At 57.8% G+C, this 57,671-nt stretch carries 53 protein-coding genes and 1 riboswitch (1 of these 54 running past the window's edge); of the genes, 22 read left to right on the top strand and 31 right to left on the bottom strand.

Annotation, left to right across the window (positions count from 1 at the left end; translation table 11 throughout):
• Positions 1-47 precede the first annotated feature (47 nt).
• A complete protein-coding gene (dusA, locus tag ACN28Q_RS13905) occupies positions 48-1,097 on the bottom strand; it encodes a tRNA dihydrouridine(20/20a) synthase DusA (RefSeq protein WP_095846873.1) in 1,050 nt (349 codons plus the stop codon).
• 365 nt (positions 1,098-1,462) lie between these two features.
• On the opposite strand from dusA, the gene ACN28Q_RS13900 reads away from it, so the two are divergent.
• The 3 genes from ACN28Q_RS13900 to zur all read left to right on the top strand — a co-directional run bounded on the left by ACN28Q_RS13900 (position 1,463) and on the right by zur (position 2,894).
• Positions 1,463-1,807: a type II toxin-antitoxin system RelE/ParE family toxin gene (locus ACN28Q_RS13900; RefSeq protein ID WP_095846872.1), complete on the top strand. Its 345-nt coding sequence runs from the start codon at positions 1,463-1,465 to the stop codon at positions 1,805-1,807.
• A gap of 1 nt (position 1,808) precedes the next feature.
• Positions 1,809-2,126: a helix-turn-helix domain-containing protein gene (locus tag ACN28Q_RS13895; protein WP_095846871.1), complete on the top strand. Its 318-nt coding sequence runs from the start codon at positions 1,809-1,811 to the stop codon at positions 2,124-2,126.
• 258 nt (positions 2,127-2,384) lie between these two features.
• Complete coding sequence (gene zur / locus ACN28Q_RS13890) at positions 2,385-2,894, top strand: zinc uptake transcriptional repressor Zur (protein ID WP_095846870.1); 510 nt, start codon at positions 2,385-2,387, stop codon at positions 2,892-2,894.
• A gap of 82 nt (positions 2,895-2,976) precedes the next feature.
• On the opposite strand, the gene ACN28Q_RS13885 is transcribed toward zur, so the two are convergent.
• The 4 genes from ACN28Q_RS13885 to ACN28Q_RS13870 all read right to left on the bottom strand — a co-directional run bounded on the left by ACN28Q_RS13885 (position 2,977) and on the right by ACN28Q_RS13870 (position 6,032).
• Positions 2,977-3,186 carry a CsbD family protein gene (locus ACN28Q_RS13885; RefSeq protein ID WP_095846869.1) on the bottom strand — a complete coding sequence of 70 codons (210 nt, stop codon included), beginning with the start codon at positions 3,184-3,186 and terminating at the stop codon, positions 2,977-2,979.
• 291 nt (positions 3,187-3,477) lie between these two features.
• Positions 3,478-4,827, bottom strand: coding sequence for an MATE family efflux transporter DinF (gene dinF / locus ACN28Q_RS13880; RefSeq protein ID WP_095846868.1), 1,350 nt, complete (start codon positions 4,825-4,827; stop codon positions 3,478-3,480).
• A gap of 93 nt (positions 4,828-4,920) precedes the next feature.
• Entirely contained in the window at positions 4,921-5,529 is a 609-nt protein-coding gene (gene lexA, locus ACN28Q_RS13875) for a transcriptional repressor LexA (protein WP_095846867.1), read from the bottom strand.
• A gap of 134 nt (positions 5,530-5,663) precedes the next feature.
• Complete coding sequence (locus ACN28Q_RS13870) at positions 5,664-6,032, bottom strand: diacylglycerol kinase (RefSeq protein ID WP_095846866.1); 369 nt, start codon at positions 6,030-6,032, stop codon at positions 5,664-5,666.
• Positions 6,033-6,157: 125 nt separating this feature from the next.
• On the opposite strand from ACN28Q_RS13870, the gene plsB reads away from it, so the two are divergent.
• Complete coding sequence (gene plsB, locus ACN28Q_RS13865; protein WP_095846865.1) at positions 6,158-8,590, top strand: glycerol-3-phosphate 1-O-acyltransferase PlsB; 2,433 nt, start codon at positions 6,158-6,160, stop codon at positions 8,588-8,590.
• Positions 8,591-8,739: 149 nt separating this feature from the next.
• Here plsB and ubiA read toward each other — a convergent pair whose 3' ends face one another.
• Complete coding sequence (gene ubiA, locus ACN28Q_RS13860; RefSeq protein ID WP_095846864.1) at positions 8,740-9,612, bottom strand: 4-hydroxybenzoate octaprenyltransferase; 873 nt, start codon at positions 9,610-9,612, stop codon at positions 8,740-8,742.
• A gap of 16 nt (positions 9,613-9,628) precedes the next feature.
• Positions 9,629-10,153, bottom strand: coding sequence for a chorismate lyase (ubiC, locus tag ACN28Q_RS13855; protein WP_095846863.1), 525 nt, complete (start codon positions 10,151-10,153; stop codon positions 9,629-9,631).
• Positions 10,154-10,299: 146 nt separating this feature from the next.
• On the opposite strand from ubiC, the gene ACN28Q_RS13850 reads away from it, so the two are divergent.
• Complete coding sequence (locus tag ACN28Q_RS13850; RefSeq protein WP_413541194.1) at positions 10,300-10,431, top strand: hypothetical protein; 132 nt, start codon at positions 10,300-10,302, stop codon at positions 10,429-10,431.
• 121 nt (positions 10,432-10,552) lie between these two features.
• On the opposite strand, the gene malM is transcribed toward ACN28Q_RS13850, so the two are convergent.
• From malM to ACN28Q_RS13830, 4 genes are all read right to left on the bottom strand, one after another.
• A complete protein-coding gene (malM, locus tag ACN28Q_RS13845; RefSeq protein ID WP_095846862.1) occupies positions 10,553-11,458 on the bottom strand; it encodes a maltose operon protein MalM in 906 nt (301 codons plus the stop codon).
• Between the two features lie 109 nt (positions 11,459-11,567).
• Positions 11,568-12,860 carry a maltoporin gene (locus tag ACN28Q_RS13840; protein WP_131928982.1) on the bottom strand — a complete coding sequence of 431 codons (1,293 nt, stop codon included), beginning with the start codon at positions 12,858-12,860 and terminating at the stop codon, positions 11,568-11,570.
• 30 nt (positions 12,861-12,890) lie between these two features.
• On the bottom strand, positions 12,891-14,000 hold the full coding sequence (gene malK, locus ACN28Q_RS13835; protein ID WP_095846860.1) for a maltose/maltodextrin ABC transporter ATP-binding protein MalK: 1,110 nt from the start codon (positions 13,998-14,000) through the stop codon (positions 12,891-12,893).
• Entirely contained in the window at positions 13,993-14,961 is a 969-nt protein-coding gene (locus tag ACN28Q_RS13830) for an alpha-amylase family glycosyl hydrolase (RefSeq protein WP_095846859.1), read from the bottom strand. Before ACN28Q_RS13830 ends, malK begins: the two co-directional genes overlap by 8 nt.
• A gap of 359 nt (positions 14,962-15,320) precedes the next feature.
• Between ACN28Q_RS13830 and malE the strand changes: the two genes are divergently transcribed.
• From malE to malG, 3 genes are read left to right on the top strand one after another with little or no spacing between them, the layout of a single operon-like run.
• The gene (malE, locus tag ACN28Q_RS13825; protein WP_095846858.1) at positions 15,321-16,505 is read left to right on the top strand and encodes a maltose/maltodextrin ABC transporter substrate-binding protein MalE; all 1,185 of its coding nucleotides are present in this window, start codon (positions 15,321-15,323) and stop codon (positions 16,503-16,505) included.
• Between the two features lie 60 nt (positions 16,506-16,565).
• Positions 16,566-18,143 (top strand): maltose ABC transporter permease MalF, encoded by a 1,578-nt coding sequence (gene malF, locus ACN28Q_RS13820; protein ID WP_095846857.1) that lies wholly within the window; start codon positions 16,566-16,568, stop codon positions 18,141-18,143.
• A gap of 43 nt (positions 18,144-18,186) precedes the next feature.
• Positions 18,187-19,077, top strand: a complete 891-nt coding sequence (gene malG / locus ACN28Q_RS13815; RefSeq protein WP_095846856.1) for a maltose ABC transporter permease MalG — start codon at positions 18,187-18,189, stop codon at positions 19,075-19,077.
• 100 nt (positions 19,078-19,177) lie between these two features.
• Here the strand turns inward: malG and psiE are convergent, their stop codons facing one another.
• The 6 genes from psiE to pgi all read right to left on the bottom strand — a co-directional run bounded on the left by psiE (position 19,178) and on the right by pgi (position 25,820).
• A complete protein-coding gene (gene psiE / locus ACN28Q_RS13810; protein ID WP_095849032.1) occupies positions 19,178-19,585 on the bottom strand; it encodes a phosphate-starvation-inducible protein PsiE in 408 nt (135 codons plus the stop codon).
• Between the two features lie 275 nt (positions 19,586-19,860).
• A complete protein-coding gene (locus ACN28Q_RS13805) occupies positions 19,861-21,948 on the bottom strand; it encodes a YjbH domain-containing protein (protein WP_095846855.1) in 2,088 nt (695 codons plus the stop codon).
• Positions 21,948-22,703: a capsule biosynthesis GfcC D2 domain-containing protein gene (locus tag ACN28Q_RS13800; protein ID WP_095846854.1), complete on the bottom strand. Its 756-nt coding sequence runs from the start codon at positions 22,701-22,703 to the stop codon at positions 21,948-21,950. The genes ACN28Q_RS13805 and ACN28Q_RS13800 overlap by 1 nt, the downstream gene beginning before the upstream one ends.
• Positions 22,690-23,394 carry a YjbF family lipoprotein gene (locus tag ACN28Q_RS13795; RefSeq protein WP_095846853.1) on the bottom strand — a complete coding sequence of 235 codons (705 nt, stop codon included), beginning with the start codon at positions 23,392-23,394 and terminating at the stop codon, positions 22,690-22,692. The genes ACN28Q_RS13800 and ACN28Q_RS13795 overlap by 14 nt, the downstream gene beginning before the upstream one ends.
• A 22-nt stretch (positions 23,395-23,416) precedes the next feature.
• On the bottom strand, positions 23,417-23,638 hold the full coding sequence (locus tag ACN28Q_RS13790; RefSeq protein ID WP_121525898.1) for an exopolysaccharide production protein YjbE: 222 nt from the start codon (positions 23,636-23,638) through the stop codon (positions 23,417-23,419).
• Between the two features lie 535 nt (positions 23,639-24,173).
• Complete coding sequence (gene pgi / locus ACN28Q_RS13785; protein WP_095846852.1) at positions 24,174-25,820, bottom strand: glucose-6-phosphate isomerase; 1,647 nt, start codon at positions 25,818-25,820, stop codon at positions 24,174-24,176.
• 303 nt (positions 25,821-26,123) lie between these two features.
• Positions 26,124-26,314: riboswitch (Lysine riboswitch) on the top strand.
• 112 nt (positions 26,315-26,426) lie between these two features.
• Here pgi and lysC point away from each other — a divergent pair.
• Both lysC and panS read left to right on the top strand, forming a co-directional pair.
• Complete coding sequence (gene lysC, locus ACN28Q_RS13780; RefSeq protein ID WP_095846851.1) at positions 26,427-27,794, top strand: lysine-sensitive aspartokinase 3; 1,368 nt, start codon at positions 26,427-26,429, stop codon at positions 27,792-27,794.
• Positions 27,795-27,927: 133 nt separating this feature from the next.
• Positions 27,928-28,848 (top strand): ketopantoate/pantoate/pantothenate transporter PanS, encoded by a 921-nt coding sequence (panS, locus tag ACN28Q_RS13775; RefSeq protein ID WP_095846850.1) that lies wholly within the window; start codon positions 27,928-27,930, stop codon positions 28,846-28,848.
• A gap of 49 nt (positions 28,849-28,897) precedes the next feature.
• On the opposite strand, the gene ACN28Q_RS13770 is transcribed toward panS, so the two are convergent.
• The 6 genes from ACN28Q_RS13770 to ACN28Q_RS13745 form a co-directional block, all read right to left on the bottom strand.
• Positions 28,898-30,547, bottom strand: coding sequence for a Na/Pi cotransporter family protein (locus ACN28Q_RS13770; protein WP_095846849.1), 1,650 nt, complete (start codon positions 30,545-30,547; stop codon positions 28,898-28,900).
• A gap of 198 nt (positions 30,548-30,745) precedes the next feature.
• On the bottom strand, positions 30,746-31,738 hold the full coding sequence (locus ACN28Q_RS13765) for an ABC transporter ATP-binding protein (RefSeq protein WP_095846848.1): 993 nt from the start codon (positions 31,736-31,738) through the stop codon (positions 30,746-30,748).
• A 4-nt stretch (positions 31,739-31,742) separates the two neighbouring features.
• Positions 31,743-32,528, bottom strand: coding sequence for an ABC transporter permease (locus ACN28Q_RS13760; RefSeq protein WP_095846847.1), 786 nt, complete (start codon positions 32,526-32,528; stop codon positions 31,743-31,745).
• Between the two features lie 79 nt (positions 32,529-32,607).
• Entirely contained in the window at positions 32,608-33,444 is an 837-nt protein-coding gene (locus tag ACN28Q_RS13755; protein ID WP_095846846.1) for an ABC transporter permease, read from the bottom strand.
• Between the two features lie 9 nt (positions 33,445-33,453).
• On the bottom strand, positions 33,454-34,251 hold the full coding sequence (locus ACN28Q_RS13750) for an alkaline phosphatase family protein (RefSeq protein WP_095846845.1): 798 nt from the start codon (positions 34,249-34,251) through the stop codon (positions 33,454-33,456).
• A gap of 11 nt (positions 34,252-34,262) precedes the next feature.
• Positions 34,263-35,327, bottom strand: coding sequence for an ABC transporter substrate-binding protein (locus ACN28Q_RS13745; protein WP_095846844.1), 1,065 nt, complete (start codon positions 35,325-35,327; stop codon positions 34,263-34,265).
• Positions 35,328-35,586: 259 nt separating this feature from the next.
• Between ACN28Q_RS13745 and ACN28Q_RS13740 the strand changes: the two genes are divergently transcribed.
• Positions 35,587-36,309, top strand: a complete 723-nt coding sequence (locus ACN28Q_RS13740; RefSeq protein ID WP_095846843.1) for a UTRA domain-containing protein — start codon at positions 35,587-35,589, stop codon at positions 36,307-36,309.
• 26 nt (positions 36,310-36,335) lie between these two features.
• On the opposite strand, the gene metH is transcribed toward ACN28Q_RS13740, so the two are convergent.
• Entirely contained in the window at positions 36,336-40,016 is a 3,681-nt protein-coding gene (gene metH, locus ACN28Q_RS13735) for a methionine synthase (RefSeq protein ID WP_095846842.1), read from the bottom strand.
• A gap of 231 nt (positions 40,017-40,247) precedes the next feature.
• Here metH and iclR point away from each other — a divergent pair, with 231 nt between their 5' ends.
• From iclR to ACN28Q_RS13710, 5 genes are all read left to right on the top strand, one after another.
• A complete protein-coding gene (gene iclR, locus ACN28Q_RS13730) occupies positions 40,248-41,063 on the top strand; it encodes a glyoxylate bypass operon transcriptional repressor IclR (RefSeq protein ID WP_095846841.1) in 816 nt (271 codons plus the stop codon).
• Positions 41,064-41,430: 367 nt separating this feature from the next.
• Positions 41,431-41,970: a gluconokinase gene (gene gntK / locus ACN28Q_RS13725; RefSeq protein WP_095846840.1), complete on the top strand. Its 540-nt coding sequence runs from the start codon at positions 41,431-41,433 to the stop codon at positions 41,968-41,970.
• The gene (locus ACN28Q_RS13720) at positions 41,967-42,254 is read left to right on the top strand and encodes a hypothetical protein (RefSeq protein WP_095846839.1); all 288 of its coding nucleotides are present in this window, start codon (positions 41,967-41,969) and stop codon (positions 42,252-42,254) included. The genes gntK and ACN28Q_RS13720 overlap by 4 nt, the downstream gene beginning before the upstream one ends.
• Before the next feature lie 81 nt (positions 42,255-42,335).
• Positions 42,336-44,150, top strand: a complete 1,815-nt coding sequence (gene edd, locus ACN28Q_RS13715) for a phosphogluconate dehydratase (RefSeq protein ID WP_095849031.1) — start codon at positions 42,336-42,338, stop codon at positions 44,148-44,150.
• Between the two features lie 35 nt (positions 44,151-44,185).
• Positions 44,186-44,827, top strand: coding sequence for a bifunctional 4-hydroxy-2-oxoglutarate aldolase/2-dehydro-3-deoxy-phosphogluconate aldolase (locus tag ACN28Q_RS13710; RefSeq protein WP_095846838.1), 642 nt, complete (start codon positions 44,186-44,188; stop codon positions 44,825-44,827).
• Between the two features lie 26 nt (positions 44,828-44,853).
• Here ACN28Q_RS13710 and aceK read toward each other — a convergent pair whose 3' ends face one another.
• From aceK to epmA, 5 genes are all read right to left on the bottom strand, one after another.
• On the bottom strand, positions 44,854-46,608 hold the full coding sequence (gene aceK / locus ACN28Q_RS13705) for a bifunctional isocitrate dehydrogenase kinase/phosphatase (protein ID WP_095846837.1): 1,755 nt from the start codon (positions 46,606-46,608) through the stop codon (positions 44,854-44,856).
• Positions 46,609-46,649: 41 nt separating this feature from the next.
• The gene (gene aceA / locus ACN28Q_RS13700) at positions 46,650-47,957 is read right to left on the bottom strand and encodes an isocitrate lyase (protein WP_095846836.1); all 1,308 of its coding nucleotides are present in this window, start codon (positions 47,955-47,957) and stop codon (positions 46,650-46,652) included.
• 90 nt (positions 47,958-48,047) lie between these two features.
• A complete protein-coding gene (aceB, locus tag ACN28Q_RS13695) occupies positions 48,048-49,646 on the bottom strand; it encodes a malate synthase A (RefSeq protein WP_095846835.1) in 1,599 nt (532 codons plus the stop codon).
• Between the two features lie 385 nt (positions 49,647-50,031).
• Positions 50,032-50,961 carry a homoserine O-acetyltransferase MetA gene (metA, locus tag ACN28Q_RS13690; RefSeq protein ID WP_095846834.1) on the bottom strand — a complete coding sequence of 310 codons (930 nt, stop codon included), beginning with the start codon at positions 50,959-50,961 and terminating at the stop codon, positions 50,032-50,034.
• Between the two features lie 264 nt (positions 50,962-51,225).
• A complete protein-coding gene (gene epmA, locus ACN28Q_RS13685; RefSeq protein WP_095846833.1) occupies positions 51,226-52,203 on the bottom strand; it encodes an elongation factor P--(R)-beta-lysine ligase in 978 nt (325 codons plus the stop codon).
• 376 nt (positions 52,204-52,579) lie between these two features.
• Between epmA and frdA the strand changes: the two genes are divergently transcribed.
• From frdA to blc, 5 genes are all read left to right on the top strand, one after another.
• On the top strand, positions 52,580-54,376 hold the full coding sequence (gene frdA / locus ACN28Q_RS13680; RefSeq protein ID WP_095846832.1) for a fumarate reductase (quinol) flavoprotein subunit: 1,797 nt from the start codon (positions 52,580-52,582) through the stop codon (positions 54,374-54,376).
• On the top strand, positions 54,369-55,103 hold the full coding sequence (locus ACN28Q_RS13675; protein ID WP_095846831.1) for a succinate dehydrogenase/fumarate reductase iron-sulfur subunit: 735 nt from the start codon (positions 54,369-54,371) through the stop codon (positions 55,101-55,103). The genes frdA and ACN28Q_RS13675 overlap by 8 nt, the downstream gene beginning before the upstream one ends.
• 13 nt (positions 55,104-55,116) lie before the next feature.
• Entirely contained in the window at positions 55,117-55,509 is a 393-nt protein-coding gene (gene frdC, locus ACN28Q_RS13670) for a fumarate reductase subunit FrdC (protein WP_095846830.1), read from the top strand.
• Between the two features lie 12 nt (positions 55,510-55,521).
• Entirely contained in the window at positions 55,522-55,881 is a 360-nt protein-coding gene (gene frdD, locus ACN28Q_RS13665) for a fumarate reductase subunit FrdD (RefSeq protein WP_095846829.1), read from the top strand.
• Positions 55,882-55,968: 87 nt separating this feature from the next.
• Positions 55,969-56,508, top strand: a complete 540-nt coding sequence (gene blc / locus ACN28Q_RS13660; protein ID WP_095846828.1) for an outer membrane lipoprotein Blc — start codon at positions 55,969-55,971, stop codon at positions 56,506-56,508.
• A 160-nt stretch (positions 56,509-56,668) separates the two neighbouring features.
• On the opposite strand, the gene ACN28Q_RS13655 is transcribed toward blc, so the two are convergent.
• Both ACN28Q_RS13655 and efp read right to left on the bottom strand, forming a co-directional pair.
• A complete protein-coding gene (locus tag ACN28Q_RS13655; protein ID WP_095846827.1) occupies positions 56,669-56,800 on the bottom strand; it encodes an entericidin A/B family lipoprotein in 132 nt (43 codons plus the stop codon).
• 216 nt (positions 56,801-57,016) lie between these two features.
• Positions 57,017-57,583, bottom strand: coding sequence for an elongation factor P (gene efp, locus ACN28Q_RS13650; protein WP_095846826.1), 567 nt, complete (start codon positions 57,581-57,583; stop codon positions 57,017-57,019).
• Positions 57,584-57,626: 43 nt separating this feature from the next.
• Between efp and epmB the strand changes: the two genes are divergently transcribed.
• A protein-coding gene (epmB, locus tag ACN28Q_RS13645) for an EF-P beta-lysylation protein EpmB (protein ID WP_095846825.1) crosses the window boundary here: on the top strand, positions 57,627-57,671 show its 5' portion. The gene runs 987 nt beyond the window's last position; 45 of the gene's 1,032 nt are visible here — the first part of the coding sequence; its start codon is at positions 57,627-57,629; its stop codon lies beyond the right edge, outside the window.

The raw sequence follows: 57,671 nt of genomic DNA, 5'->3' as shown, positions 1-57,671 counted from the left end.
CGCCAGCCGGGTGAAAATCGCCAACTGTTAGTCAGAACAATAGTGAATTACGCCACATCAGCCCGCGGTTGCCGTACCAGGCTCAGCGCCTGCTCGACCACTCGCGCATCCGCCCCCGGCTTATGGGCATTTTCGCTCAGGTGGCGGCGCCACTGCCGCGCGCCCGGCACGCCCTGGAACAGGCCCAGAATGTGACGGGTGATATGGCCGAGATAGGTACCGTTGGCCAGCTCACGCTCAATATAGGGATAAAGCGCCTCGACCACCGCCACGCTGTCGATTGCCGGCGTTTCGGCACCAAACAACTCGCGGTCCACCTGCGCCAGCACGCCTGGGTTTTGATAGGCTTCACGCCCCATCATCACGCCATCAACATGTTGCAGATGCTGCTGCGCTTCGGCCAGCGTTTTCACGCCGCCGTTAATGGCGATGGTCAGCGCCGGGAAGTCACGCTTGAGCTGATAGACCCGCGGGTAATCCAGCGGCGGCACTTCGCGGTTCTCTTTCGGGCTTAGCCCGGAAAGCCAGGCTTTCCGGGCATGAATAATAAACATCTCGCATTCGCCGCGCCCGGCCACCGTCGAAATAAAATCGCACAGGAAAGCGTAGCTGTCCTGATCGTCAATGCCGATGCGCGTCTTTACCGTCACCGGGATGGATACCGCATCACGCATCGCTTTCACGCAGTCCGCCACCAACGCCGCCTGGCCCATCAGGCAGGCGCCGAACATACCGTTCTGCACCCGATCGGACGGGCAACCCACGTTGAGGTTGATTTCATCATAGCCCCGCTGTTCAGCAAGCCTGGCGCAGTGCGCCAACGCCGCCGGATCGCTGCCGCCCAGTTGTAGCGCCAGCGGGTGTTCTTCCTGGTTGTACGCCAGATAGTCGCCTTTGCCATGGATAATGGCGCCGGTGGTGACCATTTCGGTGTACAGCAGCGCCTGCCTGGACAGCAGACGGTGGAAGTAACGGCAATGGCGATCGGTCCAGTCGAGCATCGGCGCGATGGAAAAACGGTGCGGCGGAAATTTAGCCGATTCTTCAGGCAGCACACGAGTTTGCACCGCGTTTTGCGATTCTTTATTTTGATGCATTTTTAAATTTTTCAGGGTGTTTTGGCATTCTTAGCCCCCAGTTCAAAGATGGGGTGCTGTGGAAAAGAATGGAATTTGACTTACTATAGCATAGGCAAGCGCCAGCGCGCAGAGGGTACATTGCGCTGCCGCCGCACCGTAGGCGCCAAGGGAAAAATCACCGCTATCGGGAAAACCGTTCACCCTGGAGGCAAAGCCGATGGTACTAAAAGTGACGGACTGAATATGCCGGTTGACTGCGACATCGCCAGTATCATCTCCACAAACGAATCAAATATATGCCTCTCCGTTCTTGACTACACATTGACCGTTAGCCATGTTAGATTATACCCAAATGGATATAATTCAACGCATGGATAACGCGGATGAAGCCACTATATTGGGTTGGCAGCAGCAAGAAAGACCTCCAGTCATTGCCCGAGGATGTACAGGATGTTTTCGGCTATGCCCTGCATCTGGCGCAGGCAGGCGGTAAACATGCCCAGGCCAAGCCACTGAAAGGGTTTGGCGGCGCTGGCGCGCTTGAGGTGGTTGAAGACTTTTTCAGTGATACTTATCGTGCGGTGTATACCGTTAAGTTCGGTGATGCCGTCTATGTTTTGCACGTATTCCAGAAAAAGTCTTCATCAGGGGTTGCCACACCGAAACCCGATATGGACAAAATCCGTGAACGGCTGAAAGCCGCAGAAAGCCATGCCAGAGGAGCATAATATGAGCCATGATATTGAAATCAGCAGCGGCAACGTTTATGCCGATATTGGCAGAGAAGACGCAGAGGAAATGCGGGTAAAAGCCCAGCTTGCCACCACCATTGGCAACATCATTAAAAGCCGTCGCCTGACACAGGAACAAGCTGCAAAACTGCTGGGAATGACGCAACCCAAGGTATCTAATATGCTGCGTGGGCAGTTCCGGGGCATCAGTGAAGCCAAAATGCTGGAATGCCTGACCCGCTTAGGGCGCGATGTGCAAATCGTGGTAGGAAAGCCGCGCCGGACACCGGGCAGCTTGACCGTAGTGTTTGCCTGATTCCCCAAATAGCCCGAAGATCGGGCTATGTGTTATGACAAGCAAAAACGGCGCATCGCCAACTACCCGTTCTGGATTGGCATTCTCCATTTTTTGAATCTGCAACAGCCAGATAAATCCGTTTTTTACTCGTCATCGTGTCGTAAATTACCCGCGCCCAGTGCAGTGCGAAACCTCACCCCGTGCAAACGCGCGCACCTCTCGGCTATTGCCCCTAAACATGGTAAAGTCGCCTTTTTACGTACCGGGATATTTGCCATGAACCCAACCAACCAGGAAAAGCTGCTCGCGCAGGCTGAGCACCTTTGCCAGCAACGCAATGTGCGCCTGACGCCGCAACGGCTGGAAGTGTTACGCCTGATGGCACAACAGCCCGGTGCCATCAGCGCCTATGATCTGTTGGATCTGCTACGGGTGGCCGAGCCGCAGGCCAAGCCGCCGACGGTGTACCGCGCACTGGATTTCCTGTTGGAGCAAGGCTTTATCCACCGGGTGGAGTCCACCAATAGCTATGTGCTGTGTCACCACTTTGAACAGCCGATGCATACTTCAGCGCTGTTTATCTGCGATCGCTGCGGGCAAGTGACCGAGCGCACGACCGACGGCATCGAAGAAACGCTGCAAAAGCTGGCGAAAGAGTCCGGCTTTGCCCTGCGCCACAGCGTGGTTGAAGCGCACGGCCTGTGCGTTGACTGCGTAGAGGTAGAAGCCTGTAAGCATCCGCATGATTGCGATCACGATCACAGCATTGTAGTGAAGAAGAAATAACCGGCGGGACGTACAGCGGGGAAATAACCAGGTACGTCCCTGTACCGTTTTAGATTGCCGTAAAGGTAAAACCTGGTGCCTGTTACCAGTGGAATTTGTTGCTGTCTTCCCAGGATTTGACTTCCTTTTCGGCCTGCTCTTTCTGGTAGCCGTAGCGTTCCTGAATTTTGCCGACCAGCTGTTCGCGCTTCCCTTCGATGACCGTCATATCGTCATCGGTCAGCTTGCCCCACTGTTCTTTGACCTTACCTCTAAACTGCTTCCAGTTACCGCCAGCTTGATCTTTGTTCATCATTTCTCTCCGTAACTAAAGTGAGTCAGTTTCAGATAATCCGGCTGGCCTAACTGACCAAAGTGAGTAACAGATTTTCCTCATCTGCACTGGATTAAGCCGTTGCCTAATCAGCCAGCCACATTACTAATATTAGCTATAGATTCTGGATTAAAAATAAAAGCCAGCAATAAACACCATAAATAAGCGATTTTTTAGTTAAAAACAACAACAAAACAACCCGATAACCAGGGTTTTCTTTACCCAGCAAGATGTAACATGATATTAACAAAAACCACAATGAATGGGAGGCTACTCCCTGGCCCGCTCGTGCGCAAACCAGGTGCCCTGCCGGTTATGGCGCAGCCAAAGCCACCCCAGCGTAATGCCACGCAGCATCTGGAACACGCACAGCGCCAGCCACAACGCATGGTTGCCGAGCAGCGGCAGAGTAAGCAACGCCAGCGCGTAGCCGGCGGCGGCAACCGCCATGCTATTACGCATTTCCGCGCCGCGGGTCGCGCCGATAAACATGCCATCCATCAGGTAGCACCACACGCTGACCAGCGGCAGCACCACCTGCCAGCCCAGGTAGTGGTTTGCCAGTTCACGCAGCGCCGGTAAGGAGGTCAGTGCGCCAACAATCTGTTGGCCAGCAACGGCGTAAATTGCCGCAAATCCCAGCGCGACCAGGCCCGCCTGCCGGCAGGCGGCGTGCCATACCTGATGCAGCTTGCGATCGTCGCGCGCGCCATAGGCATGGCCGGAGTGCACTTCCACCGCATAGGCAAAACCATCGAGCGCATAGGCAGTAAAGGTCAGCAGGTTCATCAGCACTGCGTTAACCGCCACCACTTCGCTGCCCAGCCGGGCGCCAAGAATGGTCAACGAGGCGAAGCACAACTGCAGCAGCAGGGAACGCAGCATGATATCCCGGTTCAGCGCCAGCAAACGGCCCAGGTTTCCCCGCCAGGCCTGGCGCAAGATCGGCAGTGAAATGCCCCGCCGCCTCATCACCCGCCAGGCGAGCCATAGCCCAAACAGCAGCATGGCATACTCGGACACCACCGTCGCCAGCGCAGCCCCTTGCACATTCCAGCCAAGCCCCATCACCAGCCACACATCCAGCACAATATTCAGCAGGTTGCCGGCGATCAGCAACAGCACCGGCGCACGCACGTACTGCACGCCGAGCAGCCACCCCAGCAGCACCATGTTGGCCAGCGCCGCCGGCGCACTTAACCAGCGGATATCCAAAAAGAGCCGCGCCTGCTGCAAGACTTCGCCATCGCCGCCGACAACCTGCAACGCCAGTCCGATCAGCGGCCGGCGCAGCAACAGTATCGCCAGGCCGACAATCCCGGCCAGCAGCAACGGCTGCACAAAGGCCTGGGCCAGCCGCTGCGCATCGCCGGCGCCCTGCGCCTGAGCCGCCAGCCCGGTAGTGCTCATGCGCAGGAATAAGAACAGCATGAACAGGAAGCTGGTGACCATCGCACCCACGGCGACGCCGCCAAGATAGCTGGGGCTGTCGAGGTGGCCGATCACCGCCGTATCGACCAAACCGAGCAACGGCACGGTAATGTTGGAAAAGATCATCGGCAACGCCAAACGCCACAGCGCTTTGTCGTTGTCACTAAAGAAGGCGGTAATCAAGCGCATAGCAACCTATTCCTGTGGCAGTGCGTATTGAAAAAGCAAGAAAGGCATCGCCCCTGGACAGGGGCGATTTACATCAGGGGGAAACGCAGGGGGTTAAATCCAGTCACCGTTGCGAATAACGCCGACGGCCAGCCCTTCAATGGTGAGGTTTTGCTCACGCAGATCGACGACGATCGGTTTGAATTCACTGTTTTCCGGCAGCAATTCAACCACGTTGCCGTGTTTTTTCAGGCGTTTGACGGTCACTTCATCTTCGATACGGGCCACCACGACCTGGCCGTTACGCACGTCCTGCGTTTTATGCACCGCCAGCAGATCGCCATCAAGGATACCGATGTCGCGCATCGACATCCCTTTTACCCGCAGCAGGAAATCGGCGTTGGGTTTGAACAGGGAAGGATCAACCTTGTAGTGCCCTTCGATATGCTGCTGCGCCAGCAGCGGCTCACCGGCGGCCACGCGGCCAATCAGCGGCAGGCCGTCTTCATCTTCCATCAGCAGGCGGATACCGCGCGAGGCGCCGGAGATGATCTCGATCACCCCTTTGCGCGCCAGCGCCTTCAGGTGCTCTTCAGCCGCATTCGGCGAGCGGAACCCCAGACGCAATGCGATCTCGGCACGCGTGGGCGGCATGCCCGTCTGCGAAATATGATCGCGAATCAGGTCATAGACCTCTTGCTGCCTGGTAGTTAGTGCTTTCATCCCGCCCCCTGTTTGTTTATACAGTTTTGCTGTGAGTATATACAGGTGCGGGGGGATTGGGAACCGCAGAATAAATAAAAATCAGGGAGTAGGCGCGCAAAACCGGCGAAAAACAGCCTAATGGCGGCGGCTATTCAGGCAAAGTGCTGCCACAGCACGCTGCCCCAAACAAACAGCGCCAGTATGATCGCCAGCGTCACCGCCGCCGAACCGATATCCTTTGCCCGGCCGGAAAGCACGTGGTGCTCGGTGCCCACGCGATCGACCAGCGCTTCGATTGCGCTGTTAAGCAGCTCGACGATCATCACCAGGATCACGGAACCCACCAGTAAAATACGGGCGATCGCCCCAACGTCCAGCCAGGCGGCCAAAATAATGGCGAGCACGGCGGCGAGGGTTTCCTGGCGGAACGCCGCTTCATTTTGCCAGGCGGCAATAAACCCCTGCCGGGAATAACCTGCCGCCTTAATAATACGCGTTAGACCGGTTGCTTGATTTGCCATTTACGGGCGCCTTTTTCAGGGGTAAAACATCATTTTAACGGCATCGGCTTTTTTAACACCACAGATCTGCAAAGCGGTTTCTGGTATGCTTGCGGCGCGTTGCTAACAAGAGGCTTCACGTTGTTATGTCAAGTTGGCGTAAAATTTATTATAACTTATTGAGTTCTTTACTAAAACTGCTGGTAAGAAGTAAGGTTATCCCGTCAGATCCGGTCGCGGAGTTAGGGTTGGATCCCACTCGGCCGATTTTGTACGTTTTACCTTATAACTCGAAGGCGGATTTACTCACGCTGCGGGCCCAATGTCTGGCGCAGGATCTGCCCGATCCGCTCACTCCGCTGGAAATCGACGGCACCGTACTGCCCGGCTATGTGTTTATTCACGACGGCCCGCGTGTGTTCCGGTACTACACGCCGAAAGAAGAGTCGGTCAAGCTGTTTCATGACTATCTGGATCTGCACCGCAACAATCCGGATCTCGATATCCAGATGCTGCCGGTTTCCGTCATGTTCGGCCGCTCCCCCGGCCGGGAAGGCCACGGCACCCCGCACCTGCGTCTGCTGAACGGCATACAGAAGTTCTTCGCCGTGCTGTGGCTGGGGCGCGACAGCTTCGTCCGCTTCTCCAATACCGTTTCGCTGCGCCATATGGCGAACGAACACGGCACCGATCAAACCATTGCGCAGAAACTGGCACGCGTGGCGCGCATGCATTTCGCCCGCCAGCGCCTGGCCGCGGTCGGCCCGAGCCTGCCGGCGCGCCAGGACTTGTTCAACAAGCTGCTGGCTTCCAAGGCGATTGAAAAAGCCGTTGAGGACGAAGCGCGCAGCAAAAAAATCTCTCACGAAAAAGCGCAGCAGAACGCCATTGCGCTGATGGAAGAGATCGCCGCCGATTTCTCCTACGAAACCGTGCGCCTGTCAGACCGCGTGCTGGGCTGGACCTGGAACCGCCTGTATCAAGGGATCAACGTTACCAACGCCGAACGCGTGCGCCAACTGGCGCAGGACGGCCACGAAATCGTCTATGTTCCCTGCCACCGCAGCCACATGGACTACTTGCTGCTGTCCTACGTGCTGTATCACCAGGGGCTGGTGCCCCCGCACATCGCCGCCGGCATTAACCTGAATTTCTGGCCGGCCGGGCCGATTTTCCGCCGCCTGGGCGCCTTTTTCATTCGCCGTACCTTCAAAGGCAACAAGCTGTATTCCACGGTGTTCCGTGAATACCTGGGCGAACTGTTTACCCGCGGCTACTCGGTGGAATACTTTGTCGAAGGCGGCCGCTCCCGCACCGGGCGCCTGCTGGAGCCGAAAACCGGCACGCTGGCGATGACCATCCAGGCGATGCTGCGCGGCGGCACACGCCCAATCACGCTGGTGCCGATCTACATCGGCTACGAGCACGTGATGGAAGTGGGCACCTACGCCAAAGAGCTGCGCGGCGCCACCAAAGAAAAAGAAAACCTGCTGCAAATGCTGCGTGGCCTGCGCAAACTGCGCAATCTTGGCCTGGGCTACGTCAACTTCGGCGAACCGCTGCCGTTGACCACCTATCTCAACCAGCATGTGCCTCAGTGGCGTGACGCTATCGATCCGATCGAAGCCCAGCGCCCAAGCTGGCTGACGCCAACGGTGAACGATCTTGCCGGCAAAATCATGGTGCGCATCAACAATGCCGCCGCCGCCAACGCCATGAACCTGTGCGCCACCGCCCTGCTGGCTTCGCGCCAACGTTCGCTGACCCGTGAGCAGTTGATCGAACAGTTGGATTGCTACCTGCAGTTGATGCGTAACGTGCCTTACGCCGCCGACGCCACCGTACCGGCTCAAACTGCGAAAGAATTGCTGGATCACGCGCTGGGCATGGATAAGTTCGGGGTGGAAAAGGATAACATCGGCGACATCATCATCCTGCCGCGCGAGCAGGCGGTGCTGATGACCTATTACCGTAACAATATCCACCATATGTTGGTGCTGCCTTCGCTGATCGCCACCATCGTAATGCATCACCGCCGCGTGTCGCGCAGCGAACTACTGCGCCAGATCGGCCTGATTTATCCAATGCTGAAAGCGGAACTGTTCCTGCATTACGGTAAGGAACAGCTGCCGGAGGTGCTGCAGCCGATGATCGACGAGTTGGCGCGCCAACAGTTAATCAGCTATAGCGATGACGAGCTGCAACTGAACCCGGCGCGCATTCGCCCGCTGCAGTTGCTGGCCGCCGGAGTGCGTGAAACGCTGCAACGCTATGCGATTACCATGTCGATTCTCAGCGCCAACCCAAGCATCAACCGCGGTGCGCTGGAAAAAGAAAGCCGCATCATGGCCCAGCGCCTGTCGGTGCTGCACGGCATCAACGCACCGGAGTTCTTCGATAAAGCGGTATTTGCCACCCTGGTGGGAACGCTGCGCGAAGAGGGGTATATCAGCGACAGCGGCGACGCGATCCGTGAGCACACCATGGAGGTTTACACCATGTTGAGCGATCTGATCACCCCGGAAATCAAGCTGACGATTGAAAGCGTGAGTATGCTGGCTGAGGCGAAGGGCGAGTAATCCCCTCACCCCAACCCTCTCCCGTCGGGAGAGGGAGCAGCCCTGAGTCGTAATCAAATTAAGCGATTAACTCTCGAACTCTGTGAGTGCGTAGATTGTTGGGAAAAACTCTCGCCGACACCGATGCGATGCCGGCTTTGAGCTTCTATTCAGGCTTGCCAGTAGCTTAGGGCGATGCCGATAAACAGCACCAGGCCGACATAGTTGTTATTGAGAAACGCCTGGAAGCAGGCGTCGCGCTCGCGGGTGGCGATCAGGCGCTGTTGATGAATAAACAGCGCGCCGCCAAGCAGCAGTGACCAGTAATAGGCGCCGCTCAGTTGCGACAGGTAGCCCACCCACAGCAGCAACAGCAACGTGGCAAATTGCAGCAGGCCGATGATCAGCTTGTCATGGCGGCCAAACAGAATCGCCGTGGATTTGATGCCAATCCGCACATCGTCATCGCGATCGACCATGGCGTACAGCGTGTCGTAAGCCACCGTCCAGCAAATATTAGCCAGCAACAACAGCCAGCAGCTCAGCGGCAACGCCTCGCTGACCGCCGCGTAGGCCATCGGGATCGACCAGCCAAACGCAGCCCCCAGTACCACCTGCGGCAAATGGGTGACGCGCTTCATAAACGGGTACATCCATGCCAGCGCCAGCGCCGCCAGCGATAGCCAGATGGTCATGGCGTTCAACGTCAGCACCAGCAGAAACGACAGCAGCACCAGCGTCACAAACAGGATCTTGGCTTCTTTCTCGCTGACCCGGCCGCTCGGCAGCGGGCGGTTAGCGGTTCTTTTCACATGGCCGTCAAAGGCGCGATCGGCGTAATCATTCACCACGCAGCCTGCGGCGCGCATCAGGAAGACCCCCAGCACAAATACCGCCAGCACCGGCCATGAAGGCACCCCTTGCCCTGCTAGCCACAAGGCCCATAGCGTCGGCCACAGCAACAGCAAGCTGCCGATAGGTTTATCGATGCGCATCAAATGGCTATAAGCCTGCCATTTGCTTTGAGTCACGCTACTCTCCAACGTTTTTCCTCCCTCATCATGCCGGTGCGCTATTGCCCGCGTTATACACAGGCGCCGCCGGTAAAAACAGCTCGGTCAATAGCAGCGGCTTGCCCGCCAGGCGCAAACGGGAACGCCGCGCCCACTGCGCGCCGTGCCGGCCAATATGAATGTAATCCCGCGTCAGGGCGCCGTTGTTGAACAGGTAACGGCCGAGCGGCACGGTACCCAGATCCACCAATGCCTGATCCTCACCCGTCAGGGTTTCCTGCGGGATCACCGTGCGGCCGATCAGCCAGGGCTCATTGTCCCCCAACAGAATGATTTCACGCAGCCAGTAACGCGGACTCGCGGGCAGATGTTGCGCCTCTTCCCCCAGTTCGGCACGCGTGACGAAACACTCACGCTGCGGCTCAACGTGCACGCACGCACAGTGGCGTTCAAAGCGGCGGGTCATCGATCCCAACTCCATCAGCCAGTCGCTGATGCCAGCAGGCACCGGAGGATGTTGTTCAGACAACCACGTGATGGGTGGCAGGATGGAACCCCTATTGCCAGACATTACCTTTACTCCATGCTAAAGAGACGCGCCAGGCAACTCCTCGGCACCACAAACTGTTAACAGGAAGCCATTGTAACGCAGAAATCTAAAAGCGGCAGGCGGATTCATCATCATCTCCCCCAGGCCAATAACGAGGGCATAACACGATGAACGAGACAACGCTGGCCAGGCCGGAAGCGGTAAAAGCCATCGTGATCATGGGCGGGGTGCCCGCGGTGGAAGGGTATATCAAGACACCCACTTCGGCCTGGATCCCAAGGCCGTGCAGTTGGTGTTGAACAGCCGCGCCAATATCACGCTCGCGCCTGCTGGCGCTGATCGCCAGCCAACTCGCCCGCGCATGAAAAAAGGTGCGCCACGGCGCACCAACCCTCCAGCCAGCATCGGCAGCGCGGGGTATTAGCCCTTGCCTTTCACGCTGCTGATAAACGTTTCACGCGCAGTGGTGGAACCCAGTTTTTCCGCTTCATTCATCAGTTTCAGCGCTTTATCGATATCTCCGGCCTTAACCGCCTGTTTGATACCGTTATTGAAGTAGGCCTCAGTGTCATTCAACATCGGCTCGGCGGGTTTCGCCGCGGCCGGTCGCGGCGCAGGCGCTGCCGTTGGCGCATTGGCCCCCACCACCACCGGCGTGGTGGCCGGCGCTGGTTGCAACATGCCGATCATCACGTTGCCGCTGCCCTGTTCCGCCGTCACTTTCAGCTTCAGCAGCCCGCTATTGCTGTGGCTGGCGATCGGATCGGGAATGTCCGGCACCGCGTTGCCCACCCCTTGCGCATAGGCTTTCGCCGGGTTGGTCAGGCGGGTACTTTTGCCCACATCCTGGCGGGTGGTGTAAACCAGCAGGTAAATCTGCCGTTGCCCCAGCGCCGGCGTCAGCTTGAGCGTGCCCTCCAAACGATCGGAAGACATCACGCCCGGCGGCTGGTAGCTAAAGTAGCTGGACGGATAGTAGGCCGCCGGCCGCTGGTGTTCATCCAGCACCAGCACGCTCGGCGAGTACACCCGGCTATCCCTGGCGATACTGCTTAGCGTAATTTCCAGCGAACCGCGATCCGCCGGCAGCGTATAGGCGGCAACCGCGCCCTGAATATCGCCCTGATTGATCTGCGGGCTGCTGCCATCCAGTTTGACATCCTGATTGGCCGGCGGCACCAGCGGCTGCCACGGCAGGTTTTGCAACGTGGCCGGGTTAATGGCGGGTGCGACGGAAACATTGGTTGGCGTAGCGGCATCGGCGGCTAACGGCGCACCGGCGGCCAGCGCCACGGACAGGCAAAGTGCCAGTAGATTCTTTTTCATTGTTATACCCTCTTGCATCAAGCATGCAGGCCGGCAGCCGGCAGGCAAGCGCCCGCTGCCGGTTAATCAGGCGAGGGAAAGCGCATGGCGCTCTCCCGTGGTCCCGCTATTACCACCAGATCTCCATCTGGGCGCCGAAGGTGACTTCGTCATCTTTACCGCGGCTGAAGGTGTTCAGGCTGGTGTCGCTGTAGGCCGTGCCGGTGCTGTAGCCGGTATCGCTGCTGGTGGCGTAGCCCCACTTCTCATCCCATTTGGCATAGGTAGCGAACAGGCGGATTGCCGGGCGCGACCAAATGCTGTCGCCAGCCTGCCACTGTTGCGCCACGGTGACTTTGTACTGGCCGTTGCGCTCGCCGGTGCGCTGGGACTTGACGTTGTCATAGCCGGCTTCCAGCAAGGTGCTCATGATCGGCGTCCATTTGTACATTGGCCGCACGCCCACGGTGTACCAGGTGGTGCCGTTATTGTTGTCGCGGTCGATATCCTGATACATGCCGACGTACATCAGCGCCCATTTGTCGTTGAAGTCGATGGCGCCGTGATCCAGGATGCGCAGCATCGAACCGTCGTTATCAATGGTGGCACCCTGGTTGCGGCCGTTGTTGGTCGAGGTCATGGCATCGGTGCCGTACTGCACCACAAACTTGTTGTAGCCGTTGAGGATACTTTGCGTATGTTCGGCGGTGAACAACCAGCCGTCCTTGGAAGCGCCGTCGGCCAGGCTGTAGTGATCCTGAACGTTGGCCCGGCCATAGTCGACGCCGAATTCCAGCGTGCCGCCCGGGTTGGTTTCCAGCCCCGCCAAGCGTACGTCGAAGGTATCGTTGATGGTCGGCCGCTGATCCCATTCGTTGTCCAGGTAGCCGTAAGAGCCGCCGGATTCAGAGTTACGGGTCACCGCGAGAGACAGTTTACCAAAGCCCAGATCGATGTTTTCCAGGCCGGCGCCCGGGCCGGAAATATCCCAGTAGTAGAAGTCGATCATGTGGACGTCATGGCGCTGGTAGAAGCGCTTACCGGCCCAGATGGTGGAGCCCGGCAGCCATTCGATCAGGTTTTTACCCTGAACGTTCACTTCACGAAAGCCCGGGGTAACATCTTCCCAGTCTGAACGTTGGGAAACGGAATACGCCAGGTTGGTATCAAAGTAGAAGCTTTTATCGCCGTCCTTCCACACTTCCTGGCCCAGCTTTAATTCAGCGTAGGTTTCGCATTCGTTGCCAAGACGGTATTTGCTTGAGGCCCCGGTAGCCTGGAAGCACTGTTGCTCACCGCCGCTACCGCTCCAGCCGATACCGGAACGCGCATAGCCTTTAAAATCCAACGCCATGGCTTGTGAAGAGAGCACACTAGCGGCGACAGCCAGTGCCAGAGGGAGTTTGCGCAGAGTAGTCATCATTATTCTCCTGTTCTACAGACCTTGATGCTGTTAAACGCCCGGCTCCTGATGCAGCCGCCGGCATGCCGTACCGTCCTCACGGAACAGATGGCAACGGTGCGGCGGCAGGCCGATGGCGAATGTGGCACCTTCATCTACCAGCACCACGTCGTTCTGGCGGTACACCAGGTTCTGACGTATTGCCGGTATTTGGATGTGGATTTGCGTCTCGTTGCCGAGCTGCTCTACCACCTGTACATCACCTGACAGCCGTACTTCAGAGGCATCGCTTGGCAGCAGGTGTTCCGGGCGGATCCCCAGAGACATGTTGGCGCCGGTCTGAACGCCCGAGCCCTCCACCGGGAGCCATACCCGTTGGCGGTTGGGCAGTTCGATCTGCACCTGTTGCGGTTCTGCGGCGGTCACTTTGACCGGCAGGAAATTCATTTTCGGCGAGCCGATAAACCCGGCGACGAAGCGGTTGGCCGGGTAGTGATACAGCTCCAGCGGCTTGCCGATTTGCGCGACGCGCCCGGCGTCGAGCACTACGATCTTGTCGGCCAGCGTCATCGCTTCGACCTGATCGTGGGTGACGTAAATCATGGTGCGCTGCAGGCGCTTATGCAGACGGGAGATCTCAATGCGCATCTGCACGCGCAGCGCGGCGTCCAGGTTGGACAGCGGTTCGTCCAGCAGGAATACCGCCGGCTCCGCCACCAGCGTGCGGCCAATCGCCACGCGCTGGCGCTGCCCGCCGGACAGTGCCTTCGGCCGGCGATCGAGCAGGTGCGCCAGTTGCAGCACTTCGGCCACCTGGTTCACCCGTTGGGTGATTTCCGCCTTTTTGGCGCCGGCCAGCTTCAGGCCGAACGACATGTTGTCGGCCACCGACAGGTGCGGATAGAGCGCATAGGACTGGAACACCATGCCAATGCCGCGTTCGGCGGGCGGCACATCGTTCATCCGGGTTTCGCCGATGAACAGATCGCCGGCGGTGATATCCTCCAGCCCGGCGATCATGCGCAACAGCGTGGATTTGCCGCAGCCGGACGGCCCGACGAACACCACAAACTCACCGTCATCGATCGTTAAATTGACGTCTCTGGAAATCACCGTCTCGCCAAATGCTTTATAAACGCCGCGCAGTGTGACGCTAGCCATGCGTTACTCCCCTGCTTTCGCAGTTAACATTTTTCGTGAAAATGGCAGAGGCAAACCCTGCCAAAACCCATTGATGACCCTCTTGGCTGCGCACCGCCTGTCCTGCCAGAGGCAGGGTCGCCTCAGACGGCGCCGCCGGCTGAGTATAAGGCTGTAGATTAATCAGCGCTTCAAGGCATTGTTCCTGATGGGTTATAAGTAAACGAACCACCCCATTGTTCTGGCTAACTGCGCTCAATTCCCCCTGCTGGATCACCGCCAAGCGGCGCAGCGCCAACAGTGACTGGCAATAACGCAATGTCGAATGGCGATCGTGCTGCTGGCGGCTGATGGCCAGCGCCCGGTGCTCAATGGCGACCCGCTGGTACCAGTGGCTCTCACCGGCGGTCACCTGTTCCGGTGCTTCGTGCCAGGGCATCGGCGTTTGGGCGCCCTGCAGCTCATGCAGCCCAGCAGCGTGGGGCAAGCCCAGCTCTTCCCCCTGATATAGGCAGATCGGCGCCGGCAGCAGCGCCAACAGCGTCAGGAAGGCGGCGGCGGAGCGCAGATCCCCTTGCCCCCAGTGGCTGACCACCCGCGGCTGATCGGCGCTGCCCGTGCTCCATACGCTGTCCGCCAGACACCGGCGGTGGGCATGGAGCACCGTGACCAGTTTTTCAATGCTGAACGGCATCACCGCCTGCGCCAGCGGGCTGCTGACATAGGGCTGGCGCCCCGGCCCATGTATCCGCCCTTGGCCATCGCAGGCCCACAGCGCCAATCCGCGTGCGGCCGCCACGCTGCCGGCCTCATCGCGCCACGTTTGCGGCAGCACCAGGCCATCGACAGAGAGCGCGTTCAGGTAAGGCAGTGCGCCGAGCATGCCGTACAGATCCCCAACGCCATCTCCGTTGCCGTCACGGAAACTCACCGGATGGATCCGGTACAACGTAGGTTGGCTGGCGATGGGTGTTGACGACATAAGACCGGCTCCCGCAGCGACTGATAACGAAAATCAATGCTGGCGATAGTGCGGTAATCGGCGCGCGGGGGAATCATCCGTTAGGTTCTTTTTCATGGGGGAGGAGATGGGAGGATGAGGGAACGATGAAGTGGATGAGAAGTTCCCTGCCGAATTCAATTCTGTGATCTGCCTGACAAAAATAGCCCCCCTTTTTTGTGCCTAAGGCCACAGAATAGAGCGCAATGTTATCTGGATCACACTACCGGGCCGCGGGGCGTAGAGGGGGGGAGGATGAGAAAAGGGCGCGTTGTGACCCACTATGCTCAGGAAACCACTTTCCTTACACGAAGTGCCCACAATAATAGAAGGACTGGCTTATGAATCGCACTGCCCGTACGCTGATGCTTTCCGCGCTGACCACGTTAGTGCTCTCTGCCCCGGCTTTCGCCAAGATTGAAGAAGGCAAGCTGGTTATTTGGATCAACGGCGATAAAGGTTACAACGGCCTGGCCGAGGTCGGCAAAAAATTTGAGCAGGATACCGGCATTAAAGTAACCGTCGAACATCCGGACAAGCTGGAAGAAAAATACCCGCAGGTGGCCGCCACCGGCGACGGCCCGGACATTATCTTCTGGGCCCACGATCGCTTCGGCGGTTATGCTCAGTCCGGCCTGCTGGCAGAGATCCACCCCTCCCAGGCATTCCAGGATAAAGTCTATCCCTTTACCTGGGACGCCGTGCGCTACGACGGCAAGCTGATCGGCTACCCGATCGCCGTGGAAGCGCTGTCGCTGATTTACAACAAGGACCTGATCAAGGAAGCGCCAAAGACCTGGGAAGAAATTCCGGCGCTGGATAAGGAACTGCGCGCCAAAGGCAAGAGCGCCATCATGTGGAACCTGCAGGAACCCTACTTCACCTGGCCGATCATTGCCGCCGCCGGTGGATATGCCTACAAGTATGAAAACGGCAAATACAACATCAAAGACGTTGGCGTCGCGAACGCCGGCTCCCAGGCCGGGCTGCAGTTCATCGTCGATCTGGTGAACAACAAACACATCAATGCCGATACCGACTATTCCATCGCCGAAGCCGCCTTTAACAAGGGCCAAACCGCGCTGACTATCAACGGCCCGTGGGCATGGTCGAATATCGAACAGAGCAAGATCAACTACGGCGTAACGCTGCTGCCGACCTTCAAAGGCCAACCGTCCAAGCCGTTCGTTGGCGTGCTGACCGCCGGCATCAACGCCGCCAGCCCGAACAAGGAACTGGCCACCGAGTTTCTGGAAAACTACCTGCTGACCGATCAGGGGCTGGCGCAGGTCAATAACGACAAACCGCTGGGCGCCGTGGCGCTGAAATCGTTCCAGGAGCAGTTGGCGAAGGATCCGAAGATCGCCGCCACCATGCAGAACTCACAGAATGGCGAAATCATGCCTAACATTCCGCAGATGAGCGCCTTCTGGTATGCCGAACGCAGCGCCGTGCTTAATGCCATCCATGGCCGCCAGACGGTAAAAGCCGCGCTGGACGATGTGCAAACCCGGATTACCAAGTAAGCCAAGCCGTGCGGGGCGCCTGGCGGCGCTCCGCCGTTGTCGCCAAGAAAGGAACACCCCATGCAATTAGCTCACGCCGGTTCATCCGCGCGCAAAAAATCGAAGTGGTGGCAAAAAGAGAGTCTGAAATGGCTGGTAGTCGGCCTGCTCAGCCTGTTTACCTGCTATCTGATTGTGTTGATGTATGCACAGGGTGAATATCTATTCGCCATCATCACGCTGCTCCTGATTAGCGCCGGTATATACGTTTTCGCCAACCGCCGCGCTTACGCCTGGCGCTATGTCTACCCCGGCGTTGCCGGCATGGGATTGTTCGTTCTGTTCCCGCTGATTTGCACCATTGCCATCGCCTTTACCAATTACAGCAGCACTAACCAACTGACCTTTGAACGGGCGCAATCGGTGCTGATGCAGCGCCAGTTCCAAAGCGGCCAAACCTTCACCTTCGCCCTTTTCCCGGCGCCGGCCCAGCAATGGCGCCTGCAACTGACCGATCCGGGCAGCGGCCAGCAGATGCTGTCCGAGCCGTTCAGCTTTAACGCCGGCCAGCCGCAAACGCTGGCCATGGCCGCGGTCAGCGCCGCGCCCAGCGAAGAGCGCGCCACGCTGCGGGTGATCACGCAAAACCGCCAGGCGCTGAGCCAGATTGTCGCTAGAATGCCCGACGGCGGCGAACTGCGCATGAGCTCACTGCGCCAGTTCTCCGGCACCAGCCCGCTGTATAGCCTGGCAGCCGACGGAACGACCCTAACCAACAACCAGACGCAGGTGCAGTATCGCCCGAACGACGACATCGGCTTTTACCAGGCGGTGAACGCAGACGGCAACTGGGCGCAGGAAACCCTCAGCCCCGGCTATACCGTCACCATCGGCTGGCAGAATTTCCTGCGCGTGTTGCATGACGAAGGCATCCAGAAACCCTTTGTCTCGATCTTTATCTGGACCATCGTCTTTTCGGTGATGACGGTGATCCTGACCGTGGCGGTAGGCATGGTTCTGGCCTGCGTGGTGCAGTGGGAAGCGCTGAAAGGCAAGGCGATGTACCGGGTGCTGTTGATACTGCCCTACGCGGTGCCGTCGTTTATCTCGATCCTGATCTTCAAGGGGTTGTTCAACCAGAGCTTTGGCGAGATCAACATGATGCTCAGCCACCTGTTCGGCATCAAACCGGCCTGGTTTAGCGATCCGCTCACCGCCAAGAGCATGATCCTGATCGTCAACACCTGGCTGGGTTACCCCTATATGATGATCCTGTGCATGGGCCTGCTGAAAGCGATCCCGGACGATCTGTACGAAGCTTCGGCAATGGACGGCGCCGGGCCGCTGCAGAACTTCTTTCGCATCACCCTGCCGCTGCTGATTAAACCGCTGACGCCGCTGATGATCGCCAGCTTCGCCTTCAACTTTAACAACTTCGTGCTGATTCAACTGCTGACCAACGGCGGCCCGGATATGATCGGCACCACCACGCCGGCCGGCTATACCGATCTGTTGGTCAGCTATACCTACCGCATCGCCTTTGAAGGCGGCGGCGGCCAGGACTTTGGCCTTGCGGCGGCAATCGCCACGTTGATCTTCCTGCTGGTGGGGGCGCTGGCCATTCTCAACCTGAAAGCCAGCAAGATGAACTTTGATTAATCCATTGCCGGCGGCAGCCACGCCAACATGAGGAGTAAGCAAGATGGCCATGGTTCAACCCAAATCCCAGCGCGTGCGCCTGTGGATCACCCATATACTGATGCTGTGCTTTATCGCTTTGATTATGTTCCCGCTGCTGATGGTGATCACCATTTCGCTGCGCTCCGGCAACTTCGCCACCGGCAGCCTGATCCCGGAACAGATTTCCTGGGATCACTGGCGGCTGGCGCTCGGCATGAGCGTGACGCACGCCGACGGCAGCGTTACCCCGCCGCCGTTCCCGGTGCTGCTGTGGCTATGGAACTCGGTGAAGGTGGCGGCGATTACCGCCATCGGCATCGTGGCGCTTTCCACCACCTGCGCCTACGCTTTTGCCCGCATGCGCTTTCGCGGTAAAAGCAGCCTGCTGAAAGGCATGCTGATTTTTCAGATGTTCCCGGCGGTGCTGTCGTTGGTGGCGCTGTATGCCCTGTTCGATCGCCTGGGCCAGTACGTGCCGTTTCTCGGCCTGAATACCCATGGCGGCGTGATTTTCGCCTATATGGGCGGCATCGCGCTGCACGTCTGGACCATCAAGGGCTATTTTGAAACCATCGATAATTCGCTGGAGGAGGCCGCCGCGTTGGACGGCGCCAGCCCGTGGCAGGCGTTCCGCCTGGTGCTGCTGCCGCTGTCGGTGCCGATCCTGGCGGTGGTGTTCATTCTGTCCTTTATCGCGGCGGTTACCGAAGTGCCGGTCGCCTCGCTACTGCTGCGCGACGTTAACAGCTATACGCTGGCGGTGGGCATGCAACAATATCTGAACCCGCAGAACTACCTGTGGGGCGACTTCGCCGCCGCGGCGGTGCTCTCGGCCATCCCTATTACCGTGGTATTCCTGCTGGCCCAGCGTTGGCTGGTCGGTGGCCTCACGTCCGGTGGGGTGAAGGGGTAATTCATTTTAGCCACTGCAATCTTTGCTGTACTTTCTTACCACGCATTCTCTGTGTCTCGGCGGCCTTAACGGCCGCCTTTTTTTATCATTGACGCGTGCATTATTCACGCTTAAGGCGCTCGGTATTGGCCAGGTACAGGGTAATAACCAAAAATAATATGGCGGCGGAATAAATCAGCGTATCCACCGGGCTTTTATGATCAACAATAATCAGGCGGATAATCGCGGTAATGCCGATATAAATAAAATAGCGCAGCGGGAAGTGATAACCCGATTCGAAATACTTCACGATCAACGCAATAAATTCAAAATACAGGAAGTAAATAACGATGCCTTCAATCAACAGATACGAGGATGAAGCTTCGTTATTCATAAACAACACCTGTGCCAGGTGAATGGTTTCCTTGCCCAGAAACACCACCAGTATGGCGGCCAACAGCAGCAACCCCACGTTAAGTACGCGCTGTAGGGTTTTCGCCACCAGGATAGAGCGTGATGTTTTTGCCATAAAATAGTCCACCTTATACAACATGGTTAAAAGTGATATTGCCCGGTATCCCATCCGGATATTATTCATTCGGCCTGCGCCAGGCCACGGTATTGCCGCCGGCGGCAAGCCCAGCCCAGCCCAAACGCATTGTATACTGTTAATCTGGCAAGGTGCAGATGGGATGCAGCGCCAAACACCCGAACAGGGCGCATTCAACGGCAAGAGAGGGATGTCGTGTTGGGAAATAAATGAGGGGGAGTCATCTCCCCCTCATGCGCAGGTTGGCGACCGGCTTAACGGAAGCTATCGTTGCGATCGGAAGTCATGCTATACAGCTGATACTTGCGGCCCAGCATCTGGCCGCCGTCGCGGGTCAGCGGCGTCCAGCTTACGGAAGCACGGCTGCGTGAAGGCGATACCGTCATCAGATCCAGCGGGATAGAGACATAGAAGCCTTTGGTGAATGAACCCTCACCGTATTCTTCTTTCGATACGTTGGTGACCGTCGCATAGGCGCCCACCACAACCCCGCTGTCAAAGCGTTTAGACAGATCCAACGTCGCGCCCTTATCTTTGGCCAGATATTGGCCCACGCTCAGTTTGACCAGCACGCCATCGACGAACGGCGGCATCCAGTAGCCGGTAATGTGGCCGGTTCCGGTGCTGTAGTCGGTGAAGCGCATCATGTCGTCCCAGTCACGCTGTTTCACCCAGTTGGCGTTGGCGCCCACCGCCCAATTGCTGTCGAGCGGCCGATACAGCACTTCACCGCCGACGCCGCCGAACATGCTTTCCAGATAACCGCCGTAAACCTGGCCATAGAACCCTTGGCCGAAGTCCTGGAAGTAAGAGGTTTGCAAATCGTTAATGTACGCATCGTTCTGCACATACTGACGAATGTGCGTACGCACGCGCGGCAGATGGCTGTCCGAAGGCGGCGCCGTATAGTTGAACTTGTCGTAGTTATTGAACAGGTTGACGAATACGCTACCGCTGTTCAACCAATGATCGGTCACCCACCAGTTGGCGCTGCCCAGCAGGCCCACCTGGTACATGTAGAAGGTTTCCGCCCCGCCCAGCGATTGGGTTAAGGTCGGCGACAGGCTGAAGGACAGCGCCTCATCATCGATGTAATAGCCCTGTTCGGTGGTTTTCGGCAGATCGGGATCGATGCGTTTTTGCTGCAACGTCTGCTCATGCCCCAGCGGGTAGCCTTCCAACTGCTGGCGCAGGCTGTTCACGTCCGTACGCGTGGTCACCTGCGGCATGTGGTAGCGCGTTTCGGTCACATCCAGCGTATCCACGCCTTCCGGCAAGTGGTTCATCAGGATAACGTTCGCGCGCTCAACACCGTCTTCGGAATAACGATATTTGCTTTGCTCGCCGGTCATGTACAGCGTGTTGTCTTTCACCTGAATCTTCGGCGCGTTGAAGCCCGCATTGTATTTGAGATCGGTCAGTTGGTTCGCCGCGACGTCATGCTGCAGGTATCTATCCTGCGGCTGCGGCCGATAGGCTGGCTTAGGCTGATCGACATTTGACGGCTTCAGATCGTTAAAGTTGGTGCGCAGGGTAAAGCCGGCCATAAAGGTATTGCCGCGCTCATAGCTGACGTTCACATCCGCCCAATCCGTGATGCGGTAAACGGCGCCGAAGTTGAATTTGCTGTCCTGACGCAGCGTACCGGCAAAATCATCCTGGTAATTATTCCCTTCATACTCCACTTTCAGGCGCAGCGGCTGCCAGGGCGTTTGGTATTCAATACCGCCGAACAGCGATGCCGGCCCCTTGAAGGAGTTGTTGAGATCGACGGAGCCGGCGGTTCGGCCGCCGTTGCCGCGCTGGCAATAGCTGTCGCTGGCTTCACAGAACGGGTTTTTCACATTGCCGCTGTTGCCCAGATAGCCCCAGCCCATGCCCAGTGTGAAGTCAAACGGGCCCCATGCCTTGCTGGCGGCCAGGTATTCACCGTCAAATAACCCCGTCCCGCCAATATCCCGTATCCCGGCAGACACTTCCGGCAACCAATAGCCTTCTTCCCACAGGCGCAGCTTCACATCAAAGGATTTGTCTTTATAGGTTTGATCGCCGCTGAATGACGTATTGCTGCTGTATTGGCGCGTCCGCACGTCGGTATAACGGATAGTGGTTTCCAGCCAGGGCAACGGCTGAATAGAGACCGAATAAAACCGGTATTGGTCATTATCACGGTAGTTAAAGCTGAATTCGCCCTCTTTCGCCATACGGGCGCTCGGCATTTGCAACAGCCCCGCACCGCCGAAATCAGACTGAGAAGGCCCCAGAGGTTCAGGATATGACGCCGCCTGACACGCACTCGCGACAGACAGCGCAACCAAGCTAAGTAAGTAACGTGTTTTCATCAGTCAGGGATCCGGTGCGTCAATAACGAAATGATTTGCTCATTGATGTCTTTATAGCTCCGGGGCAGAGCGGATGAGGCAAACCCGAGGAACAGCAGACTCCCTGGCGTCATTTCATGATGCCGCCGGTTCCAGTAAGCAATTGGAACACTCTGGGCCTCACCTTCAGGCGTGATTAGCCAGGCGGTGCTGCGTTCAGCGCCATCCAGGCGTTGAAGCCCGCTTAAATAATCACTGACGTCTTTGCCAGGCAGAAAATCATGTTTACCCGCGGGTGCCAATGCCCCCAGCAGGCTGACGTCTTTCGGCTCCGGCGCCACGAAGACCTGATATTCCCCCGCCAGACGGCGATCCAAATCCGGGCGCAGCTGCAGCCAATCCGGATCCAGCGACACAAACTGACGGCCGACGATATTCAGCCCGGCGATCTGCGTACGCACACTGTCTACCGTGGCCGCGATCGTGGTATCCCCATCCTGGCGCAGTTCGGCGCTCAATGCGCCGAGCCGTGCCAACAATTGCTGTTGCTTCTGTTTTTGCAACTGGGTGGCGCTGCGCTCTGCAATCGCCGCCCCCGGCCACCAGATATTGCCTTGCAACGCCGGGTTACCCACCACCAGGCTTTGCAACGTCGCCGCATCCTTGATCGTGACCTCTGCCCTGTTCGGATAAAAAACGGTTACCCGGCTATCTGCATAGGCAGTATTCAGCAAGAGGCACAGTGATGCACTTAAGAGCAGATTAATTTTTCTCATTGTCCCTCTGCTTCAATAGTGTAATTTCAACCGGGAAATAGTCCGCACCCAGATATTGCTCGGACTTGATAACCACACCCGTTTGCGGATCAACCCAGAAACGGTTTTCCCAGTTCTTATTCAAGCTGCTAACCGCAACTTGTTCTTCAATCACGCGATAGGTCTTACGTTGGCCGCCGATGGTCAGGGCTTCATCTTCCTGACGTTGGAAGGTGGATTCGGCCAGCCCATAGCGTGTCTGGTTGTTTTCCGTCCAGGCGATTTGGCGCAGCCAGCGGTTACCGTCGATAATCCGCAAAGGCGCCGCCAGAGGATCTTGTTCAAGGTTGGAGACGCTGGTTAAATTGTCATGCCAGCCCAGGGTTTTCACCAGGCGCCCATGGCGCAACGTCATTAACGTGCGGTCCTGGCTCACCCATTTTTCTTCGCCATTTTCAAGCGCCCCAAGCACCATCATGATCTGTGGCTGATGATTAATGCTGACATAGACGCTGGGCCTGGATAAATCCTGGATCTCTTGATCTGTCAGCTCAACGCCCGATGATTCAAACAATACGTGATAAACAGTGTCATTGACGCTGTTTTGGGCTGAGGTACAGGCCTGAAGGGATAAACATATGAATAATAATAATAGATGGCGCAACTGAGCAATCCCGGCACATTGAGAAAAAGAAAAAAAAAGAATAACCACTAAGTGGTTATTCTTTTACGGTTTAGCCCGCTGTACTTGTCGTCGTGCTGGTGCTGGTGCTGGTTGAGCTGCCATCATCGCTATTGCTCTGAGCAACCAATGCAGCCGCTGCTACAGCAGCAACCGCGCCAGTGCCAACAATCACTGCATCACCTTTTGACCCAGCTGGATCAAAGGCTGCCCAGGAATTGGAGGCACCCAGCAGCGCCATTGCGGCTAATGCTGAATATAATACCTTTTTCATACACAACCCTCTTTCAGTAATGAACCTACGGCCTAAAGATCACTTTTTAGGCCCTACTAGTATAAGGTATCATGTTAAAAAAACATCGCTATTATCTAAAAATAAGTCATATCCTTTTGGCAGGACAAATAACCATTAGCGATGGTTTTAATTTGTATAACACAATAAATAATAAAACAAAAATGAAAAAAACCGATGTGTGGAAATTCAGAAAAAGCCCATTCACAGAATAAATTATTATTTTTCAAATAGATAGAACATCACCTCACCCCTTCACCAGGCCAGCCGCCCTTTTCTCCGGCATCAACCCCACACATTGAGATGATTCTTAGCATCCCCCTATTTTACCGGTAGCCTATCCCCGGCCGGCATAGGTAGACGGTAAACAACGTGTCATATTCGGGAGGCGGGACGCAGCATCTGCCGCTCGGCATGGGGCACGGGTATCGCGTTCTCACCGGTGGGCGTTGCCGATAAACGCAAATGCCGGCCTCGCGGCCGGCATTTGTCACAGCATCGCCTTAACGGCGATAAATCAACGCCACGCTTTAAAGCGGTTAATCAGGGCGTTGGTTGAACTGTCATGGCTGCTGACGGCGTCGGCGCCTGCCAGTTCCGGCAGAATACGGTTCGCCAACTGTTTGCCCAGTTCCACACCCCATTGGTCGAAGGTGAAGATATTGAGGATCGCCCCTTGGGTGAAGATTTTATGCTCATACAGGGCAATCAGGCTACCCAGGCTGAACGGGGTGATTTCCCGCAGCAGGATAGAGTTGGTTGGGCGGTTGCCTTCGAATACCTTGAACGGCGCCACGTGCTTCACGTCTTCCGGTTTCTTGCCCTGCGCGGCGAATTCTTCTTCCACCACCTGCAACGATTTACCAAAGGCCAGCGCCTCGGTCTGGGCAAAGAAGTTAGACAACAGCTTGGCGTGGTGATCGCTCAGTGGGTTGTGGCTGATCGCCGGTGCGATGAAATCGCAAGGAACCAGCTTGGTGCCCTGGTGGATCAACTGATAAAACGCGTGTTGGCCGTTAGTACCCGGTTCGCCCCAGATGATCGGGCCGGTTTGGTAGTCCACCGGTTTGCCGTTGCGATCGACATATTTGCCGTTGGATTCCATATTGCCCTGCTGGAAATACGCGGCAAAGCGGTGCATGTATTGGTCGTACGGCAGAATCGCTTCGGTTTCGGCGCCGAAGAAATTGTTGTACCAGATACCGATCAGCGCCAGCAACACCGGCAGGTTTTTCTCCGCCGGCGTGGTGGAGAAATGTTTGTCCATTTCATGCGCACCGCTCAGCAGTTGTTCGAAGTTGTCAAAACCGATGGACAGCGCGATCGACAGGCCGATGGCGGACCACAGGGAGTAACGGCCGCCCACCCAATCCCAGAATTCGAACATGTTGGCGGTGTCGATACCGAACTCCGCCACCGCTTTGCCGTTGGTGGACAACGCGGCGAAGTGTTTCGCGACGTGCTGTTGATCGCCAGCGGTTTTCAGGAACCAATCACGCGCACTGTGGGCGTTGGTCATGGTTTCCTGCGTCGTGAAGGTTTTGGAGGCCACCAGGAACAGCGTGGTTTCCGGATTCAACGTTTTGAGGGTTTCCGCAATATGGGTGCCGTCAACGTTGGAAACAAAATGCATGTTCAGGTGGTTCTTATAGGGGCGCAGCGCTTCGGTCGCCATATAAGGGCCAAGATCGGAACCACCGATGCCGATGTTTACCACGTCGGTGATCGGTTTGCCGGTGTAGCCTTTCCATTCACCGCCAATCACACGCTCGCAGAACTGCTTCATTTTCGCCAGCACGGCGTTAACTTCCGGCATCACATCTTTGCCGTCGACCACAATCGGGGTATTGCTGCGGTTACGCAACGCAACGTGCAGCACGGCGCGATCTTCAGTGCGGTTGATTTTCTCACCGGCGAACATGGATTTGATTGCGCCCTGCAGATCGGTTTCTTCAGCCAGCGCCAGCAGTTTTTCCAGGGTTTCCGACGTGATGCGGTTTTTGGAGAAATCCACCAGCATCTGATCGTTGAAGGTAGCGGAAAACTTGGCGAAGCGATCGCCATCCTGGGCAAACAGATCGCAGATCTGTACGTCTTTCATTTGTTCAAAGTGTTGCTGCAGGGCTTGCCAAGCAGCGGTTTGACTAGGATTAATATTTTTCATAGCAACGCTCTTATGCTTGAGATGAAGGTGACGTAATCGTCCGATTGTAGCCTGAACGCCGATGATTATGATCTCTTTTCTTGCAATAGGCGCACGCTGCCCACGTCATGCACATCGCATTTACCTTTATTCAACAAACAGTCCGCACTTCGGTTAACTCTGTGCGACAAACACCGGCGGGATTTAACGCCGGGCGCACAACGCCCGCCGCAAGCGACAAAAATGAAAATCCCTCACCCTTCGGCCGTTGACAGTTGGGCCCAAACCCGTTATTCCTAACAGCCTACTTGCGCACCCCGTGCGCAAGCCAGAAGAGGCGCGTCGCCCAGGTAAAGTGTCAGAGGAGCCGTACTCCCATGACGGCACCGGAGGGGGAGCGACGCCGAGGTACAGCGGCCAGCGGCGGCCAACGTATCGGCTACAGGGGCTGAATCCCCTGGGTTGTCACCCTAGGCCACCGCAGGTGGCCTGCAAGGTGGGGCGCTTCTGGGTGTACCGTAGCCTTCATCTCTACGCCTGCTCCCTGTTTACCGCTCTTCCCTTGTGCCAAGGCTCTGGAAATAAAATGCCGTCAAAACGGCACTCCCTGACACGAGGTTTTTTTACATGACTCAAGCAGCATCCCAACATGCCACCATCGTGGCCAAATTCGGCGGTACCAGCGTCGCCAACTTTGACGCTATGAACCACAGCGCGGACGTCGTCCTGGCCAACCCCAATGTGCGCCTGGTGGTGCTTTCCGCTTCCGCCGGCATTACCAACCTGCTGGTGGCGCTGGCCGAAGGCAACGAAACCGAAAAACGCAGCTATCACCTCGATGAAATTCGCCGCATTCAGTACGCCATCCTCGATCGCCTGGATAACCCCCAGGTCGTGCGCGACGAAATCGACCGCATGTTGGAAAACATCGCCATGCTGTCGGAAGCCGCCGCACTGGCCACCTCGGCGGCGCTGACCGATGAGCTGGTCAGCCACGGCGAACTGATGTCTACCCTGCTGTTTGTGGAAGTGCTGCGCCAGCGCCAGGTTCAGGCCGAGTGGTTCGACGTGCGCAAGGTGATGCGCACCACCGATAGCTTTGGCCGCGCCACGCCAGATACCGCCGCGTTGAAAGAGCTGGCGCAAACGCTGCTGCAACCGCGTGTTGAAGAAGCCCTGGTGATCACCCAGGGCTTTATCGGCTGCGAACCGAAAGGCCGCACGACCACGCTGGGCCGCGGCGGCAGCGACTACACCGCGGCGCTGCTGGGCGAAGCGCTGAATGTCAGCCGGGTGGATATCTGGACCGACGTGCCGGGCATTTACACCACCGACCCTCGCGTGGCGCCTTCAGCCAAGCGTATCGACCGCATTGCGTTCGAAGAAGCCGCGGAAATGGCGACCTTTGGCGCCAAAGTGCTGCACCCGGCCACGCTGCTGCCGGCGGTGCGCTGCGATATCCCGGTGTTCGTCGGCTCCAGTAAGGATCCTGCCGCCGGCGGTACGCTGGTGTGCAACGGCACGGAAAACCCACCGCTGTTCCGCGCGCTGGCCCTGCGCCGCAAACAAACGTTGCTGACCCTGCACAGCCTGAACATGCTGCACGCACGCGGCTTCCTGGCAGAGGTGTTCAGCATTCTGGCGCGCCATAACATTTCGGTGGATCTGATCACCACCTCTGAGGTTAACGTGGCGCTCACCATGGACACCACCGGCTCCACCTCGACCGGCGGCAGCCTGCTGACCACCGCGCTATTGACCGAGCTTTCCTCGCTGTGCCGGGTCGAAGTTGAAGAAAACCTGGCGCTGGTGGCGCTAATCGGCAACAATCTTTCGCAGGCCTGCGGCGTGGGCAAAGAAGTCTTTGGCGTACTCGAACCATTCAACATCCGCATGATTTGCTACGGCGCAAGCACCCATAACCTGTGCTTCCTGGTGCCCGGCGACGATGCCGAGCAAGTGGTTCGTACCCTGCACCGCAACCTGTTCGAATAAGCGCTGTTCTGCGGGCACCCATGGCGTGCCCGCACTGCAATCACATACTTATATAAAAAATAATGTTCCACACCTCCAACATAACGACCAACCACCATTCCCCTTGTTCCCGCTTGGCTAAGGAAATTCATTCATGCTGGCAAAAGTAACTCGTCTGTTCCCACTGTGGGCAATCCTGCTCTCGCTCGCCGCCTATTACACACCGTCGTCGTTCAGCGGCGTCGGCCCCTACGTCAGCCCGCTGCTGATGCTGATTATGTTCGCTATGGGCGTCACGCTGCGGCTGGATGACTTCAAGCGCGTGCTCTCGCGCCCTGCGCCGGTGGCCGCCGGGATTTTTCTGCATTATCTGGTGATGCCGCTGGCTGCCTGGCTGCTGGCGATGTTGTTCCATATGCCGCCGGATTTATCCGCCGGCATGGTGCTGGTCGGCAGCGTCGCCAGTGGGACCGCATCCAACGTGATGATCTATCTTTCCAAGGGCGATGTGGCGTTGTCGGTCACCATTTCGGCCGTGTCAACGCTGGTCGGGGTATTCGCCACGCCGCTGCTGACGCGCCTGTATGTCGATGCCAAAATCAGCGTCGATATCATGGGCATGCTGCTGAGCATTTTGCAGATCGTGGTGGTGCCGATTGGTCTGGGGCTGATTGTGCACCATACCTTCACCAAAACCGTCAAGCGCATTGAGCCCTTCCTGCCGGCGCTGTCGATGGTGTGCATCCTGGCGATCATCAGCGCCGTGGTGGCCGGCAGCCAGAGCCACATTGCCTCCGTTGGCCTGGTGGTGATTGTCGCGGTGATTCTGCATAACGGCATCGGCCTGCTGAGCGGCTATTGGGGGGGCAAACTGTTCGGCTTTGATGAATCCACCTGCCGCACGCTGGCGATTGAAGTGGGTATGCAAAACTCCGGGCTGGCGGCCACGCTCGGCAAGCTCTACTTCTCGCCGCTGGCGGCCCTGCCGGGCGCATTGTTCTCGGTTTGGCACAACCTTTCCGGCTCGCTGCTGGCGGGCTACTGGTCCGGCCGGCCAATCAAGAAACAAAAATAAACGCACGCGGGGCGCCGATCGGCGCCCCGCAACGAGATAGACCGGGCGTTTACAACGCGCTGGTTTTTTCCTCCCAGTCACGCTCATCTTCCCGCTCATCCTGCTCCAGCACGTTATACGCCACCGAACAGAACAGCGAATTCAAACGCTTCATATCCCCCAACAGCCCCAGATGCAGCGAACTGGTTTCGATGCTCTGCACGTTCTGTTGGTGCAGCCGGTTAACGTGGGCGTGGGCATAGCGACGATCGAGAATACGGAAGCGGTGTTTGGAACGGCGCAGCCGCCTGGCACTGGTGAGATCGCCGGATAAAAACACCGACAGGCTCAGGCGCAGGTTGCCGACCAGGCGTTCATGCAGGGCATCCAGCTCTGCCAGCCCTTCGGCCGAAAAGGCGCGCCGCGCGGCATGGGACTTGGCCGCCACGTCGTCGGTCATCCGCTCGATGATGTCCCCGGCCTGCTCCAGGTTGAGCGCCATCTCAATGATTTCCGCCCAGCGGCGTGAATCCTGCTCGCCCAGATCCTCTTTCTGAATTTGCGCCAGATACAGTTTGATGGCGGTGTACAACACGTCCACATCGTCATCAAGGCGGCGCACTTCCTTTTCCCGCGCCAGTTTGCCATGCAGCACTTCGTGGTGCAGGATCATCATATGCTCCACCACATCGCCCATACGCAGCGTTTCCCGCGCCGCGTTGGCCAGCGCCAGCGTCGGCGTATCCAGCGCGCTGCTGTCCAGATGGCGCGGCCGCAGCCGGGGATCGTCCTCCGGCGTATCGGCAATCAGCATGCCGCACAACCGCGCCATCGGGGCGGCCAACGGGATCAGCACCAGGCAACGGATCAGGTTGTAGAACATGTGGAAGTAAATCACCAGATCTTCATTCTTACCCGGCAAACGGCTCATCATATCGGCCAGATAGGAAATAAACGGCAGCACCAGCGCACAGCCGGCGATTTTGAACAACAGGCTGCCGAGCGACACCCGCCGCCCGGCGGCGTTTTCACCGCTGGTGTTGATGGTTGCCAACAGCCCGCTGCCTAGGTTGGCGCCGATCACCAGGCACAGCGCCACCTTCAGCGAGATCACGCCGGAAGCGGTCAGGGTGGCCGACAGCAGCACGGCGGCCAGGCTGGAATAGCTGACAATGGCGAACAGCGCCCCGGTCAGCGCATCCAGCATCACGTCGCCCGTCAGCGAAGAGAACAGCACTTTCACCCCGGCGGCCTGGGTAATCGGCGTAGCGGCGGCCACAATCAGTTCCAGGGCCAGGACGATCAGCCCCAGGCCAATCGCCACCCGGCCAATCTGCCCGATGCGGGTCTGCTTGCGGCTAAGGAAAAAGATCACGCCGATGAAAATCAGCAACGGAGAAAGCCAGGAAAGATCGAAGGTCAGCACACGCGCCATCAGCGCGGTGCCCACGTCGGCGCCGAGCATGATCACCAGCGCCGGCGTCAGCCCTACCAGGTTTTGCGCCACAAAGGAACTGACCAGCATCGCGGTGGCGTTGCTGCTTTGTACCAACGCAGTAACGCCAATGCCGGCGGCGAACGCCAACGGTTTCTTTTCAACGCTGCTGCTTAGCACCCGGCGCAAATTGGCGCCATAGACCCGCATAATACCGGTGCGCACAATGTGGGTGCCCCACACCAGCAGCGCCACGGCAGAAAGCAGGTGAAGAAGGGTCAACACGGAAAGAACGCTCCATTAAACGCCCGGCAAGGTAAGGCGGCTATCCTGCCTGCCGGGCGCCAATTTAGCAGGACAGCGGCAACGGGCTGCGGGCGCCTGGCGGGGTTCCCTGTTGTTATACCCTCCACCTTTCAAATCGCCGCCGCGTCGGCAGCAAGTTGAAATCTCTCGGCTATAACGGCAAATGCCGCAGCACGGTCATGCAACTTCCCGTAATGTAACGGGTTCTAAGTGTAGCCCAATTTCGCCGCCGTCGGGGTGTAAATCGCCCGCCGAGCGGTTGAGCACATCCACCAACAGCTCCACCCCCTGCGCCTGAATGCGGTAACGCACCACGTTGCCGAGCAGGCTGTGGTTCATCACCCGGGCGGCAATCCCCTGGCCGGCGGGCAACAGGGTGATGGATTCCGGCCGAATAGCCACCTTACCGCGGTACAGATTCCCGGTCAAAGCAGTGGCCTGTTCCGCCTCGAGCAAATTGTAACTGCCGATGAAGCCAGCGGCGAAGGCGTTGGCCGGCTGCGTATACAGGGTGACGGCATCGCCGCTTTGAACAATTTCCCCTTTATTCATCAGTACGATACGGTCAGAGAGTGTTAGCGCTTCCTCCTGATCGTGGGTGACGAAGATCGCCGTAAGGTTCAGCTCACGCTGGATACGGCGGATCTGCTCGCGCAGGTGTTTGCGGATGCGCGCATCCAGCGCCGAAAGCGGCTCGTCGAGCAGCAGCAAACGCGGGCGCGTCACCAGCGAGCGCGCCAGCGCCACCCGCTGGCATTGGCCGCCGGAAAGCTGATGCGGGTAGCGCTTGGCCAGCTCGGTCAACTCTACCAGCGCCAGCGCTTCCTCCACCCGTTGCTGGATCTCGCCGCTCGCCAGCCGCTGCATTTTCAGGCCGAACGCCACGTTGCCCGCCACCGTCATATTGGGGAACAGTGCATAGCTTTGGAACACCATGCCGATGCCGCGCTTTTGCGGCGCCAGCGGCACCAGATCGACACCCTGCAGCAAGATCTGCCCGCTGTCGACCGGGGTCAGCCCCGCCAGGCAGCGCAACAGCGTGGATTTACCGCAGCCGCTGGGGCCAAGCAGCGTAACAAACTCGCCCTCTTCGGCGCTGAAATCGATGTCGTGAAACACCTGGGTCGGCCCATAGTGTTTATTCAGGCGTGTGATGTTGAGATATGCCATAGGGTTAGCCCTTTGTTTTGTTCAGTAGGTTTGCCAGCCAGGTGACTACCAGCACCACCGCGAAATAGGAAATCACCAGCGCGCTGGTGAAATGGCCGCTGCCATTGCGCATGTTGTAGAGATAAACCTGCAGCGTTTCATACTGGCTGCCCACCAGCAGGTTAGCGAACACAAACTCACCGATCAGAAAAGAGAACGACAGCAGTACCGCGATCATGCCGCCCTTGCGCAGATTAGGCAGCACCACCAACAGCGCCGCCTGCCAGGTGCTGGCGCCCAATAGGTGGGCGGCATCCATCAGATCGCGCAGGTTAATCGCCTGCATGTTGTTGCTGATGGCGCGGTAGATAAACGGCAACGCGATGGTGAAGTAACAGCCGATCAGGATCCACGGCGTGCCGAGTAGCGGCAGCGGATCCGCGGCAAACAGTTGCATCAACCCGACCGACGACACCACCGGCGGCACGGCGAAAGGCAGCAGGATCAGGATATTCATCACCGCATCCAGCTTCGGGAAGTAGTAAGCAATAACAAACATCAGCGGCAGAATCACCACCACGGCCAGCACTAGCGAGCCAAAGCAAATCAGCAGCGAGTGCCACAGCGCCTGCAGGAAGCGTGGATCGGCCCACAGCGCCGTCATCCATTTCAGCGTGAAGCCGTCCGGCAAAATGGTGGCCCCCCACTGTGTGGCCAGCGCATACACCAGCGTCGCCGCCAGCGGCAACAGCAGGATCAACAGCAATACGCCGGTCACCACCCGGTGATAAAAAAATTCAAAACGCGGCATCGGCAACCTCCGTTAAACCCCATAGATTTCGCGTTGCGGCTTACGCCGCGGCAACCTGAAAGACGCAGCGCATAGGCCGCTAACGTGCACGGGTATAGCTCCTGCGTAACAGCCATTGGTGAATCAGGGTGATCAACGCCATCATCACCACCAGCAACATCGCCAACGCGCTGGCCAGGTTAGGATCGAGCGAAATATCCCCCGCCACCAAGCCCGAAATACGGATAGGGATCACGTTGAAGTTACCGGTGGTCAGGGCATATACCGTGGCATAAGCGCCGAGCGCATTGGCCAGCAGAATCACGAAGGTGCCCATCAACGCCGGCGCCAACACCGGCAGGCCGATATAGCGCCAAAAACGCCACGGGCTGGCGCCGAGCAGCGCGGCCGATTCGCGCCAGTCGCTGCGCAACGCATCAAACGCCGGGTACAACAGCAAAACCCCCAGCGGGATCTGAAAATAGGTGTACAGCACGATCAGCCCGCTTTTCGAATACAGATTGAAGCTTTCCATCAGGCCGTATTTACGCAGCAGCAGCGTCAGGCAGCCGTTCAACCCCAGCAGAATCACGAAAGCGAACGCTAACGGCACGCCGGCAAAGTTACTGGTCATGTTGGTAAACGACATCACGAAATCATGCAGCCGGGTTGGGCCTAACTGGCGTAGGGAATAGCTACCGATCAAGGCGATCAACAGGCCATAGACGCTCGACCACACGGAGATTTCCAGCGAGAACTGGAAGGCTTGCAGATAAAACGGCGAGGTCAGCACGTCGATATAGTTGCCTAACCCCCAGCCGCTGCTTTCGCTGAAAAAACTGTTGATGGCGATCCAGATCAGCGGCGCAACCTGAAACGCGCCAAACAACACGATAAACGGCACCAGGCACAGCGCAGCAATCCATTTAGCTTTCATCTTGCTCCTTCATGCCAGCAGTGCGCGGCAGCTCGGTTTGTCATGGGCAACGGCCAGCAGTTCGCACAGCGTGCCGCACAGTTCAGTCTGCAACGGGCTGGCTTCCTGTTGGCTGAAGGCGCTGCCGAACACGAACAGCGGCACTTCGCGCTCTTCCGGCAGCACACCGCCGTGGCTACGATCGTCATTCATGCCGTGATCGGCGGTCACCAGCACCTGGTAGCCGGCCTCCAGCCAGCCCGGCAAATAACGCGACAGCACGCCGTCGGCATTACGCGCCGCGTTGCGGTACTGCGGGGAAGAAAGCCCACAGCGGTGCCCGGCATCATCAATGTTCATCGGGTGAATCAACAGGAAATCCGGCTGGTGCCGGCAACGCAGGCTCTCCGCGTCATCAAACAGATGCGAGTCCGGATAGCGGTCATCGTAATAAAAATGACCATGTTGAATCGGCAGCGCCGGTTCGTCAGTGTGGCGATCGCGCGCGGCATTGAACGGGGTGCGGTTATACAGTTCACTGACCCAGTGATAAGCCGCGGCCGCCGTACACAAACCGGCGGCACGCGCATAGTGGAACACACTCTGCTGATGCGACAGACGCGAAACATTGTTATGCACCACGCCGCTCAGCACCGGTGTAACGCCGGTGAGAATGCACTCATACAATGGCCGGGAGAGCGAGGGCAACTCACTCTCCATTTTGTATAACCGCCCACGCCCTGCCGCACATTCGGCCTGTAAATAGCCCATGGCGTCATGCGCCACTGAATAATTCAGGCCGTCCAGCAGTACGAGGATCGTTTTCATAACTTTCTAACTCACTGTTGCATAAACATAATGACGTTTTCCTGCCACAGGCGCGGCAGCAGTTTGGCGCTTTTTTCCCAGGCGGCCGGATCGGCGATAGGGTGCGCGTTTTTGTATTGTTCCGCCGGCAGCAGTTTGGCTTTTACGTCATCCGGCAAGGTGAGGTGTTCCGCACGGATCGGGCGGGCGTAGCCCCGCGCCAGGTTGATTTGGCCTGCATCCGAGAAGATATATTCACGCGCCAGCTTGGCGGCGTTTGGGTGCTTGGCGTATTTGTTGATGATGGTGGTATAGCCGGAGGTGATGGTGCCGTCGGAGGGGATCAGCACTTCAAAGCGGGCCGGATCGATCTGGTCGCGGTAGTTCAGGCCGTTGAAATCCCACACTACGCCAACCTGTACTTCGCCCTTTTCCAATGAAGCGATAACCGGGTTGGTCAGGCTCAGACGGCCGGCCTTCGCCAGCTTGCCGAAGAACTCCAGCCCTGGCTTCAGGTTCTTTTCGTCACCGCCCATCGCATAGGTGGCCGCCAGTACGCCGCTCGCCGCCTGTGAAGCGGTGCTCACGTCGCCGATGGTCACATGGTAAGTGCCTTTCAGCAGATCGGCCCAGCTGTGTGGGACATCCTTAACCTGCTGTTTGTTAATGATGAAAGCGATGGTGCCGGTGTAAGCCAGCGCCCAGTGGCCGTCTTTATCCTTCGCCCAGTCAGGGATCTGATCCCAAGTGGTGGGCTTATACGGTTGGGTAACGCCTTTTTGTAACGCAATCGGGCCGAATGCCGCCCCGACGTCGCCAATATCGGCCGTGGCGTTGTTTTTCTCGGCGTCAAACTTGGCAATCTCCTGAGCCGAGCTCATGTCGGTGTCCCGATGCTGCAAGCCGTACTTTTCCTGTAAATCTTTCCAGGTATCTTTCCAGTTGGCCCAGCTGTCCGGCATGCCGACGCTGTTAACAGCGCCTTCCTGTTTGGCGGCCTGTTCAAGCGCGGCCAAATCGGCATCAGCGGCCCAGCTCATCTGGCTGGCCAATAGCATGGCACTGGTTAAAACGGAGGCGTACAAACGTCGTTTCATCACTTATGCTCCAGATGGTAGTGTGTTGTGGGGGCTGGACTAGTCCAGCAAGAACCACGCCAATCTAGCGAATAAATGTGATAAACAGATGTCAGCCAATGAAACGGCGGTTAAACCACCGGCATAACCAAAAAAATTTATGTGACGGGCAAACCAGCCTAGCGGCAACGAGATGTATCACGGCACTAACCGGCCTGGATGACGAGGCGACAACTGCCTTCATGGAGGGCGTTTTGCACTATAATGAGGCGAAAGTTGAATGAGTGAGATACCCACAACGGCGGCGGCCATTTGCCAGGCGCTGCATGCGCGCATTGCGGGCGGGGATTTGCGCGCCGGCGACAAACTGCCGTCGGAGCGCGTACTGAGCGAGCAGTTTTCCACCACCCGCATTACGCTGCAGGAAGCGCTTGGCCAGTTGGAAGCCGAGGGCATCATTTACCGCCAGGTGCGCCGAGGCTGGTTTATTTCGCCGCCGCGGCTGCTGTATAACCCGTTGGAGCGCAGCCACTTCCATGAAATGGCGCAACAGCAGGGGCGCAAGGCGCGCACGGAAACCATTGACGCCACCACGGTGGCGCTGTGCGAACCACTAAGCCAGCGGCTGGAGCTGCCCGACGGCACGCCGGTGTACCGTATCCGCCGCCTGCGCTATATCGACGGCCGGGCGGTGCTGTATTGCGAACATTACCTGAACCCCGCCTATTTCCCCGACATCCTCGGCGCCGATCTCAGCCAATCGCTCACCGGTATGTATGCCGAGCGCTACGGCATTCGTTATGGCCGGGTGCGTTTTGACATGCTGCCGACGCTGCTGCCGCAAGAGGCGGCGGCGCTGCTCAAGGTCACCTACGGCAGCCCGGCGCTGTTTATCACCCGCATCAACCGCGATCAGCACGATCGGGTGATTGACTGCGATCTGGAATACTGGCGCTACGACGCGCTGCATATTGATGTGGAAGCCACAGAGGGGCAGGCTTAGGCCGCGCCGGGCGCGGCTTAAGCAGATTAATCCGCGTCATACCCCAGGTTTGGCGCCAGCCAGCGTTCAACCTCGCTGACGCTCATGCCTTTGCGCGCTGCGTAGTCCACCACCTGATCGCGCTGGATCTGCGCCACGGCGAAGTATTTGCTCTGCGGATGGCTGAAGTACCAGCCGGAAACCGCCGCCCCTGGCCACATGGCGAACGACTCGGTCAGTTTCATACCGGTATTGCGTTCAACGTCCAGCAGTTGCCAGATCGGCGTTTTTTCAGTGTGCTCCGGGCAGGCCGGGTAGCCCGGCGCCGGGCGGATCCCCTGATAGTTTTCGCGAATCAGCTCCTGGTTGCTGAGGTTTTCATCGGCGGCATAGCCCCAGTGCTGTTTGCGCACCTGCTCGTGCAAGTATTCGGCAAACGCCTCCGCCAGTCGATCGGCCAGCGCTTTGAGCATGATTTTGTTGTAGTCATCGTGCTGAGCGTCATACGCCGCCGCCAGTGCGTCTTCCTCCAGCCCGCCGGTAACGGCGAAAGCGCCCAGATAGTCAGCCTTGCCGCTGCTTTGCGGCGCGATAAAATCCGCCAGGCAATAGTTGGGGAAGTCGGTCTTTTCCGTCTGCTGGCGCAGGTGATGGCTGACCACCCACACCTGTTCACGCGTCTCGTCGCGATACACCGCGACGTCGTCGCCCACGCGGTTGGCTGGGAACAGGCCGTATACGCCGCGCGGGTTCAGGCTGCCGCTGGCATCCAGCATATCCAACATATGATTGGCGTCCTGGAACAGACGCGTTGCCTCTTCGCCCACCACGTCATCTTGCAGAATGCGCGGGTATTTACCCGCCAGCGACCAGGTCATGAAGAACGGCGTCCAGTCGATATACTCACGCAGGGTGCCGATGCTCGCCGCCACCGGGAATACGCCCAGTTGCTTCGGCACCGGCGGCGTATAGCTCGCCCAGTCCAGCACCATCGCATTGGCGCGCGCCTGTTCCAGGGTGACCGGCGCGGTGCGTGGCTTTTTGCGCCCGTGCTGAATACGCACGGTTTCATATTCCCGGCGGGTGCGGGCAACGAACTCATCGCGCTGGGTGGGCGATAGCAACGCGGCCACCACCCCGACGGTGCGCGACGCGTTTTGCACATAGGTGGTCGGCCCGCTGTAATTCTGCTCGATCTTCACCGCGGTATGCGCCTTCGAGGTAGTAGCGCCGCCGATCAGCAACGGGATGGTAAACCCCTGCCGCTCCATCTCTTTCGCCACATTGACCATTTCATCCAGCGATGGGGTGATCAGGCCCGACAGGCCGATAATATCCACCTGTTGTTCACGGGCGGTTTTCAGGATCTTGTCGGCCGGCACCATCACGCCCAGATCGATAATCTCGTAGTTGTTGCATTGCAGCACCACGCCGACGATATTCTTGCCGATATCGTGCACATCGCCTTTGACCGTCGCCAGCAGGATCTTGCCGGCGGCGCTGCCCTGCTGTTTACTGGCCTGGATGTACGGCTCCAGATAGGCCACCGCCTGCTTCATAACGCGCGCCGATTTCACCACCTGCGGCAAGAACATCTTGCCCTCGCCGAACAGATCGCCAACCACGTTCATCCCGGCCATCAGCGGGCCTTCGATCACTTCGATTGGCCGCGCGGCCTGTTGGCGCGCCTCTTCGGTATCCGATTCGATAAACTCGGTGATGCCTTTCACCAGCGCGTACTCCAGGCGTTTGGTCACCGGCCAGCCGCGCCATTCGGCCTGCTGGACGTCGGCTTCCCGATCTTTGCTACCGCGGTATTTTTCCGCCAGCTCCAGCAGGCGCTCGGTGCCGTCCGGGCGGCGGTTAAGGATCACATCCTCCACCGCTTCGCGCAGTTCGGCGGCCAGATCGTCATAGATCGCCAATTGGCCGGCATTGACGATGCCCATATCCATGCCGTTGCGAATGGCGTGATACAGGAACACTGCGTGGATCGCCTCGCGCACCGGATCGTTGCCGCGGAATGAAAACGAGACGTTGGACACCCCGCCGGAAATCATTGCGTGCGGCAGTTGGCTTTTGATATCGGCGCAGGCTTCGATAAAGTCGACGGCGTAGTTGTTGTGTTCTTCAATGCCGGTCGCCACGGCAAAAATATTCGGATCGAAGATAATGTCTTCCGGCGGGAAGCCGACCGTTTCCGTCAGCAGTTGATAAGCGCGGCGGCAGATGGAGAATTTACGTTCACGGGTATCCGCCTGGCCCACTTCATCAAACGCCATCACCACCACGGCGGCGCCGTAACGGCGAACCAGCTTCGCATGGTGGATAAAGGCCGCTTCGCCCTCTTTCATCGAGATCGAGTTGACGATGCCCTTGCCCTGAATGCACTTCAGGCCGATTTCGATCACATCCCACTTCGAGGAATCGATCATGATGGGCACGCGCGCAATGTCCGGCTCGCCGGCGATCAGGTTAAGGAAGCGCGCCATCGCCGCTTCCGTGTCGAGCATCCCCTCATCCATGTTGATATCGATGATCTGCGCGCCGCTTTCCACCTGTTGGCGCGCCACTTCCAGCGCCTCGTCGTATTTCTCTTCTTTGATTAGGCGTTTAAAGCGGGCGGAACCGGTGACGTTGGTGCGTTCGCCCACGTTGACAAACAAGGTATTGGCATCAATGTTCAACGGTTCCAGGCCGGATAAGCGGCAGGCCACCGGTATCGCCGGCAGTTTGCGCGGCGGCACCCCGGCCACCGCCTGCGCCATCGCCGCAATATGCGCCGGTGTGGTGCCGCAGCAGCCGCCGATGATGTTCAGGAAACCCGCCTGCGCCCATTCCCCCACTTGCCGCGCCATCTCTGCGGCATCCAGATCGTATTCGCCAAAGGCATTGGGCAGGCCGGCGTTGGGGTGGGCGCTGACGTAACCTTCCGCGATGCGCGCCAGCTCCGCCACGTATGGGCGCAATTCGTCCGGGCCAAGCGCGCAGTTGAGGCCAAAGCTCAGCGGCTGCACATGGCGCAGGGAGTTATAAAATGCTTCGGTGGTCTGGCCGGACAGGGTGCGGCCGGAGGCATCGGTGATGGTGCCGGAAATCATGATCGGCAACGCCACACCCAGAGCTTCGAACTCGCTTTCCACGGCAAAAGCCGCCGCCTTGGCGTTCAGCGTATCGAAGATGGTTTCGATCATGATCAGGTCAACGCCGCCTTCAACCAACGCGCGGGTCGATTCACGGTAGGCGGCCACCAATTGGTCGAATGAAATATTACGAAATGCCGGGTCGTTGACGTCCGGGGAGATCGACGCCGTTCGGTTGGTCGGCCCCAACACCCCGGCCACATAGCGTGGTTTCTCCGGCGTGCGCGCCGTCCATTCATCGGCGCAGGCGCGCGCCAGACAGGCTGCCTGGTAGTTAATCTCGGCGGACAACGCTTCCATATGGTAGTCGGCCATCGCGATCGGGGTGGCGTTGAAGGTGTTGGTTTCGAGAATATCGGCGCCGGCTTCCAGATAGGCGTAATGGATAGCGCTAATGATGTCCGGCTTGGTCAACACCAGCAGATCGTTATTGCCTTTAAGATCGCTGTGCCAATCGGCAAAGCGTGCCCCGCGGTAATCCTGCTCTGCCAGTTTGTAGCTCTGGATCATGGTGCCCATGCCGCCATCCAACACTAAAATACGCTGGGCTAGCTGCTGCCGTAATTGTTCTGCTCGATTCGTCACTGTCGCCTCTTCACACGTGGTGATCCCATTGCCCTGCCTTTGCCGCCGGCAATCCCGGGCGCCCAAGGCAGACAGCCATCCTAGCACAGGTTGTAAGGGTTAAGCGGCGGCCATTAATTGAGAGTTTTTCAGCTTATGCCATGAACAGATCCGATGAGCGGATAAGTGTATTGCAATTCGCACTTAAAAAACGAAAATGGATTCCATAATACGGAAAAAGGAAGCATAGCCATGGCCACTCCCGTTCCCGCCAAACGCGGCAAGAAGCCCGCCGCCAGCACCGCCACCGGGCAGGTTCAGTCCCTGACCCGCGGCCTGAAACTGTTAGAATTCATCGCCGAAGCGCAGGGCAGCGTAGCGCTGACCGATCTGGCCCAGCGCGCCGGGCTGCCCAACTCCACCACCCATCGTCTGCTCAGCACCATGCAGCAGCAGGGTTTTGTGCGCCAGGTGGGCGATCTTGGCCTGTGGACCATCGGCGCGCATGCCTTTGTGGTCGGCAGCAGCTTTCTGCAAAGCCGCAATTTGCTGGCGATGGTGCACCCGATCCTGCGCCGGCTAATGGAAGAATCCGGCGAAACGGTCAACCTGGCGGTGATGGATCAGGCCGAGCACCAGGCGATTATTATCGATCAGGTGCAGTGTACGGCGCTGATGCGCATGTCGGCGCCGATCGGCGGCAAACTGCCGATGCATGCCTCCGGCGCGGGCAAAGCTTTCCTCGCCACCCTGCCGGATGAGCAGGTCACCCAGTTGCTGCATAAAAAAGGCATGCAGACTTACACTCCGCAAACCCTGACGCCGCACAATCTGAAAGCGGGTTTGGCGCAGATCCGTAAACAGGGGTTTTCTTTTGACGATGAAGAACATGCGCTCGGCCTGCGCTGCGTCGCGGCCTGCATTTTCGATGAGCATCGGGAGGCCTTTGCCGCCATTTCCATTTCCGGCCCGGTGTCGCGCATTACCGACGATCGGGTGATTGAGCTGGGCGCTCTGGTGATCCATGCGGCGAAAGAGATCAGCCTGGAATACGGCGGAGTGCGCTAGTTCTTTCCACGCCCCTCGCCCTTCCCCTCACCCCAACCCTCTCCCTCCAGGGAGAGGGAGTAGCCCGAGATGGCATTAAGGCCTGTGCACCTGCAGATGGTGAGCGGTTTCTTATAAACCCAATGGTAAGCACTGTCCGCTCCCTCTCCCCCTGGGAGAGGGCTGGGGTGAGGGAGAAGTTGCATTCCTGTAACGGGCGGTTGGCCGCTTGTTTCACTACCCACAAGAAATATGAGGCCGATCACAATTAGCGCTTGCGGTGAGAAAAGCCGATTGCAAGTGCCGCAAACCTCCGCTAATGTTACTGGTAACATGTTACCGGTAACAATCCAATTAACAACGCCGTCATCAGGCTTGGAGCCCAACCATGAGCAATGAATACAACCGAATTTACGTCATCATGGGCGTTTCCGGCAGTGGGAAATCCGCCGTGGCCGATGCGGTGGCGCGCCGGCTCTCCGCCGCCTTTCTTGACGGGGATTTTCTGCACCCGCGCAGCAACATCATGAAAATGGCGGCGGGCACAGCTCTGACTGATGACGATCGGGCGCCGTGGCTGGATGCCCTGAACGACGCAGCATTCGCCATGCAGCGCACCAACCGCCTATCCATCATCGTGTGTTCGGCCTTGAAAAAGCACTACCGCGATCGCCTGCGCGCCGGCAACGACAACCTGTCTTTTATCTACCTGCACGGTGATTTCCCGCTGATCCAAGCCCGCATGGCGGCACGCAAGGGGCACTTTTTCAAACCACAGATGTTGGTTTCACAGTTCGCCACGCTGGAACAGCCCGGGCCGAATGAAAAAGACGTGGCGGCCATTGATATCAATCAGCCCCTGGAAGGCGTTATCGCCGCTACCCTACAGCATATCCAACGCGTTATGCCGCAGGAGGCCTGCGCGTGAAAACGGCGGCGTTTTCCGCTGCCGATGATAAAACCTTGCTAAAAAGCGGGGGGCTGGATCAAATTGCAGTGCATTTACTGAACCGGTTTAGCCAAAATAAGGCACACTACACGCAGGGCATCGCCGTGGCGGAAAACGTACTGCGGCGGCGCGCCAATGCCACAGTACCGGTAGCCGCCGTAATGCACCCGAGCAGCAGCGGCATCGCCAACGGCCCCATGCGCCGTTCATACCGCGCATGGCGGTTCCACACGGCAGCAATAATAGCCTTCGCACGGCAATAACAACACGAATCTCCCCGGCTGACAGCCGCCGGGAAGGCACCGCCATTGGCGGCAATGATTATGAAACAATGTGAGGACGGTATGCTTAATTCGACCCTATCCCGTGTCACGCAACGCATCATCGAACGTTCCAAAGCGGCGCGCGCCGCTTATCTGGCACGCATTGAAGCCGCGCGTAGCCAAACCGTACACCGCGCCCAACTGGCCTGCGGCAACCTGGCCCACGGTTTTGCCGCGTGCCAGCCGGACGATAAGGCCGCGCTGAAGAACATGGTGCGCAACGATATTGCCATCGTCACCGCCTACAACGATATGCTCTCCGCCCACCAGCCGTACGAACATTACCCTGAACGGCTGAAACAGGCGCTGCACGCCGTGGGCGCCGTCGGCCAGGTCGCCGGCGGCGTGCCGGCCATGTGCGACGGCGTGACGCAGGGGCAAGACGGTATGGAACTGTCGCTGATGAGCCGCGATGTGATCGCCATGTCCGCCGCCGTCGGGCTTTCCCACAATATGTTTGATGGCGCCCTGTTCCTCGGCATCTGCGATAAGATCGTGCCGGGGCTGGTGATGTCGGCCCTCTCCTTCGGCCATTTGCCCACGGTGTTCGTTCCTGCCGGGCCGATGAGCAGCGGTTTGCCGAACAAGGAAAAGGTGCGGATACGCCAACTGTACGCTGAAGGCAAAGTTGACCGTAGGGCCCTGCTGGAGGCGGAATCCGCCTCGTATCACGGCATCGGCACATGTACGTTCTACGGCACCGCCAACAGTAACCAGATGGTGATGGAAATGATGGGCCTGCACCTGCCCGGCGCCTCGTTTGTTCAACCGGATACCCCGCTGCGCGATGCCCTTACCGACGCCGCCGCACGCCAGGTGACGCGCCTGACCGACCGCAGCGGCAGCTATATGCCGATCGGCCAACTGTTGGATGAAAAAGTGGTGGTCAACGGCATCGTTGCGCTGCTGGCCACCGGCGGCTCCACCAATCTGACGATGCATATGGTGGCGATGGCGCGCGCGGCAGGCATCATCATCAACTGGGATGATTTTTCCGAGCTGTCCGATGCCGTACCCCAGCTGTGCCGTATCTATCCGAACGGCCCGGCCGATATCAACCAGTTCCAGGCCGCCGGCGGCGTGCAGTTGGTGGTGCGCGAATTGTTGAAGCTCGGCCTGTTGCACCAGGAAGTGCATACCGTCGCCGGCTTCGGGCTGGAACGTTACACCCAGGAACCGTGGCTGGAGAACGGCCAACTGGCCTGGCGCGACGGTGCGGAACGCTCGCTGGATGCCAGCGTGATCGCCAGCGCCGAGCAGCCCTTCGCCCACCACGGCGGCACCAAAGTGCTAAGCGGCAACCTCGGCCGCGCAGTCATGAAAACCTCGGCGGTACCGGCAGATAACCAGATTATCGAAGCGCCGGCGGTGGTGTTTGAAAGCCAGCATGACATCGTGCCAGCGTTCGAAGCCGGCCAGTTGAACAAAGACTGTGTGGTTGTGGTGCGCTTCCAGGGGCCGCAGGCCAATGGCATGCCGGAACTGCATAAGCTGATGCCGCCGCTGGGCGTATTGATGGACCGCGGCTTCAAGGTGGCGCTGGTCACCGATGGCCGCCTGTCCGGCGCTTCCGGCAAGGTGCCCTCCGCCATCCATGTGACGCCGGAAGCCTATACCGGCGGCATGCTGGCCAAGGTACAAAACGGCGATCTGATCCGTGTCAACGGCGTTACCGGTGAGCTGGCGCTGCTGGTGCCCGCCGCCGAACTGGCCGAACGCCAGCCTTACCATCCCGATCTAAGCGCAGAGCACATCGGCTGTGGCCGTGAACTGTTCAGCGCTTTGCGCAGCCAGCTTTCCGGCGCCGAGCAGGGCGCAAGTTGCATTCATTTTTAACCCCGCAGCCTGGGGTATAACGGAGAGAAACACCCATGAATAACTGGAAGACCAACCCAGAACAGATTTTGACCGCCGGCCCGGTCATGCCGGTCATCGTGATTAAGCAGTTGGAGCATGCCGTGCCGCTGGCGAAAGCGCTGCTTGCCGGTGGCGTCAAGGTGCTGGAAGTCACGCTGCGCACCCCGTGCGCGCTGGACGCCATCCGCGCCATCGCCCGGGAAGTGCCGGAAGCCATCGTCGGCGCCGGCACGGTGCTGAATGCCCGCCAACTGCAGGAAGTGACCGCAGCCGGCGCGCAGTTCGCCATCAGCCCCGGCCTGACCGAAGATCTGCTGAAAGCCGCCACCGCAGGCAGCATCCCGCTGATCCCGGGCATCAGCACCGTTTCGGAACTGATGCAGGGCCTCGATTTCGGCCTGCGTGAATTCAAGTTCTTCCCGGCGGAAGCCAACGGCGGCGTGAAGGCGCTGCAGGCGATCGGCGGCCCGTTCCCGCAGGTGCGCTTCTGCCCCACCGGCGGGATATCGCCAGGCAACTACCGTGACTACCTGGCGCTGAAAAGCGTGCTGTGCATCGGCGGCTCTTGGCTGGTGCCGGCAGACGCGCTGGAAACCGGCGACTACGCCCGCATCACCGAACTGGCGCGCGCAGCCATTGCCGGCGCGAAAGCGTAAACCTGCCCGGGGCCGCTTGCCGGCCCTTAGGGGGTTCCCTCCGCCACCGCTAAGCACGCATCGGTTCGCTGGCTAAAACGCCGGGCTTTGCGGTAGGCGTAGACATCTTCGACGTATCCCTCACGGATGCGCTGCTGCAGGCCGCGCCAGTAGCTCGCTTCGAATAAATCACCGTGTATTTCCTCAAACACCTGCCGGATACGCCGATCGCCGCACAGGAAATGGCGGAACTCTTCCGGAAACACATCGTTAGGGGAAATGCTGTACCAGGGCTCGCTGGCCAGTTCGTCTTCTGGGTAGCGTGGCGGCGGGATATCGCGAAAGTTAATCTCGGTCATATAACAGATTTCATCGTAGTCATAGAACACCACGCGCCCGTGGCGGGTAACGCCGAAGTTCTTGAACAGCATATCGCCGGGGAAAATATTGGCCGCCGCCAGCTGCTTGATCGCGTTGCCATACTCTTCAATCACCTCGCGCATCTGCGGGTCATTCGCCTGCTCCAGATACAGATTCAGCGGCGTCATACGCCTTTCCATATAGAGGTGCTTGATCATGATGCGCTCCCCCAGGTCCTCCAGCTTTTCCGGCACTTCCCGCCACAGCTCCGCCAGCAGCGCCGGGCTGATGCGCGCCTTATCAATCACAAAATTCTCATATTCCTGGGTATCGGCCATGCGCCCGACCCGATCGTGCTCCTTGACCAGCCGATAGCAGGCCATCACCTGGGCCTGCGTCACCTCTTTCTGCGGCGCAAACTGGTCTTTGATCACTTTGAACACCCGATCGAACGACGGCAGGGTAAACACCAGCATCACCATGCCCTTCACCCCCGGCGCAACGATAAACTGCTCGTCCGACTGCGCCATATAGGTCAGATACTCACGGTAACACTCCGTTTTCCCGTGTTTTTGGCAGCCAATCGCCATATACAGTTCGGCGGTGGTCTTGCCCGGCAGGATTTCCCGCAGCCATTCCACCAGCGCCGCCGGCAGCGGCGCATACACCATGAAATAGGAACGGGCAAAGCCAAAGACAATGCTGGCTTCGGCTTTGCTGGTCAGGCAGGTATCAATAAACAGCGCTCCCGACTCATTATGGTGGATCGGCAGCAGGAAGGGATATACGGCATCCGCCAAGCGCAGCTTGCCCACCAGCCAGGCCGCCTTGTTGCGGTAAAACAGCTCATTGGCGATCTGAAAACGTGCCCCGGCCAGTTGCCGGGCGCTGAACGCCTGCTGCAGCGCCCGGATGATGTAGCCGATATCGCGCGGCAGATCCTCCCAAGGCAAACGCAGCGGCAAATCATTCAGCATCCCCTGCAACATGCCGGCCAGTTCGCCATTGGGGGTGAAATCCCGCGCCAACGGCCGCGGGATTTCACGAAAGCGCTGCGCCGGCTGCGAGCTAAACACAAACAACCTTTCCGGCGTGAGATCGCGGTGTTGGAACAGGCGGCAATACACCGAGTTAAAAAAGCTTTCGGCAATCTCAAAGCGCGGATAGTCCGGCAGCAGTTCCGTGTAGACGGCCTTGACCCGGCGGCTGAACTGGGGATCCAGCACGTCCGGCCCGGAAATGCATTTGAGCTGCTCCACCACCAGGCCGACGTGGTGATCGTACAGGTGGATGCGTTTTCTCATCGCCTGCTGCACTGCCGGCCAATCCGCCCGCTCAAAACGCTGCTGCGCGCCGGCGGTCACCTCCAGAAAGCGGCCGTACTGTGCATCAAAGCCCTGCAGAATCGTTTGTGCAATCAACAATGCCCGTTTTTCCGCCATATCGCCCCCATCCAGACTCACGCGCCTGCCTGCTGTGCCGCCTAGAACTGCTGCTCTTCCGTTGAACCGGTCAGCGCGGTCACCGACGAGGCGCCCCCCTGGATGACGTTGGTCACTTTATCAAAGTACCCGGTGCCTACCTCCTGCTGGTGCGAAACAAAGGTATAGCCCTGCGTGGCGGCGTCGAACTCCGGTTGCTGCACTTTTTCAACGTAGTGACGCATGCCTTCACCCTGCGCATAGGCATGGGCCAGATCGAACATGTTGAACCACATGCTGTGAATACCGGCCAGGGTAATGAACTGGTACTTGTAACCCATGGCGCTCAACGCATCCTGGAAGCGGGCGATGGTCTGGTCATCCAGGTTCTTTTTCCAGTTAAACGATGGCGAACAGTTATAGGCCAGCAGTTTGCCGGGGTACCGGGCATGGATCGCTTCTGCGAAACGTTTAGCCGCCGCCAGATCGGGCACAGAGGTTTCACACCACACCAGATCGGCGTAAGGTGCGTAGGCCAGGCCACGGCTGATGGCTTGCTCAATGCCGGCACGGGTGCGGAAGAACCCCTCCACAGTGCGCTCGCCGGTGACGAATTCGCTGTCGTACGGATCGCTGTCGGAGGTTAACAAATCCGCCGCATCTGCATCGGTACGGGCGATCAGCAGCGTCGGCACGCCCAGCACATCGGCGGCCAGCCGTGCAGCCACCAGTTTCTGTACCGCCTCCTGCGTGGGCACCAGTACCTTGCCGCCCATATGGCCGCACTTCTTCGCCGCCGCCAGTTGGTCTTCAAAATGCACCCCGGCGGCGCCGGCTTCGATCATCGCCTTCATCAGTTCAAACGCGTTCAGCACGCCGCCAAAACCGGCTTCGGCATCGGCGACAATCGGCAGGAAATAATCCACGTAGCCCTTGTTGCCGGGGGTGATATTGTTCGCCCATTGGATCTGATCCGCTCGGCGGAAAGTATTGTTGATGCGCGTGACGACCGCCGGCACCGAATCCACCGGGTATAACGACTGATCCGGATACATGGCCGAAGCGGTGTTGGCATCCGCCGCCACTTGCCAGCCGGAAAGGTAGATCGCTTCAATACCGGCCTTTGCCTGCTGCAGCGCCTGCCCGCCGGTTAACGCCCCCAGGCAATTGACATAGCCCTTGCGTGATTCGCCATGCAGCAGGCGCCATAGCTTGGCCGCACCGTTTTGCGCCAGCGTGCACACCGGGTTGACCGAACCCCGCAGAGAAATCACCTCTTCGGCGCTGTAGGGCCGGGTGATGCCTTCCCAGCGGGCTGATTGCCATTCCTGTTGCAGTTGCTCAATCTGTTGGGTACGAGAGGTCGTCATCATTCTTATCCTTACGTTGTCAGTTGTAGGGGTAACGCACCGGCGTTTACGGCTGTGGCGCACAGATAGCCACCGCGCAGGCCGCCGTTCTTAGGCCAACAGTTCGTAGCCCGGCAAGGTCAGGAAATCGATTAGCTTATCTTGCGTGGTGATGCGTTCCATCAGGCGCGCCGCATCGTCGAAACGCCCGGCGTTAAAGCGCGCCGCACCCACTTCTTCGCGGATCACCAACATTTCTTCCGCCAGCATCCGGCGGAACAGCGCTTTGGTGACCAGTTGGCCATCGCTCAAGCTTTTTTCATGGTGGATCCATTGCCAGATCGAGGTGCGCGAGATCTCCGCCGTCGCCGCATCTTCCATCAGGCCGTAAATCGGCACGCAGCCGTTGCCGGAGATCCAGGCTTCGATGTATTGCACCGCCACGCGAATGTTGGCGCGCATCCCGGCTTCGGTGCGCTCCCCTTCGCAGGGCTCCAGCAGTTGCGCCGCACCGATCGGGGCATCGCTTTCCCGCAACACCTCCAGTTGATTCGGGCGGTCGCCCAGGATGCGGTCAAACACCGCCATAACGGTATCCGCCAGCCCCGGGTGGGCGATCCAGGTGCCATCGTGGCCATTGGTCGCTTCAAGCTCTTTGTCCACTTTCACTTTGTCCAACACCCAGGCGTTTTTTTCAGTGTCCTTGCTGGGAATAAACGCCGCCATGCCGCCCATGGCAAAGGCACCGCGTTGATGGCAGGTTTTGATCAGCAGCCGTGAATAGGCGCTGAGGAACGGTTTATCCATGGTGACCGACTGCCGATCCGGCAGCACACGGTCGCTATGATTTTTCAACGTTTTGATATAGCTGAAGATATAATCCCAACGCCCGCAGTTAAGCCCCACGATATGATCGCGCAGGTGATAGAGAATTTCGTCCATCTGGAATACAGCGGGCAGCGTTTCGATCAGCACCGTGGCCTTGATGGTGCCGCGCGGCAGGCCAAAGCGGTCTTCCGTGAAGCTGAAGACATCGCCCCACCAGGCCGCTTCCTGCCAGGATTGGGTTTTGGGCAGATAGAAGTAAGGGCCGCTGCCTTTCGCCAGCAGTTGGCGATAGTTGTGGAAAAAGTACAGCGCAAAATCAAACAGGCCGCCGGGGATCGCCTCCCCCTGCCAGTGCACGTGCTTCTCCGGCAGATGCAGGCCGCGCACCCGGGCAATCAGCACCGCCGGGTTGGGTTTCAGTTGGTAAATTTTCCCGGCTTCATTGGTGTAGGAAATCGTGCCGTTGACCGCATCGCGCAGGTTGATTTGTCCGTCGATCACTTTGTCCCAACTGGGCGCCAGCGAATCTTCGAAGTCCGCCATAAACACTTTCACGTTGGCGTTCAGCGCGTTGATCACCATCTTGCGCTCCACCGGCCCGGTAATTTCTACCCGGCGATCCTGCAGATCGCTCGGGATACCGCGAATCTTCCAGTCCAATTCACGAATGGAAGCCGTTTCCGAAATAAACCCCGGCAGCGAGCCGCGATCGATGTTCTCCTGCCAGGCCGAACGTGCGGCCAATAATGTATTACGCCGCGGGGTGAATCGCCCCACCAGTTCAGCCAGAAAATCAACGGCATCATCCGTGAGGATCTGCCGCTCCGCGGCGCCAAAAGCCTGGCTAAAGGTTAATTCCGTGCCCACTATCTGTTGCGTCATGGTCTTGCTCCCCTCCATCTAACCGCCCGAATGTTGAACAGCGGGCAGTTGGTTTTCATCAGAAAAAATGACGGTTCACCGCCGATCAAACGCCAACGCATGCTCATTTATTACCCTTTCCGATTTAAGATTAACCAATAAAATAAAAAAATCAAAAACGATTTCCATTTTTATAAAAAATTTTTATTTACCCGTTTACTTTCAATGCATTAATAAAAAAATGCATAAAAAATCGATAGGAAATGATTTCCCATAGGGTGAAAAACCGGCGTTATTCGTTTGTTTATAAAAGGATTTGCGTAGCAAGAAAGGTAATGACGGAGGGAGGAAAAACAGAGGTGGCGCAACGGCGGCCACGATTCAGCCGCCTTAAACATGCAAAAAATTAATCGAGGGTAGGATTCATCTGGCGCAGATCGAACGGCGTAATCTGGTACACGTAATAGTTCAACCAGTTGGAGAACAGCAGGTGGCCATGGCTGCGCCAGGAAGCTTTTGGCGCCAATTCGGGGTTGTCATTGGGGAAGTAATTCAGCGGAACGGTAGGGTTGAGGCCAGCGGCTTTGTCCCGACAATACTCCCCTGCCAACGTCAGCGCGTCATACTCCGGGTGCCCGGTGACAAACGCCATCCGCTTGTCTTTACTGGCGAACAGGTAGGCGCCCGTCTGCTCGGATTCAGCAAAAATATCCAGATCGGTATAGTCGCGGAGCACGTCCGTAGGGAAATCCGCATAGCGCGAATGCGGCGCCAGGAAGGTTTCATCAAAGCCGCGCGTCAGCAGCGCATGCGGTTGCAGCGTGTGGTGCAGATAGACCCCAGACAGCTTCACGTCGCGCGTCAACTTGGGGATACCGTACAGCACGTTCAGCGCCGCCTGTACCGCCCAGCACACAAACAGCGTTGAGGTAACGTGTTCTTTCGCCCAGTCAATCACGCGTTCAATCTGCGGCCAGTAGGCCACATCGCAAAAATCCACCAGCCCCAGCGGCGCCCCGGTGACAATCAGGCCATCGAAATTTTCATGCTGAATATCTTCAAAGTTGCAGTAAAAGTTATTCAGGTGCTCAGCCGGGGTGTTTTTCGGCGCACGGCGGTCAATACGCAGCAGTTGGATATCAATCTGCAGCGGCGAATTGGACAGCAGGCGCAGGAACTGGTTTTCCGTTTCAATCTTCTTTGGCATCAGATTGAGGATCAATACTTTTAGCGGCCGGATCTCCTGTGTCTTTGCCCGCGAGGATGTCATGACGAAGACATTCTCATTGCGCAAAAAATTAACTGCAGGTAACTCGTCAGGCACACGAATCGGCATTGCTTGATCCTCTCACATCCGTTTATACGTTTAGACTTCTAGATGCCCGAAGATAGCGTTTTTCACATTGAATGTCGAGTATTCAACCGGTAGGTGAAAATGTTTCATTACGCGCGCCGCAGGGGATAAGCCATCGGAGTGGCAAGGGGATCATTGAGATAATCATGAGCGGCCAGGCTAAAACGAACCATGCCAGCCCGTTTACCGCGGCTGGCATGGTTCAAGAACTGATGATGGCCCGCACTCGTACGGGCGCGGGGAGCATCAGGCGCGCATCACCGGGAAGGCAATAACCTCCTCCAGGCTTTCGGCGCCCAGCGCCAGCATCACCAGGCGATCGACCCCCAGCGCCACGCCGGAACACTCCGGCATGCCGTGCTTCAGAGCATCCAGTAAATAGTTGTCGATGGGGTGCTCCGGCAGGCCCAGCGCCGCACGCTTACGGTTATCCTGCTCAAAGCGTTTGCGCTGTTCGCTGCTGTCGGTCAGTTCACGGAAGCCGTTCGCCAGCTCGATGCCTTTGAAATACACCTCAAAACGCTCCGCCACTCGGTGATCTTCAGTGCTGATTTCCGCCAGCGAAGCCTGCGTCGCCGGGAAGTGGTAAACAAACGCCGGCTTTTCACGGCCGATATGCGGTTCAACCCCCATCACGAACAGCAGTTGCAACAGCGTATCGCGATCTTCTTCCGTATCGGCGATGTTGCTTAGATCGAGCTTGGCCGCCACTTCCCGCAGTTGGGCCTTATCGGCCGACAGCGGATCCACATCCAGATGGCGCAAAAACGCCTGCTGGTAGGACAGGGTTTCCGCGCTGTCGCAATCCAGCACCTGCTGCAATAAGTCGTCCACCTCATTCATCAGGCGGTACATGTCGTAGTGCGGGCGATACCATTCCAGCATAGTGAATTCCGGGTTGTGATAACGCCCGGCCTCTTCATTACGGAACGAACGCCCCAGTTGGTAGATGGGGCCGCTGCCTGCCGCCAACAGGCGTTTCATGTGATATTCCGGGCTGGTCATCATGTACAACGTCATGCCGGCAGCGGCCCCCGGGCCAACAAAACGCGTCTGGAACGGGAACAGTTGAACGTCGGTCACCGTCGCCTGGCTCATGGTCGGCGTTTCAACTTCCAACACCCCACGATCGGCAAAAAACCGCCGGATCTCCGCCAGAATGGCTGCGCGCTTTAACAAATTGGCGATGGGTGCACTAGGTTGCCAGCTTGCCGTTTCGCTCATGATTATTACTCCGAAATCAAACAGGGGATGCAGTCTACCCGTATCCGGCTGCGCAAACAAACGCTTCACCCTAGCGCAACCTGCCAGGGTAAAAAACCCCGGGCAGAAACCCTTCGCACCGACGATCACAGGGCCAATTCGCCCAGATGCGATGCCACTTTTTTACGTGCAACTGCTCACGCGATAAACAACAAAACAATCGTTCATGTCAAATTTCTATTCACTAACTTTAGGTATAGTTAACCCTATATTTATTGTGAGTTATCTATCCTTAATGTTTAGAGCAGATCGTCGTCCGGTTTTATAGGCCCCAAATTATAAACGTTAAGCATAGATTTCTAATTTGCCGTTTTCACAAGAATACTGGAGGAATGCAGTGCAAACCTTTAATGCCGACCTTGCCATTATTGGCGCCGGGGGTTCTGGTTTACGTGCAGCTATCGCCGCAGCGGAAGCCAATCCCCAATTAAAAATCGCACTGATCTCGAAGGTCTACCCAATGCGCAGCCATACGGTGGCGGCGGAAGGGGGCTCTGCCGCCGTCACGCAGGATCACGATTCGTTCGACTACCACTTTAACGATACCGTCGCCGGTGGCGACTGGCTTTGTGAACAGGACGTCGTCGATCACTTCGTGCACCAATGCCCGCGTGAAATGACCCAGTTGGAACAGTGGGGTTGCCCATGGAGCCGTAAACCCGACGGCTCCGTTAACGTACGCCGTTTCGGCGGCATGAAAATAGAACGTACCTGGTTCGCCGCCGATAAAACCGGCTTCCACATGCTGCATACCCTGTTCCAGACCTCGCTCAAATATCCCCAGATTCAACGTTTCGACGAGCATTTCGTGCTGGATATCCTGATCGATGACGGCCAGGCCCGCGGCCTGGTGGCGCTGAACATGATGGAAGGGACGCAGGTGCAAATCCGCGCCAACGCCGTCATTATGGCCACCGGCGGCGCCGGCAGGGTTTACCGCTACAATACCAATGGCGGCATCGTCACCGGTGACGGGATGGGCATGGCGTTCCGCCACGGCGTTCCCCTGCGCGACATGGAGTTTGTGCAGTACCACCCAACCGGCCTGCCGGGCTCGGGCATCCTGATGACCGAAGGCTGCCGCGGCGAAGGCGGCATCCTGGTCAATAAAGATGGCTACCGCTACCTGCAAGACTACGGGATGGGCCCGGAAACCCCGCTTGGCCAGCCCAAGAACAAATACATGGAACTGGGCCCGCGCGATAAAGTCTCACAGGCGTTCTGGCATGAATGGCGCGCCGGCCGCACCATAGCCACACCACGCGGCGATGTGGTGTATCTGGATCTGCGCCATCTGGGCGAGAAAAAGCTGCGCGAACGGCTGCCGTTTATCTGTGAACTGGCGAAAGCCTATGTCGGCGTCGATCCGATCACCGATCCTATCCCAGTCCGCCCCACCGCCCACTACACCATGGGGGGCATTGAAACCGATCAGCAGTGCGAAACCCGCATCAAAGGGCTGTTTGCCATCGGCGAATGTTCATCCGTGGGCCTGCACGGCGCCAACCGCCTGGGTTCCAACTCACTGGCCGAACTGGTGGTGTTCGGCCGTCTGGCCGGCGAACAGGCGGCGCAACGCGCGCTGGAAGCTAACCCGGCCAATGGCAGCGCGTTGGATGCCCAGAGCCGCGATGTAAACACCCGCCTGGTTAACCTCATGAAGCAGGAAGGCAATGAGAACTGGGCCAAGATTCGCGACGAAATGGGGCTCTCGATGGAAGAAGGCTGCGGCATTTACCGCACGCCGGAACTGATGCAAAAAACCATCGATAAACTGGCCGAGCTGAAAGAACGGTTCAAACGCGTCAAGATTACCGACAACTCCAGCGTCTTCAATACCGACCTGCTGTATACCATCGAATTGGGCTACGGCCTGGATGTGGCGGAATGTATGGCGCACTCAGCCTTCCAACGCAGAGAATCGCGCGGCGCTCACCAGCGCCTGGATGAGGGCTGCACCGAGCGCGATGATGTAAATTTCCTGAAGCATACGCTGGCGTTCCATAGCGCGGACGGCGCGCCGCGCCTTGAATACAGCGATGTGAAGATCACCAAACTGCCTCCGGCCAAACGTGTATATGGTGGTGCTGCCGACGCGCAGGACAAGAAGGATAAGGAGCAGGCAAATGGCTGAGACAAAGACGCTGAACATAGAGATCGTGCGCTACAACCCGGAAAGCGACGCCGCGCCGCACGCCGAAATGTATGCCGTCCCTTATGATGAGCAAACCTCGCTGCTTGATGCGCTGGGCTACATCAAAGATAACCTGGCGCCCGATCTCTCCTACCGCTGGTCATGCCGCATGGCGATCTGTGGCTCCTGCGGCATGATGGTCAACCGGATCCCCAAGCTGGCATGCAAAACCTTTCTGCGCGACTACACCGCCGGTATGCGGGTAGAGGCGCTGGGTAATTTCCCGATCGAGCGCGATCTGGTGGTCGATATGACCCACTTTATCGAAAGCCTGGAAGCGATTAAGCCCTATATCATCGGCAACAATCGCAAACCGGAGGAAGGCCCTAACGTGCAGACCCCGGCGCAGATGGCGAAGTATCACCAGTTTTCCGGCTGCATTAACTGCGGCCTGTGCTACGCCGCCTGCCCACAGTTCGGCCTCAACCCAGAGTTCATCGGCCCGGCCGCCATCACACTGGCCCACCGCTACAACCTGGACAACCGCGATCACGGCCAGAAACAGCGTATGGCGCAAATCAACAGCGATAACGGCGTGTGGAGTTGCACCTTCGTGGGCTTCTGTTCCGAAGTCTGCCCGAAACACGTCGATCCGGCTGCCGCGATCCAGCAAGGCAAAGTGGAAAGCGCCAAAGATTTCATGATCGCCATGCTGAAGCCGCAATAAGGGAGAAATGGCAATGACAACACAACGTAAGCCTTATGTGCGCCCCATGGAGCAGACATGGTGGCAGAAGCTGGGGTTCTACCGCTTTTATATGCTGCGCGAAGGCACATCGGTGCCCGCAGTCTGGTTCAGTATCGTGCTGCTGTATGGCGTTTTTGCGCTCAAAGGCGGCCCGGAAAGCTGGGCCGGTTTTGTCGGCTTCCTGCAAAACCCACTGGTGCTGCTGATTAACTTCATTGCGCTGCTGGCCGCGCTGCTGCACACCAAAACCTGGTTCGAACTGGCACCGAAAGCGGCCAACATCGTCGTGCACGACGAGAAAATGGGGCCTGGGCCTATCATCAAAGCGCTGTGGGCCGTCACGATTGTCGTCAGCGTGATCATCCTGGCCGTGGCCTTACTGTAATCCGGAGGAAACATGATTAATCCAGCACCCAAACGCTCTGATGAGCCGATTTTTTGGGGATTATTCGGCGCCGGCGGTATGTGGAGCGCCATTGTTGCACCGGCCATCGTCTTACTGGTCGGCATACTTCTGCCGCTGAGCCTGTTCCCTGGTGATACGCTGGGCTACGATCGCGTATTGGCGTTTTGCCAGAGCCTGATTGGCCGGCTATTCCTGCTGCTGATGATCATTCTGCCACTGTGGTGCGGCCTGCACCGTATCCACCACGGAATGCACGATCTGAAAATTCACGTGCCCGCGGGCAAATGGGTATTTTACGGTCTGGCGGCGATCCTTAGCGTCATTACCCTGATTGGGGTCATTACCCTGTAAATCTCTTCGGCGGCCAGCGCCCGTTGGCCGCCTTGCCTGATTTTCCGCTACACTGTTTACCTATCATTCGGTAAACAGGAGTTGCCAATGCGTTTCTGGTCAAAGCTTTGCGTGATGTTTTCCAGCCTTCTTTCCGTAGCCTGCAGCAACGTTACCCCACCTAAGGATGTTAAGGTCATCGATAATTTCGACAGCCAACGCTATCTCGGCACCTGGTATGAAGTGGCGCGTTTTAATCACCGCTTTGAACGCGGCCTGGAGCAGGTTACCGCCAACTATAGCCCGCGCGAAGACGGTGGCCTGAAAGTGATTAACCGCGGTTTCAATAGCCAAAAGCAAAAATGGCAGGAAAGCGTAGGCAAAGCCTACTTTATCGGTTCGGAACAGGTGGGTGCGCTGAAGGTGTCTTTCTTCGGCCCGTTTTATGGCGGCTATAACATTATTGAGCTGGACCCAGACTATCGCTATGCGTTGGTATGCGGGCCAAACAGGGATTATTTGTGGATCCTGTCACGCACGCCAACCCTGGATGCCGGGGTGCGCACCAAACTGCTGCAAACAGCACAAAGCTATGGCTTTGATACCTCAAAGCTCATTTGGGTAAAGCAGCACAGCCCCCAGGCCTAGGCCATCATGCGCTAAAAGCATGCCTCTGACGGCCGATAAATGATAGCGGCCAGCAGGTAATGGTAAACAAAATAGGGTAACGAGCACTAATCAAGAAATACGGGGGAAAGTACCCCACGGGCATAATATGTGAGCTCGTGGGAATACCTTTATGGGAACATTATTGCGCGCTGCGTTGAATCGCTTTTCCGCCAGCTTCAACATCTTTACCAACACCTTGCGTCGTGTTGCAAGCCACCAGGGAAGACAGCATCAGTAAAGAAAAAATCACGATAATACCTTTTTTCAGCATAATATAATCCTTATTGGTTTTGATGAAAAAGTATGGCTCTCTAAGTTTAGTAAAGAATTTAGGAAGCTTTTTTTTTATACGGATTTTTCTGCATCAATAGGGCGAATAATGCAGGCAGGCGGTAACACGGGAAATGGGCTGGCGCAGAATCGGATAGCCGCTCTGCAGAAAGAGGTTTGAATACCAGGGGCCTAACCCCTGGTAATCGCGCTTATTTTATTTAACGCGGGATACGTATTCGCCAGAGCGGGTATCAACTTTGATCACTTCACCAATCTGCACGAACAATGGCACTTTAACCACAGCGCCGGTCGTCAGCGTTGCAGGCTTGCCGCCGGTGCCTGCGGTATCGCCTTTCAGGCCTGGATCGGTATCAACGATTTCCAGTTCAACGAAGTTTGGCGGAGTCACGGAGATCGGCTGGCCATTCCACAGGGTCACGATGCACTCGGCCTGATCCAGCAGCCATTTGGCGTTATCACCAACGGCTTTCTCATCGGCAGCCAGCTGATCGAAAGTCTCATTGTTCATGAAATGCCAGAACTCACCGTCGTTGTACAGGTAAGTCAGGGTCATATCCATCACGTCTGCGCCTTCGCAGGAATCGGTGGATTTAAAGGTTTTTTCCAACAATTTGCCGGTCAGCAGACGGCGCATTTTTACACGTGCAAATGCCTGGCCTTTGCCCGGTTTAACGAACTCACTGGACTCAACCGCGTAAGGCTCGCCCTCGAACATGATTTTAAGACCCGGACGGAAATCGTTGCTAGAATATGTCGCCATGATGGCCCTCTAAAAAATTTAAACTGGTAACTTAGCCAAAAAAATGGCACACATTATAACCCAAAATACGGTAGATAGAGAAGATTGG

It is taken from the genome of Gibbsiella quercinecans (assembly GCF_002291425.1).
In the GTDB taxonomy this organism is placed as follows: Bacteria; Pseudomonadota; Gammaproteobacteria; order Enterobacterales; family Enterobacteriaceae; genus Gibbsiella; species Gibbsiella quercinecans.
The sequence above is the reverse complement of the archived record's forward strand: the minus strand, read 5'-3'. Positions and strand labels throughout refer to the sequence as shown.

Bases quoted from the DNA above. Each gene is read 5' to 3' on its own strand.
- pgi (WP_095846852.1), bottom strand. From the start codon at position 25,820: ATGAAAAATATTAATCCTAGTCAAACCGCTGCTTGGCAAGCCCTGCAG.
- ACN28Q_RS13895 (WP_095846871.1), top strand. From the start codon at position 1,809: ATGAGCCATGATATTGAAATCAGCAGCGGCAACGTTTATGCCGATATT.
- frdD (WP_095846829.1), top strand. From the start codon at position 55,522: ATGATTAATCCAGCACCCAAACGCTCTGATGAGCCGATTTTTTGGGGA.
- malE (WP_095846858.1), top strand. From the start codon at position 15,321: ATGAATCGCACTGCCCGTACGCTGATGCTTTCCGCGCTGACCACGTTA.
- ACN28Q_RS13830 (WP_095846859.1), bottom strand. From the start codon at position 14,961: ATGTCGTCAACACCCATCGCCAGCCAACCTACGTTGTACCGGATCCAT.
- ACN28Q_RS13805 (WP_095846855.1), bottom strand. From the start codon at position 21,948: ATGAAAACACGTTACTTACTTAGCTTGGTTGCGCTGTCTGTCGCGAGT.
- lexA (WP_095846867.1), bottom strand. From the start codon at position 5,529: ATGAAAGCACTAACTACCAGGCAGCAAGAGGTCTATGACCTGATTCGC.
- efp (WP_095846826.1), bottom strand. From the start codon at position 57,583: ATGGCGACATATTCTAGCAACGATTTCCGTCCGGGTCTTAAAATCATG.
- dinF (WP_095846868.1), bottom strand. From the start codon at position 4,827: ATGCGCTTGATTACCGCCTTCTTTAGTGACAACGACAAAGCGCTGTGG.
- malK (WP_095846860.1), bottom strand. From the start codon at position 14,000: ATGGCTAGCGTCACACTGCGCGGCGTTTATAAAGCATTTGGCGAGACG.
- aceA (WP_095846836.1), bottom strand. From the start codon at position 47,957: ATGACGACCTCTCGTACCCAACAGATTGAGCAACTGCAACAGGAATGG.
- ACN28Q_RS13870 (WP_095846866.1), bottom strand. From the start codon at position 6,032: ATGGCAAATCAAGCAACCGGTCTAACGCGTATTATTAAGGCGGCAGGT.
- frdC (WP_095846830.1), top strand. From the start codon at position 55,117: ATGACAACACAACGTAAGCCTTATGTGCGCCCCATGGAGCAGACATGG.
- ACN28Q_RS13790 (WP_121525898.1), bottom strand. From the start codon at position 23,638: ATGAAAAAGGTATTATATTCAGCATTAGCCGCAATGGCGCTGCTGGGT.
- panS (WP_095846850.1), top strand. From the start codon at position 27,928: ATGCTGGCAAAAGTAACTCGTCTGTTCCCACTGTGGGCAATCCTGCTC.
- ACN28Q_RS13765 (WP_095846848.1), bottom strand. From the start codon at position 31,738: ATGGCATATCTCAACATCACACGCCTGAATAAACACTATGGGCCGACC.
- ACN28Q_RS13885 (WP_095846869.1), bottom strand. From the start codon at position 3,186: ATGAACAAAGATCAAGCTGGCGGTAACTGGAAGCAGTTTAGAGGTAAG.
- ACN28Q_RS13750 (WP_095846845.1), bottom strand. From the start codon at position 34,251: ATGAAAACGATCCTCGTACTGCTGGACGGCCTGAATTATTCAGTGGCG.
- ACN28Q_RS13710 (WP_095846838.1), top strand. From the start codon at position 44,186: ATGAATAACTGGAAGACCAACCCAGAACAGATTTTGACCGCCGGCCCG.
- ACN28Q_RS13755 (WP_095846846.1), bottom strand. From the start codon at position 33,444: ATGAAAGCTAAATGGATTGCTGCGCTGTGCCTGGTGCCGTTTATCGTG.
- gntK (WP_095846840.1), top strand. From the start codon at position 41,431: ATGAGCAATGAATACAACCGAATTTACGTCATCATGGGCGTTTCCGGC.
- metA (WP_095846834.1), bottom strand. From the start codon at position 50,961: ATGCCGATTCGTGTGCCTGACGAGTTACCTGCAGTTAATTTTTTGCGC.
- ACN28Q_RS13760 (WP_095846847.1), bottom strand. From the start codon at position 32,528: ATGCCGCGTTTTGAATTTTTTTATCACCGGGTGGTGACCGGCGTATTG.
- ubiC (WP_095846863.1), bottom strand. From the start codon at position 10,153: ATGTCTGGCAATAGGGGTTCCATCCTGCCACCCATCACGTGGTTGTCT.
- epmA (WP_095846833.1), bottom strand. From the start codon at position 52,203: ATGAGCGAAACGGCAAGCTGGCAACCTAGTGCACCCATCGCCAATTTG.
- plsB (WP_095846865.1), top strand. From the start codon at position 6,158: ATGTCAAGTTGGCGTAAAATTTATTATAACTTATTGAGTTCTTTACTA.
- ACN28Q_RS13655 (WP_095846827.1), bottom strand. From the start codon at position 56,800: ATGCTGAAAAAAGGTATTATCGTGATTTTTTCTTTACTGATGCTGTCT.
- ACN28Q_RS13900 (WP_095846872.1), top strand. From the start codon at position 1,463: ATGAAGCCACTATATTGGGTTGGCAGCAGCAAGAAAGACCTCCAGTCA.
- aceK (WP_095846837.1), bottom strand. From the start codon at position 46,608: ATGGCGGAAAAACGGGCATTGTTGATTGCACAAACGATTCTGCAGGGC.
- ACN28Q_RS13850 (WP_413541194.1), top strand. From the start codon at position 10,300: ATGAACGAGACAACGCTGGCCAGGCCGGAAGCGGTAAAAGCCATCGTG.
- ACN28Q_RS13745 (WP_095846844.1), bottom strand. From the start codon at position 35,327: ATGAAACGACGTTTGTACGCCTCCGTTTTAACCAGTGCCATGCTATTG.
- zur (WP_095846870.1), top strand. From the start codon at position 2,385: ATGAACCCAACCAACCAGGAAAAGCTGCTCGCGCAGGCTGAGCACCTT.
- ACN28Q_RS13840 (WP_131928982.1), bottom strand. From the start codon at position 12,860: ATGATGACTACTCTGCGCAAACTCCCTCTGGCACTGGCTGTCGCCGCT.
- psiE (WP_095849032.1), bottom strand. From the start codon at position 19,585: ATGGCAAAAACATCACGCTCTATCCTGGTGGCGAAAACCCTACAGCGC.
- edd (WP_095849031.1), top strand. From the start codon at position 42,336: ATGCTTAATTCGACCCTATCCCGTGTCACGCAACGCATCATCGAACGT.
- malF (WP_095846857.1), top strand. From the start codon at position 16,566: ATGCAATTAGCTCACGCCGGTTCATCCGCGCGCAAAAAATCGAAGTGG.
- blc (WP_095846828.1), top strand. From the start codon at position 55,969: ATGCGTTTCTGGTCAAAGCTTTGCGTGATGTTTTCCAGCCTTCTTTCC.
- malM (WP_095846862.1), bottom strand. From the start codon at position 11,458: ATGAAAAAGAATCTACTGGCACTTTGCCTGTCCGTGGCGCTGGCCGCC.
- ACN28Q_RS13740 (WP_095846843.1), top strand. From the start codon at position 35,587: ATGAGTGAGATACCCACAACGGCGGCGGCCATTTGCCAGGCGCTGCAT.
- iclR (WP_095846841.1), top strand. From the start codon at position 40,248: ATGGCCACTCCCGTTCCCGCCAAACGCGGCAAGAAGCCCGCCGCCAGC.
- aceB (WP_095846835.1), bottom strand. From the start codon at position 49,646: ATGACGCAACAGATAGTGGGCACGGAATTAACCTTTAGCCAGGCTTTT.
- ACN28Q_RS13675 (WP_095846831.1), top strand. From the start codon at position 54,369: ATGGCTGAGACAAAGACGCTGAACATAGAGATCGTGCGCTACAACCCG.
- ACN28Q_RS13800 (WP_095846854.1), bottom strand. From the start codon at position 22,703: ATGAGAAAAATTAATCTGCTCTTAAGTGCATCACTGTGCCTCTTGCTG.
- lysC (WP_095846851.1), top strand. From the start codon at position 26,427: ATGACTCAAGCAGCATCCCAACATGCCACCATCGTGGCCAAATTCGGC.
- dusA (WP_095846873.1), bottom strand. From the start codon at position 1,097: ATGCATCAAAATAAAGAATCGCAAAACGCGGTGCAAACTCGTGTGCTG.
- malG (WP_095846856.1), top strand. From the start codon at position 18,187: ATGGCCATGGTTCAACCCAAATCCCAGCGCGTGCGCCTGTGGATCACC.